Annotated in this window: 48 protein-coding genes, 2 tRNA genes and 2 pseudogenes (2 of these 52 running past the window's edge); 24 read left to right on the top strand and 28 right to left on the bottom strand. The window is 69.5% G+C overall.

From position 1 onward, the window contains the following. Positions 1-479: the 3' portion of a hypothetical protein gene (locus QE381_RS12660; RefSeq protein ID WP_307218676.1), read on the top strand. It extends 436 nt beyond the left edge of the window; the window shows 479 of its 915 coding nt (coding positions 437-915); the start codon falls outside the window, past its left edge; its stop codon occupies positions 477-479. 391 nt (positions 480-870) lie between these two features. Here the strand turns inward: QE381_RS12660 and QE381_RS12655 are convergent, their stop codons facing one another. Next, positions 871-1,404, bottom strand: coding sequence for a hypothetical protein (locus QE381_RS12655; protein WP_307218675.1), 534 nt, complete (start codon positions 1,402-1,404; stop codon positions 871-873). 108 nt (positions 1,405-1,512) lie between these two features. Here QE381_RS12655 and QE381_RS12650 point away from each other — a divergent pair, with 108 nt between their 5' ends. Next, a complete protein-coding gene (locus QE381_RS12650) occupies positions 1,513-2,475 on the top strand; it encodes a thymidylate synthase (protein WP_307218673.1) in 963 nt (320 codons plus the stop codon). A 136-nt stretch (positions 2,476-2,611) separates the two neighbouring features. Further along, the gene (locus tag QE381_RS12645; protein ID WP_307218671.1) at positions 2,612-3,406 is read left to right on the top strand and encodes a hypothetical protein; all 795 of its coding nucleotides are present in this window, start codon (positions 2,612-2,614) and stop codon (positions 3,404-3,406) included. Here the strand turns inward: QE381_RS12645 and QE381_RS12640 are convergent. After that, positions 3,390-4,505: an ImmA/IrrE family metallo-endopeptidase gene (locus QE381_RS12640; RefSeq protein ID WP_307218669.1), complete on the bottom strand. Its 1,116-nt coding sequence runs from the start codon at positions 4,503-4,505 to the stop codon at positions 3,390-3,392. The genes QE381_RS12645 and QE381_RS12640 overlap by 17 nt on opposite strands. Further along, on the bottom strand, positions 4,502-4,819 hold the full coding sequence (locus tag QE381_RS12635; RefSeq protein ID WP_307218667.1) for a hypothetical protein: 318 nt from the start codon (positions 4,817-4,819) through the stop codon (positions 4,502-4,504). The genes QE381_RS12640 and QE381_RS12635 overlap by 4 nt, the downstream gene beginning before the upstream one ends. Positions 4,820-5,926: 1,107 nt before the next feature. On the opposite strand from QE381_RS12635, the gene QE381_RS12630 reads away from it, so the two are divergent. The 3 genes and pseudogenes from QE381_RS12630 to QE381_RS12620 all read left to right on the top strand — a co-directional run bounded on the left by QE381_RS12630 (position 5,927) and on the right by QE381_RS12620 (position 6,481). Further along, positions 5,927-6,064 carry a hypothetical protein gene (locus tag QE381_RS12630; protein WP_307218665.1) on the top strand — a complete coding sequence of 46 codons (138 nt, stop codon included), beginning with the start codon at positions 5,927-5,929 and terminating at the stop codon, positions 6,062-6,064. Positions 6,065-6,076: 12 nt separating this feature from the next. Further along, positions 6,077-6,232: pseudogene (locus QE381_RS12625) on the top strand (transcriptional regulator); the annotation flags it as partial. A gap of 57 nt (positions 6,233-6,289) precedes the next feature. After that, the gene (locus QE381_RS12620; RefSeq protein ID WP_307218663.1) at positions 6,290-6,481 is read left to right on the top strand and encodes a hypothetical protein; all 192 of its coding nucleotides are present in this window, start codon (positions 6,290-6,292) and stop codon (positions 6,479-6,481) included. Positions 6,482-6,499: 18 nt separating this feature from the next. On the opposite strand, the gene QE381_RS12615 is transcribed toward QE381_RS12620, so the two are convergent. Then, positions 6,500-7,408 (bottom strand): LysR family transcriptional regulator, encoded by a 909-nt coding sequence (locus tag QE381_RS12615; RefSeq protein ID WP_307218661.1) that lies wholly within the window; start codon positions 7,406-7,408, stop codon positions 6,500-6,502. 70 nt (positions 7,409-7,478) lie between these two features. On the opposite strand from QE381_RS12615, the gene QE381_RS12610 reads away from it, so the two are divergent. Then, positions 7,479-8,432, top strand: coding sequence for an MFS transporter (locus QE381_RS12610; RefSeq protein ID WP_307218659.1), 954 nt, complete (start codon positions 7,479-7,481; stop codon positions 8,430-8,432). Between the two features lie 908 nt (positions 8,433-9,340). On the opposite strand, the gene QE381_RS12605 is transcribed toward QE381_RS12610, so the two are convergent. Beyond that, positions 9,341-10,171, bottom strand: coding sequence for a universal stress protein (locus tag QE381_RS12605; protein WP_307218657.1), 831 nt, complete (start codon positions 10,169-10,171; stop codon positions 9,341-9,343). A 106-nt stretch (positions 10,172-10,277) separates the two neighbouring features. On the opposite strand from QE381_RS12605, the gene QE381_RS12600 reads away from it, so the two are divergent. Beyond that, the gene (locus QE381_RS12600; RefSeq protein WP_307220511.1) at positions 10,278-11,300 is read left to right on the top strand and encodes a glycoside hydrolase family 6 protein; all 1,023 of its coding nucleotides are present in this window, start codon (positions 10,278-10,280) and stop codon (positions 11,298-11,300) included. Between the two features lie 115 nt (positions 11,301-11,415). Continuing rightward, positions 11,416-12,486 carry a response regulator transcription factor gene (locus tag QE381_RS12595; RefSeq protein ID WP_307218655.1) on the top strand — a complete coding sequence of 357 codons (1,071 nt, stop codon included), beginning with the start codon at positions 11,416-11,418 and terminating at the stop codon, positions 12,484-12,486. A 103-nt stretch (positions 12,487-12,589) separates the two neighbouring features. Here the strand turns inward: QE381_RS12595 and QE381_RS12590 are convergent, their stop codons facing one another. Then, positions 12,590-14,446 (bottom strand): acyltransferase family protein, encoded by a 1,857-nt coding sequence (locus QE381_RS12590; protein WP_307218654.1) that lies wholly within the window; start codon positions 14,444-14,446, stop codon positions 12,590-12,592. Between the two features lie 204 nt (positions 14,447-14,650). Beyond that, positions 14,651-15,505: a PaaX family transcriptional regulator C-terminal domain-containing protein gene (locus QE381_RS12585; RefSeq protein ID WP_307218652.1), complete on the bottom strand. Its 855-nt coding sequence runs from the start codon at positions 15,503-15,505 to the stop codon at positions 14,651-14,653. Positions 15,506-15,624: 119 nt separating this feature from the next. On the opposite strand from QE381_RS12585, the gene QE381_RS12580 reads away from it, so the two are divergent. Both QE381_RS12580 and QE381_RS12575 read left to right on the top strand, forming a co-directional pair. Beyond that, complete coding sequence (locus tag QE381_RS12580) at positions 15,625-16,323, top strand: lycopene cyclase family protein (RefSeq protein ID WP_307218649.1); 699 nt, start codon at positions 15,625-15,627, stop codon at positions 16,321-16,323. Between the two features lie 7 nt (positions 16,324-16,330). Continuing rightward, positions 16,331-16,996 (top strand): DUF6584 family protein, encoded by a 666-nt coding sequence (locus QE381_RS12575; protein ID WP_307218648.1) that lies wholly within the window; start codon positions 16,331-16,333, stop codon positions 16,994-16,996. A 24-nt stretch (positions 16,997-17,020) separates the two neighbouring features. Here QE381_RS12575 and QE381_RS12570 read toward each other — a convergent pair whose 3' ends face one another. The 3 genes from QE381_RS12570 to QE381_RS12560 form a co-directional block, all read right to left on the bottom strand. Next, complete coding sequence (locus QE381_RS12570; RefSeq protein WP_307218646.1) at positions 17,021-17,218, bottom strand: helix-turn-helix transcriptional regulator; 198 nt, start codon at positions 17,216-17,218, stop codon at positions 17,021-17,023. Positions 17,219-17,227: 9 nt separating this feature from the next. Continuing rightward, the gene (locus tag QE381_RS12565; RefSeq protein ID WP_307218644.1) at positions 17,228-17,395 is read right to left on the bottom strand and encodes a hypothetical protein; all 168 of its coding nucleotides are present in this window, start codon (positions 17,393-17,395) and stop codon (positions 17,228-17,230) included. A 107-nt stretch (positions 17,396-17,502) separates the two neighbouring features. Beyond that, a complete protein-coding gene (locus tag QE381_RS12560) occupies positions 17,503-20,526 on the bottom strand; it encodes a hypothetical protein (RefSeq protein WP_307218642.1) in 3,024 nt (1,007 codons plus the stop codon). Between the two features lie 246 nt (positions 20,527-20,772). On the opposite strand from QE381_RS12560, the gene QE381_RS12555 reads away from it, so the two are divergent. Then, positions 20,773-21,471, top strand: a complete 699-nt coding sequence (locus tag QE381_RS12555; protein ID WP_307218640.1) for a GntR family transcriptional regulator — start codon at positions 20,773-20,775, stop codon at positions 21,469-21,471. A 129-nt stretch (positions 21,472-21,600) separates the two neighbouring features. Here the strand turns inward: QE381_RS12555 and QE381_RS12550 are convergent. Continuing rightward, positions 21,601-21,692 (bottom strand) — tRNA-Ser (locus tag QE381_RS12550). A 61-nt stretch (positions 21,693-21,753) separates the two neighbouring features. Continuing rightward, on the bottom strand, positions 21,754-23,019 hold the full coding sequence (locus QE381_RS12545; RefSeq protein ID WP_307218639.1) for an LCP family protein: 1,266 nt from the start codon (positions 23,017-23,019) through the stop codon (positions 21,754-21,756). Positions 23,020-23,188: 169 nt separating this feature from the next. Between QE381_RS12545 and QE381_RS12540 the strand changes: the two genes are divergently transcribed. Further along, positions 23,189-23,908, top strand: a complete 720-nt coding sequence (locus tag QE381_RS12540; RefSeq protein WP_307218637.1) for a VIT family protein — start codon at positions 23,189-23,191, stop codon at positions 23,906-23,908. Positions 23,909-24,024: 116 nt separating this feature from the next. Here the strand turns inward: QE381_RS12540 and QE381_RS12535 are convergent. From QE381_RS12535 to serS, 3 genes and pseudogenes are all read right to left on the bottom strand, one after another. Beyond that, positions 24,025-24,109, bottom strand: a tRNA-Ser gene (locus QE381_RS12535). Positions 24,110-24,158: 49 nt separating this feature from the next. Then, positions 24,159-25,059, bottom strand: a pseudogene (locus QE381_RS12530) (HAD family hydrolase). After that, positions 25,056-26,321: a serine--tRNA ligase gene (gene serS, locus QE381_RS12525; protein ID WP_307218635.1), complete on the bottom strand. Its 1,266-nt coding sequence runs from the start codon at positions 26,319-26,321 to the stop codon at positions 25,056-25,058. Before serS ends, QE381_RS12530 begins: the two are co-directional and overlap by 4 nt. 42 nt (positions 26,322-26,363) lie before the next feature. Between serS and QE381_RS12520 the strand changes: the two genes are divergently transcribed. Together QE381_RS12520 and QE381_RS12515 are read left to right on the top strand one after the other, a co-directional pair. Beyond that, positions 26,364-27,356 (top strand): diacylglycerol kinase family protein, encoded by a 993-nt coding sequence (locus tag QE381_RS12520; protein ID WP_307218633.1) that lies wholly within the window; start codon positions 26,364-26,366, stop codon positions 27,354-27,356. 143 nt (positions 27,357-27,499) lie between these two features. After that, a complete protein-coding gene (locus QE381_RS12515; RefSeq protein WP_307218631.1) occupies positions 27,500-28,837 on the top strand; it encodes a deoxyribodipyrimidine photo-lyase in 1,338 nt (445 codons plus the stop codon). Positions 28,838-28,840: 3 nt separating this feature from the next. On the opposite strand, the gene QE381_RS12510 is transcribed toward QE381_RS12515, so the two are convergent. Both QE381_RS12510 and QE381_RS12505 read right to left on the bottom strand, forming a co-directional pair. Further along, positions 28,841-30,193 carry a hypothetical protein gene (locus tag QE381_RS12510; RefSeq protein ID WP_307218629.1) on the bottom strand — a complete coding sequence of 451 codons (1,353 nt, stop codon included), beginning with the start codon at positions 30,191-30,193 and terminating at the stop codon, positions 28,841-28,843. 2 nt (positions 30,194-30,195) lie between these two features. Next, the gene (locus tag QE381_RS12505; protein ID WP_307218627.1) at positions 30,196-30,600 is read right to left on the bottom strand and encodes a hypothetical protein; all 405 of its coding nucleotides are present in this window, start codon (positions 30,598-30,600) and stop codon (positions 30,196-30,198) included. A gap of 88 nt (positions 30,601-30,688) precedes the next feature. Between QE381_RS12505 and QE381_RS12500 the strand changes: the two genes are divergently transcribed. Further along, positions 30,689-31,747, top strand: a complete 1,059-nt coding sequence (locus QE381_RS12500; protein WP_307218625.1) for an LLM class flavin-dependent oxidoreductase — start codon at positions 30,689-30,691, stop codon at positions 31,745-31,747. 96 nt (positions 31,748-31,843) lie between these two features. Here QE381_RS12500 and pheA read toward each other — a convergent pair whose 3' ends face one another. Next, positions 31,844-32,797, bottom strand: coding sequence for a prephenate dehydratase (pheA, locus tag QE381_RS12495; RefSeq protein WP_307218623.1), 954 nt, complete (start codon positions 32,795-32,797; stop codon positions 31,844-31,846). Between the two features lie 248 nt (positions 32,798-33,045). Between pheA and pgm the strand changes: the two genes are divergently transcribed. Continuing rightward, complete coding sequence (pgm, locus tag QE381_RS12490; RefSeq protein WP_307218621.1) at positions 33,046-34,689, top strand: phosphoglucomutase (alpha-D-glucose-1,6-bisphosphate-dependent); 1,644 nt, start codon at positions 33,046-33,048, stop codon at positions 34,687-34,689. A 153-nt stretch (positions 34,690-34,842) separates the two neighbouring features. Here pgm and QE381_RS12485 read toward each other — a convergent pair whose 3' ends face one another. Further along, positions 34,843-36,033, bottom strand: a complete 1,191-nt coding sequence (locus tag QE381_RS12485; protein WP_307218619.1) for a glycerate kinase — start codon at positions 36,031-36,033, stop codon at positions 34,843-34,845. 232 nt (positions 36,034-36,265) lie between these two features. On the opposite strand from QE381_RS12485, the gene galE reads away from it, so the two are divergent. After that, positions 36,266-37,243 (top strand): UDP-glucose 4-epimerase GalE, encoded by a 978-nt coding sequence (galE, locus tag QE381_RS12480; RefSeq protein ID WP_307218618.1) that lies wholly within the window; start codon positions 36,266-36,268, stop codon positions 37,241-37,243. Between the two features lie 79 nt (positions 37,244-37,322). On the opposite strand, the gene nirD is transcribed toward galE, so the two are convergent. Continuing rightward, positions 37,323-38,363: a nitrite reductase small subunit NirD gene (gene nirD, locus QE381_RS12475; RefSeq protein WP_307218616.1), complete on the bottom strand. Its 1,041-nt coding sequence runs from the start codon at positions 38,361-38,363 to the stop codon at positions 37,323-37,325. A gap of 221 nt (positions 38,364-38,584) precedes the next feature. Between nirD and nirB the strand changes: the two genes are divergently transcribed. Genes nirB through QE381_RS12460 form a run of 3 tightly spaced genes read left to right on the top strand, consistent with a single transcriptional unit; the run spans position 38,585 to position 43,040 of the window. Next, positions 38,585-41,149 (top strand): nitrite reductase large subunit NirB, encoded by a 2,565-nt coding sequence (gene nirB / locus QE381_RS12470; protein WP_307218615.1) that lies wholly within the window; start codon positions 38,585-38,587, stop codon positions 41,147-41,149. An 8-nt stretch (positions 41,150-41,157) separates the two neighbouring features. Then, a complete protein-coding gene (gene cobA, locus QE381_RS12465) occupies positions 41,158-41,901 on the top strand; it encodes a uroporphyrinogen-III C-methyltransferase (protein ID WP_307218613.1) in 744 nt (247 codons plus the stop codon). Next, positions 41,898-43,040, top strand: a complete 1,143-nt coding sequence (locus QE381_RS12460; RefSeq protein ID WP_307218611.1) for a uroporphyrinogen-III synthase — start codon at positions 41,898-41,900, stop codon at positions 43,038-43,040. Before cobA ends, QE381_RS12460 begins: the two co-directional genes overlap by 4 nt. Positions 43,041-43,137: 97 nt before the next feature. Here the strand turns inward: QE381_RS12460 and QE381_RS12455 are convergent, their stop codons facing one another. From QE381_RS12455 to QE381_RS12425, 7 genes are all read right to left on the bottom strand, one after another. Further along, the gene (locus QE381_RS12455; RefSeq protein ID WP_307218609.1) at positions 43,138-44,409 is read right to left on the bottom strand and encodes an acyl-CoA dehydrogenase family protein; all 1,272 of its coding nucleotides are present in this window, start codon (positions 44,407-44,409) and stop codon (positions 43,138-43,140) included. Between the two features lie 168 nt (positions 44,410-44,577). Next, a complete protein-coding gene (locus QE381_RS12450; RefSeq protein ID WP_307218607.1) occupies positions 44,578-46,089 on the bottom strand; it encodes an alpha-N-arabinofuranosidase in 1,512 nt (503 codons plus the stop codon). Further along, complete coding sequence (locus QE381_RS12445; RefSeq protein ID WP_307218605.1) at positions 46,089-48,059, bottom strand: beta-galactosidase; 1,971 nt, start codon at positions 48,057-48,059, stop codon at positions 46,089-46,091. The genes QE381_RS12450 and QE381_RS12445 overlap by 1 nt, the downstream gene beginning before the upstream one ends. A gap of 30 nt (positions 48,060-48,089) precedes the next feature. Continuing rightward, on the bottom strand, positions 48,090-49,874 hold the full coding sequence (locus QE381_RS12440; RefSeq protein WP_307218604.1) for a beta-galactosidase family protein: 1,785 nt from the start codon (positions 49,872-49,874) through the stop codon (positions 48,090-48,092). A gap of 103 nt (positions 49,875-49,977) precedes the next feature. Next, entirely contained in the window at positions 49,978-51,324 is a 1,347-nt protein-coding gene (locus tag QE381_RS12435) for a sugar ABC transporter substrate-binding protein (protein WP_307218602.1), read from the bottom strand. A 75-nt stretch (positions 51,325-51,399) separates the two neighbouring features. After that, positions 51,400-52,323 (bottom strand): carbohydrate ABC transporter permease, encoded by a 924-nt coding sequence (locus tag QE381_RS12430; protein WP_373426941.1) that lies wholly within the window; start codon positions 52,321-52,323, stop codon positions 51,400-51,402. After that, positions 52,323-53,264 carry a carbohydrate ABC transporter permease gene (locus QE381_RS12425; RefSeq protein ID WP_307218600.1) on the bottom strand — a complete coding sequence of 314 codons (942 nt, stop codon included), beginning with the start codon at positions 53,262-53,264 and terminating at the stop codon, positions 52,323-52,325. The genes QE381_RS12430 and QE381_RS12425 overlap by 1 nt, the downstream gene beginning before the upstream one ends. Before the next feature lie 119 nt (positions 53,265-53,383). Here QE381_RS12425 and QE381_RS12420 point away from each other — a divergent pair, with 119 nt between their 5' ends. Beyond that, a complete protein-coding gene (locus QE381_RS12420) occupies positions 53,384-54,424 on the top strand; it encodes a LacI family DNA-binding transcriptional regulator (protein WP_307218598.1) in 1,041 nt (346 codons plus the stop codon). Continuing rightward, positions 54,421-56,550: an alpha-galactosidase gene (locus QE381_RS12415; RefSeq protein WP_307218596.1), complete on the top strand. Its 2,130-nt coding sequence runs from the start codon at positions 54,421-54,423 to the stop codon at positions 56,548-56,550. The genes QE381_RS12420 and QE381_RS12415 overlap by 4 nt, the downstream gene beginning before the upstream one ends. Positions 56,551-56,593: 43 nt before the next feature. On the opposite strand, the gene QE381_RS12410 is transcribed toward QE381_RS12415, so the two are convergent. Then, on the bottom strand, positions 56,594-57,010 hold the full coding sequence (locus tag QE381_RS12410) for a CGNR zinc finger domain-containing protein (RefSeq protein ID WP_307218594.1): 417 nt from the start codon (positions 57,008-57,010) through the stop codon (positions 56,594-56,596). A gap of 184 nt (positions 57,011-57,194) precedes the next feature. On the opposite strand from QE381_RS12410, the gene QE381_RS12405 reads away from it, so the two are divergent. Next, a protein-coding gene (locus QE381_RS12405; RefSeq protein WP_307218593.1) for a LysE family translocator crosses the window boundary here: on the top strand, positions 57,195-57,671 show its 5' portion. It continues 141 nt past the right edge of the window; 477 of the gene's 618 nt are visible here — the first part of the coding sequence; it begins with the start codon at positions 57,195-57,197; its stop codon lies beyond the right edge, outside the window.

Genomic DNA, 57,671 nt, shown 5'->3' with positions numbered 1-57,671 from the left:
TGACGACTCGGATCATGTTCGCGCCGCTGGCACGGTTCACTGAGGCGATGGTCGCAACCTATCCGGAGTTCACGACGGCGGGGCACGGAGTGCGCAAGGTGCCCTGCCAGGTCTGGGATCCTGACGTTCTGAATTGGGCGGAGGAGGAGTTCACTCTCCCGGTGGCTGATGGGAAGCCGCTCCTTCTTGTCCCGGTGGCCTGGACGCGACGTAACCTGCTGATGTCAGCTACTCGTTTCTACGAGAAGGCTGTGCTTGACTTTGCGCAGCTCGAACAGGCGGTGGTCGGCTCCAACGGCAAGCTCATCAAGACTCCCAAGGAGAAGCTGATGAAGCAGGTCGGCCTCGGCCGGGGGCGCGGCACGAACGTCCGTCTGACATTGAAGGCACTTGAGCGAGACGAGAACCTGATCGCTTACTTCAAGTCCTTTGTTGCTGCGAAGTTCGAGCGCAATGAGGATCGCGATCTGGCCGCCTGAGGCCCGCGAGTCGTAGCTTGTTCACTGGGGAGTGCGAGGGCCGAGATGGTTTCTCGGCCCTCGCACTCCTTCTCATGATGGGGAAGCGACGGGCCGTTCAGTGCGGACGAAGAGTGACGGGGCATATTCTGCTGTCGCATATAGGCGGCCCGTGCGAGTCTGGAAGTTCGGCTGGGCGGTCTTGGGAACGTTTCGTGCTCTCATCGCGCCTCAGCCGTGTGACTTCGCGCACGCTGGTCGTGATGAACGAGTCTCACGACAACGCAGCCGCGAACAAGACCTCGATTTCGCATGCTCGGCTCAGCCGTTGTGAAACTGCGTTGAGATTGGCTGCGTTCACCACGGAGCCGCGACGTCGCCGCCTGCAGCTCAGTTGTGGACCCGGGACGGATCATCCTCGATCGGGATTGTCCCTAATCGTCTTCCGCCGTTGTACTTCTCGGGCGATGACTGAAGCGCTATCTCCGGTCGAAATGGACTCCCAGTCGGGCAAAAGCCCATCAGTAGCGAGCAGCGCTCGGTACTGATGGGCGATGCTTAGAAGCTGTTCGTCATGACGAACCATGTCGTCGCCTCTTGGACCGTGAAGTCGCTCCAGTAGAACGTCATCAGACGCATCGACGTGCACCTTCAGGGCGTCGATTGCGTTCAGCGCATGTTCGATGGACATCACGTCGTCCTCTGAGAGCCGTGACGCCCCGCGATAGATCGGCCCATAGATTAGCTCTCCCACGTGCAGGCGATCAAAGATGATGAGATGGTCGGCCGCGGCCGCCGCGTACACCTGGTCGAGATAGTGATCCCGGAGGATCACATCGGGCGGCGGGGGGCCGTTGGCGACGATGCTGCCGCCAAACTGACGAGCCAACGCCTCGGCCACTGTGGACTTCCCTGCAAAGTCTGGCCCTTCAAGTACCACGATCATGGGGTTCCTCATCCGACGACAGCTATTCCCGCGCGCCGACTCGCACCCAAGGCCGTCTGGGGCTAGCTTGGCGAGAAGGTTGGGGCGCTGCAATACCCGGGGGGATCGATGTCGCTCGTCGTGGAAGAGAGCACTCTTGATGACCTGCTGTTTGCATCGGTTCAATATCTCCTCAGCTCGGGTGAGCCGGTGTCCACATCACGCGGCCAGACGCTGGAGACTCGTGGCGCTCGGCTTCAGCTCTCTAATCCACGAGCCAGAGTAAGTCGTACATCGGCCCTACCTCACATGTTCAGCGCACTCGCGGAGACGATTTGGTACCTGACAGGAGACGACAGCCTTGACCATATTTCGTTCTACGTTTCGGGATACAAAGGTCTGATTGGTGAAGGGACCGGTGTTTATGGTCCGCGCCTCTTCGGTACGGGGGACTATGCCCAGATTCAAAGAGTTGTTCAGCAGCTCGCTGCTGGCTCCACAACGCGGCAAGCCGTGGTCGAACTCTTCGAGCGCCGTGACCTTGAAGCGGATCCACGAGATGTTCCTTGCACTTGTACGCTTCAGTTCCTTCTGCGTGGCGGCCGCGTTGACTTGATTGTCTTCATGAGGTCCAACGACGTCATTACCGGCCTCAGGCACGACCTCTTCTCCTTCACGTTCATCCAGGAGCTGGTTGCGCGTGCGATCGGGGCAGATGTCGGCACGTACACGCACTTTGTGGGCAGTCTTCATATATATGAAGAAGACCGAGAAAAGGGCGAGACGTTCCTGCGGGAAGGCGCGCAAACGCCATACCCGATGCCGCTGATGCCTCCTGGTGACCCGTGGCCAAATGTCGAGGTCATCATCGAGTGGGAGGCCGCGTTGCGGGCGCAGCGAGGTTTCGAACCTCCTGATTCGCTGGCGCCCTATTGGCTGGAACTCGGCCAGTTGCTGTCGGGCTACCATGCGTACCGGCGGAAGGATAGTGCGGCCCTCACACTGGCTCGCGATCAATTGCGGGGGACGGTGTACGACCTCTACTTAAGCGATCGTGATCACATCTTGGAAGGAGAGTTACCAGATGCGTAGGAACTACGAGCAGGACTCACTGCGACTAGACAGGGTCCTCGCTGACTATGAGTCACGACATGGAGCGCTTCCGGGACTAGCGCAGCCGGGTCATCGAGAAGCTCTCATTGAGCAGCTGATTGACAGCGAACAACGTGTGCGGTACACCGACCGTCTTCGGGGCAGGGCGCTGGATCCGAAGGCCGGCGATCCACGCGATCCGGGATTTGATCCCATTCGCGCTGCAATCCTCAACGCTCGGGCCGGTGATCTTGACGAAGCAATCTGGCTGGTTTACCTGTTCGTCCATTTTGGGAAGCACCGGCACGCGGGGTGGCGCTACATCCGGTACGTGTATGGCGCGTTCGGCGAGGGGCCATCAGGCTGGTGGACTTGGGCGCGCACTGCCGCTGACCCATTCGCCTTTCGGCTGTGGCTTGCCGAGCACCAGGACGATTTCCATCGTGACGAAGGACGTCATGGATTCGGAAATCACCGTAAGTACGAGAGTCTAGATGCGTGGAAGGATGCCGGGACGGGTGCCGCGATCGCAAGTTACGTCACGTGGGTCCTGGCAGCCGGCGGGGATCATGCGGAACGTTTCGCATCCTTCAGCGGCGGTACGCCTGAGGAGAGCTTTGACTCGGCTTACCGTTCTCTCGATGCTGTGATCAGGTTTGGGCGCACGGCTCGGTTCGACTACCTAACGATGCTAGGCAAGCTCGGGCTTGTCGAGCTGCTGCCGCCCCACTCATATGTTGTGAACGCAACGGGTCCGCGCCGGGGGGCAGCGCTTCTGCTGCGCGGAGACCCTACTGATGGCACGGGTCGAGAACTGCAAGCAGAGCTTGCTCAGTTCGGCAATTTGACTGGCATTCGCCCTGATGTGCTGGAAGACGCGATATGCAACTGGCAAAAGCAGCCGGACAAATACGTCAAGTTTTCTGGGTGAGAGTCTGTTCGCTCCACCTGTAACGGCGGATCAGCTTGTTCTGCTGGCGGAAATCGAGTACGCCATCGAAGTGAAGACGACCGACTACTACTCCGGGGGCGACCCCATGTCGTGCGGCGAAACGGGTGATTTCGCGGGCGGTCGGTCCCTTTGCGCGTAGGTTTCGAAGCTCGTCGACACCAGCGGGAAGCAACGCGGAACGCGCAAACTCATTTGCTTCCCCCTCTGTCGCAGACTCTGAACCGTCCGTTACGTCGATCTCATCGAGGAACTCGCCGTCAGAACCGTGAAGCAGGAGATGCCCGATCTCATGAAACAGTGTGAACCACAGGTGGTCCTCGGCCAGATAGCGGGCTGAGAGCGCGATCGCTCGTGCGTGCTCGTTCACACGGAAGGCGGCGCCGCTGACACGACACTCTTTCGTGGGTTGGACAACTACCAACGCCACACCAACGCGAGCTAGCAGATCGCTGAGCTGGGGCAGAAATTTCTGAGGATCCCCGATCTTGCTCAGCGACCTGAGTTGCGGAATGCTGGCGCGTAGCTGAGCAGGCGACCAGCTCGCCACTTCGCGTAGCGCGGCTTCGACCTCGGCACGACGCAACCATGCGGCGACAGCTAGCTCGTCCGACTCAAAGCTCGCCGAGGTCCTGTAATGCGCATCGGCGAGTCTCGACGTCCAGACGTCAGCCCATTGCTGCGCATCTTCGACGCCAAAGTAGTCAAGCAGCGTTGCCGCCTCGTGCTGCCAGGTGCCACGGTCGTCTGCGAGCCAGCCGCGATGTCTTAGCTCTGCAATCGGGGACCGGCGGACAAGGTCATCGACCCTCAGCCAGTTCAGAGACTCTCGATACTGAGCGTCTCTACGGCACCAGAACTCTGGTGTTGAGCCGAGCACGCTGGCGAGGCCCGCTGCCAGTTCGCTCGTCAGCACCATCTCTCCAAGCATGAGTCGGCGTGCTTCGGGATCGCTGATGCCCAGCGCATCCGCGAGGTCGTCTGTAGAGAGACCCTTGGTCTCAAGAAGGCGGCGAATCGTGTCGCCGGGGGCTGATGCCCACCGTGGTGCGTCTTCCTTAACCTGAAGCGTCACAGTCATGCCTCCTGCCACCCGTTGATCATGAGCCGGTTGATCTGTGACCATGCGGGTTTTCCCCCGGCGGTGACCCGAAAGGAGTGATGATCAACCCGGCAGCGTAGAACGACATTAGTGCCAGCAACAATCTCAAATCCCGCTACGTTGACGCTAGCCAGCGGGGGCACGCCGAGCGGAACCTCAAGGAGCGAGTCTGCCGCTGTCATGTCAGCGACCTGTTGTCGCATGTCGAGGAGGTGTTCGGGTGAGGGCCAGTCCCCGTCGCGCGGGTCGAGGAACTGCTGCCGCAACCGCGGCGTTGCGTAGCTCAACTGCATCACCGATCTTCCCCAACACCCTCAGCTCTGCGACCACGCGATAGTTCATCCGTCTCTGGGAGTCTTCGCTAAAACGCTACTTCGATGAGACTAGCCGCACGGGTCGGCTGTCGTGTGCTTCGCCGCGGTATGTGGCCGACCTGCATTGGGTGCGCATTTGTCGCAGTGCAGCAAGAGTCGCGCCGAAACTCGACGCTTTGGCTTCTCCGCCAACTTTGCGGAGGGCCGACGAGAAGCCCGCGTCCATTTCGTCTTCATCAAAAGCATGATGTGCGCGGCTTGCGACTGGCGGTGCCGCGACTGAGCGTTTGGCTTGGGAGCCACGTCGGCGACTCCTCCGTGTGCACTACACGACTCTCATCGAGACGCAGGAGCTCATCACTCGGGGCGTGAACAGACTAAGAGCGCGTCCTACGCTTCGCGATCCACTCCAACAGCCGCTTCGTCTCCCACGACGGGTTCGAAAGCCATTGCGTGGCCTCCGCTCTAAGACGGGCCCCGCCCGAACCCAGGTTCGGGCGGGGCCCGTCGTTCAGGGGCGAGGCGGGAAGCTCGACGTGGCGACATCGACGTCGCAGCGCGGCGTAAGTGAACCTCATTGTGCGAAGACCAGAAGTCTTTCCGGTCCTGCTGTTCGGTCGGCATGAGTACGCGTAAACGGTATGCCGCGTTCGGTTGTTGACGCAATCGTCGTCCCACCCACAGGCGCGACAGGCCGCGATGAGAGAGCGATCCGGGATCGGTGCGCGCAGCTTCGGCCTGTGCGTTGATCTTGATCACGAGACCTCGCAGAAACTTGCCCAGGCATCGCTGGGAACATGTCATCGGGCTGTCCTCCGGGCTGCTCGTCGTTGAGCGACGCGCCGCCAGCTGATCTCGTGATCAGAATCTCGTGGGAGCGGCTGCGCTTCTCGAACGGCGCCGACATCATGCGCGGGTATGTGGCTGAGCACGTCGATGTCCGCACAGGCGTCGAGATCTTCCGGCGGGTGGGCAGGAGAAGACCTCTATCCGGGAAGACCTCGACGCCTCTTCGCGAACCAACCGGCGCGCCTCGACGACGCGCTCACCCGTGAAGAGCGACAAGGCGAAAGGGAAGTGATCACGATGGCTCTTACCCCGGAGCAGCTGCTCGAGAAGCGTCCTGTGAACCGTGCGCGCGTCGACGCGCACAAGGAGCGGATGCTCGGAGAGGTGCGGGCGTACCGGCTGCGCGAACTCCGCGAGCAGCTCGGACTGACTTAGGAGCAGCTCGCGCAGCGGATCGGCGTTGGTCAGCGCCAGGTCTCGAAGATCGAGAACGGCGATTTCGACAGCGCGAGGAACAGCACGGTCGGCAAGTACCTCGAGGCCGTCGGAGGAGACCTCGCCATCGAGTACGTCCCCGGCGATAGCCGGCCGCAGGCCGCCTGATCCCTCAAGATCAGCGTCCCGGGCGCGAGAGGCAGGCCACGGTCGAGGACGGATCGGGTGCTCGTGGACAAGGGCTACCCGTCGAAGGAGAGCCGAGTCTGGCTGCGCGAGCGCGGGATCGCCGCGACGGTCCCGGAGCGTGACGACCAGATTGCCCACCACCGCACAAAGCCGGGACGACCCAACGACTTCGGTGACGCGCAGTGGATCCGCTACCGCTGCCACAACGTCGGGCGGGGAGGGGCTTGAGCTGTGATCGGTGCGACGCTATCCGCGATCCGGACGTTGGCGTGGTGATCCTCCTAGGCGCTTCGCCAGGTTCCGCCGCAGCGCGGCCAGGGCGGGACTATCGTGTGTGTCCTCGCGCCAGACGAAGCACTTGCTGAACGAGATCCCGGGCTCAAGTGGTCGAACGTCCAGAAGCGGGCCTTGCGCTCGGACGGTGCTCGACCCCGCGGTGATAGCGACGCCGGCGCCGGCGGCAGCAAGAGCGATGTGTAACGACTGGTCGTCTGCGAGACACAAGGCATTGCGCATGAGCGCTCCGAGGCGGGATTCGAGGAGTTGTCCCAACTCTGACCGCGTGCTGTAAGTCACGATGGGGAGCGCGCTGAGATCAGCCAGGCGAGTGGTCGCGGCCGGTGGCAAGATGCCGGGGCGAGACACCGTGACGACCTCCTCTGCGAGGAGGTTCTGGGACGTGAGCCCGCCGGGCAGGTGCGTTGTATCGCCCATACCCAGCGCGGCCGCGTCCAGAGAACCGACGTGCACGGCCTCGACCAGCTCCGCTCCGGGTCCGCCGACCAGCTGGATAGCAAGACTCGGATGGTCCTGGGAGAGTTCGGCGACGGCTGCGGGGAGCACCGTGTCGACGAGCCCTGTCACCGCGCCGACACGAAGCGTTCCTGTGAGAAGGCCAGCCCGATCCGAGAACGCCTCGCGAGCGCGTTCGATCGCTGCTACAGCAGCCCGCGCATAGGGGAGAAGAGTCAGCCCCGCCTCGGTCGGGACCGCACCCCCGCGTCCCCGTACGAAGAGTGTTTCGCCGATCTCTCGCTCCAGCGCTGCGATGCTGCGGCTCAGCGAAGGCTGAGCGATACCGCACTCCTCGGCGGCCGCCGTGAACGAGTCGTTCTCTGCGATCGCGATCACGTAGGACAACGTACGAATATCCATAACGAGAGGCTATCGGAATCTTGCCAAATATGTCTTTGACGTATCTCTGTCCATCTCGAACACTCGACAGGTGACCATTGCTCGCCGCACGCCCTCCTCGTCATCGCGCTGGATGTACCGCGCCATAGGATTTCTCTCCTTCTTCGACCGCTTCTCGGCAGCGCCCATGATGGTGGTCTTCGCGTCTCAGGAGGGTGCGCCTCTCGCCACGGCCGCAGCGCTCCTGGCTGGCTACAGCTTCGCGTACGCGCTCGGGCAACCTCTCTGGGGGGCACTCGGCGACCGGGTCGGCCGGATCTTCGCTCTGCGCCTCGCCCTGTGCGGATCCCTCGTTGCATCCGTCCTCAGCGTGGTGCTGGACCCCATGCCCTTGGTGTTCGCCGCGCGTATCTTGGCGGGCATCTTCGTGGGCGGATTGTTCCCGACGATCATGACCATCACTGGTGACACAGTTCGCGAAGGGCCAGAACGCAGCCGGGAGGTATCTGCGTTGCAGACAACAACCGCGCTCGGCACAACGGCCGCCACTGTTCTCGCAGCGGCCGTCGCTTCCCTAGCGAGCTGGCGAGTAGTCCCCGCCGTGGCCGCCGCCGGATTTGCCCTCACGTTGTGGGCGGTGCGACCGCTCCACGAGTCTGCACGGCGCGCCACGCTGACCGCATCGCGCGCCGCATTCAGTCGGTGGACACTCGTTCTCTACGTCATCGGCGTGTTGGACGGTGCGGTATTGCTCGGAGTGTTCAGTTTCATCGCGCCGGCCATAACCGCGGGTGGCGTCGCTCCCGCTCTCGCCGGCATCTTCACCGCAAGCTACGGCATTGCGATCATCGTGGGCGCGCAGATCAACAGGCGCCTCATACAACTCTGGCCGCGGACGAGGACCATGTTCCTCGGTGGCATAGCGCTCGTGCTTGCATATGCGCTCGCGGCGACCGGGTGCGACCCCCGCCCTCGCCGCCGCATCGGCACTTATCGGACTCAGCAATGCTTTCTTCCACGCGGCTGTACAGACATGGGCAACTGAGGTCGCGCCGCAAGCGCGCGCGACAACCGTCTCGCTTTTCGTTTTCGCGCTGTTTGCCGGCGCCGCACTAGCGACGTCAACGATCGCTCCTATGGCCGAACACGGATACGGCACGGTCTTCCTCATCTCCACGTTTGCCGCCGTGGTGCTCACAGGCGGGGCAACCTGGGCATACAGTTTCTGGGAGCGCGAACGAAGCACCCCGCAGACGATGCACAGTGATACTCCGAAATGATCTCGGCGTGTGATGCTTCCGGTTCCACGAATGTTCGTTGCACAACCGCAGCGCGGTGGAAACCCGAACGGCTCGGTTCAGTATCGTCGGACGGTGTTTTTCGCGGTTTCTCAGTCTGCTGATCTCTGCCGGCTATGACACCGCATGATCGGTGGGCTCAGCCGCTCGTCAGAGCAGGATGCGCGATCGCCCAGAATTCACGGATATGAGCGGGTACATCGATCGACGGCCACAGGGAGACCAGCTCGACGGCCGTTTAGCGTATCGTCCGGCTCTGCCGCATTGACGTGCCGTGTATACATATCCGGCTCATCGTACTCTTGGCCGCTTCGATCGGCTTGGTCGATTCCGTCTTCCCCGCCAGCAATGAGTTGGTATCCTCGCGGGCGGACTGCTCATAGTCAGTCCTGTCGCCTCCACACGCTGGGTCCTCGTTTATTTCATCCCGGCAGCCAACTCACCGTCTCTGGCACCTCCAAAGTTCTCGGTTACTCACGCAGCGGGAGTGAGTGGGGGAAGATCAGCGCCCGCGCTCGCCGTCCCGCTTCGTGGCCCACTCCAGAAGACGCTTCGTCTCCCGCGACGGGTTCGAAAGCCATTGCGTGACCTCCGGGCGCTCGTGCGCGGATGTCTTCCCCGTGTCAGGCGATGCGATACGACCGCACGGGTCGGATCAGCGAACGACCGCCGTCGGCGCGGCGAGGTGGGCGACGACCTCTTCGCTGACGGATCCGAGGAGGAACCGGGCGAAGCCGCTGCGACCGTGCGAGCCGACCACGACCAGCGACGCCGACTCCGCGCTGTCGCCGATGACCTGCGCGGGGTCTCCCTCGCTCACGTCCGTCAGGACCTCGAGGCCCGGGTGCCGTTCCGTGACCTCGGCGGCGACGCGTTCGGCACCGGCACGGGTGATGCCCTCGAGGTCGGTGAGGTAGACATCCGGATACACCCCGAAGTCGCCGGGCACCGCCACCGGCAGCCAGGCCGCGAGCACCGTGAGCGGCTCGCCGAGGCGCTCGGCCTCCGTCGCGGCGAACGCGATCGCCGCGCTCGAGGTCTCGGAGCCGTCGACGCCGACCACGACACCCCGGCGAGGGGCATCCCCCGGCTCGGGCACCACGACGACCGGGCAGTGCGCACCCGCCGCGATCCGCGCACCGTGCTGGCCGCGGTGTCCACGCCCGCGCGGCTCACCGCCGATCACGAGCAGCTCGGCGTCCGAGGACGCCGCCACCAGGAGCGCGACCGGGTCGCCGTTGGCGACCTCGGCGGCGACGTCGAGACCGGATGCCGCGAGCTCCGCGGCGACCGCCTGGAGCCGGGCGGCGGTCGCATCCACGACCTGCGCGACGATGTCGTCCTCGCCGACCGCGCCCACGGCGCCGCCAACGACCGAGAACAGGACGATCCGGCGCCCGAGATCACGGGCACGCCGCGCGGCCCAGTCGAGCGCACGGCGGGAGGCCGCCGCATCCGTCACTCCGACGATGATCGTGTCTGCCATGGTGCACCCCTCAGGTCGCTCCCTGCCAGGCTAGCGCGCGGGGCGCGGGCGGACAGGTCCACGCAGGTTAACCCGCCCCCGCGGACGGCGATAGAGTCCTCAAGTGATGTCTCGCTCGCGGCGACCCCGGCGGCGCACTCCGCGCTGGCTCGCGATCGTCCTGATCGCGGCGGCGATGGTCGTCGTGGTGACCATCATCGGCACGGTCGGGTGGTTCGTCACCGCGGGGCTGCAGCTGATCTCCGCGCAGCCGCCCGGGGTCGGGACCACGATCGTCGCGCCCGCGGAGTCCAAGGCGGCCAAGGCCGCCGCATCCGGCTCGCTGACCGGCACCGAGCAGACGGCCGCCGAGTACCTGGCCGCCCAGCCCACGGCCTACTGGCTCACCCCCGAGATCGATCCGATCGGCGAGGTCGGCGGACGCGTGCTCACCCTCGCGCAGGAGGCGCGCGAGCAGAAGGCCTCGCTCGCGGTCGTCGTCTACGGCCTGCCCGAGCGCGACTGCAGCGCGGAGCACTCGGCGGGCGGACTCGACGACGCCGACTACACGACGTGGACGACCCAGATCGGACAGGCGCTGTCGAGCATCAAGGACGTGCGCAAGATCGTCGTGCTCGAGCCCGACAGCCTCGCCCTCGCCCCCGAGTGCGGCAACATCGACGCGCGCGCGGCACAGCTGCACGACGCCGTCGGCCGGCTCTCGGGGATCGACACGTGGATCTACCTCGACGGCGGCCACTCGAACTGGCGGTCCGCATCCGACATGGCGGCGCTCATCCAGAAGGTCGGCGTGCTCGACACGGTGCGCGGCTTCGCGCTCAACGTCTCGAACTTCAACTCGACGGCCGATGAGTTCGCCTACGCGCATGACGTCGCGCGAGCCCTGGGCGGCGGCCATGCGCTCATCGACACCTCCCGCAACGGCGCGGGTCCCGACGGGAGCGTCTGGTGCAACCCGCCGGACCGGCTCGTGGGCGATCGCGGCGGCACGTTCGGCGACGACGTCGTCGACACCAACCTGTGGATCAAGCCTCCGGGCGAGAGCGACGGCGAGTGCAACGGCGGCCCGGCCGCGGGAGACTGGTGGCCGCCCGCATCCGTCGAGCTCACCAGGAACGCGATCGGCTGAGCCGTGCGAACGCAGAAGACGACCCCCTCCCCCCGATGTGGAACAATGGCGGCACGCGCTCTCCGTGGGGGACGTTGCGCCGCACACGTACTCGTGAAGTCGAGGCCCTGATCACATGACCGATGCTCCCGAGGCACAGAAGACAGCAGTCATCGTCGAGGACGACCCGGACGTGCGGCACCTCCTCGTCGAGGTGCTGGAGGCGGCGGGCTTCTCGACCGTCTCCGTCGGCAACGGCATCGACGGGGTGCGCGCCGTCCTCGCCTACCAGCCGCTGATCACGACGCTCGACGTCAACATGCCCGGCATCGACGGCTTCGAGGCCGCCCGCCGGATCCGCGAGAAGAGCAACACGTTCATCATCATGCTGACGGGGCTCGCCGACGAGGCGGACGTGGTGCTCGGTCTCGGCGCGGGCGCCGACGAGTACATCGTCAAGCCGTTCCGGCCCCGCGAGTTCCGCGCTCGCGTGGAGGCCCTCCTGCGCCGGCCGCGGCCCGTGGCGGGCAACGGCACCCAGCCGAGGCAGGGCGCCGTCGGACCCTCGTTCCCCGGCGCGCGGCAGCCCGGCGAGACCCTGCCGGGCGGCGATGCCTTCCCCGCGCCCCGTGACTTCCCCGCCGAGCCGGCCATGCCGAATCCGCCGGCGCAGCCCACGTACCCGGCGATCGCGCCCGGATACGCGCCGCCGCAGCCGGGGTACCCGGCACAGCAGCCGGCGTACCCGGCGCAGCAGCCCGCGGTCGCCCCTGCTCCCGCCGAGGCGACGCCGATCATCGTGCCCGCGGCATCCACCGGCTCCGAGGTCGCCGTGCCGTCGGGGTCGCGGGTGGCCGTGCCCGGCGGCGGGTACTGGGTGACCCACCGCGATCTGCAGCTGAACCCGGAGACGCGCATCGTGCTCATCGCCGGCCAGGAGGTCGAGCTCACGCGCACCGAGTTCGACCTGCTCGCGACCCTGCTCGAGTCGAAGCGCCGGGTGCGCAGCAAGGCAGATCTCACGCTCGTGCTGCGCGGCGAGTCCTACGTCACGTCCTACTACGTCGGCGAGGCCGACAAGCGGGCGGTCGAGGCGCACATGACGAACCTCCGCCGCAAGCTCGCCGACAATCCCACGAACCCGCGGTACATCGAGACCGTGCGCGGGGTCGGCTACCGGCTCACGACCGAGCTGCTCGCACCCTGACGCCCCCTCCCCTACCGCGAGACCAGTCCGCGGCGCCGAGACCGGTGGTTTTCTCGCCGGTCTCGGCGCGCGGGACTGGTCTCGCGGTCAAGGGAGCGCGGGGTCACGGGGAGGGCGGGAGAGCGGCCAGGATCGTGCGGGCGTAGAGGGCGCCGCCCTCGTCCCCCGGGTGGATGCCGTCCGGGCCGAGCAGGTCCGGCCGCGCCGCGGCGGCCGCCGCCCAGTCGGCCACGCTCACCTGATCCGGATGGGCTGCCGCCAGCTGCGCGTCGCCGCCGTTGACCGACTCGGTCCACTCGCGGGGCGCATAGGCGGTCACGAGCACGAGCTTGCGATCGGGGCCGATCACCTGCATCACGCCGTCCAGCGTCCCGGCGCCCCAGTATCCGTTCGTGCCGAGCGCCAGCACGACGACACGACGCAGATCGCCCGCCGCATCCAGGTCGGCCAGCAGCTGCGGCGCGGTCCGCGGCTGCCTCGAGACCTCGGCGTCGATGAGGATGCCCGGCAGCGCCGCCGCCAGCTCGGGGGCCGAGGCGAGCATGACCGAGTCGCCGACCGCCGTGACGTCGGTGCCCACGATGGATGTCGTCGCCGCAGGCGTCCCGGACGGCGAGGAGGCCGCGCTCGTCGGGGCCGGGCTCGTCGGGGCGGGGGCGCTCGGGTCCGTCGGCGCCGGGGTGGCGAGGACGTCCCGCCCGCGCTGGATGGCCTGCTCCGCCTGCGAGGCGTGGGGGGCGGCCGCAACCGCGGCGGCCGTCGTGATCGCGAGGACGCTCGCGGCGGCCAGGCCCACCGCGACGCGCCATGCCCGGCGCTCGCCGGCCGGCCGCCACCGCATCGGAAGTACACCGGTGAGGAAGGGACGCTCGATCGCCGCGTAGGAGAGCCAGGCCGCTCCGACGCTCGCGACGGCGGCGCCGAGACCCACCACGACCACGCGGGAGGGGCCGGCGCTCGGCGGGACCGCGGCGGCGATCAGCACGAACACCGGCCAGTGCCACAGGTACAGCCCGTAGGAGCGCCGGCCGATCGCGCGCAGCGGCGCGACATCCAGCAGTCGTCCGAGCCGGGGCGAGGCGATCACGCTCCAGATCACGACGGCGGTCAGCACGCTGACGGCGACGAGACCGCCGCGATAGGTGACGGCATCCGCCTCGCCGAGCAGGAGGCAGGCCAGCCCGAGCAGGACGAGGGCGGCAGCGCCCGTCCAGAGGCCCGGACGGCGCAGCTCGGCGCGGAGGCTCGTCACCGGATCGCGGCGCCGATGGATCAACGCGAACGCGAGGCACGCGCCGATCATGAGGCCGAAGCTGTGCGTGTCGGTGCCGAAGTAGACGCGTGTGAGGTCGCCGCCCTGGGACAGCAGCGCCATCAGGACGGCGGAGAGGGCCGCCATCCCCGCGCAGACGAGCGCGCTCGCCCGCGGGCGGAGGAAGCGGGCGAGCAGCCACACGACGAACGGCCAGACGACGTAGAACTGCTCCTCGACCGCGAGCGACCAGAGGTTGCGGAAGAGCTCGGGCGCGTCGTGAGCGAAGTAGCTGCTGCCTGCGCCGATCGCGACCCAGTTGCTGGAGAAGGTGAGCGCGCCCAGCAGCTGACGGCCGAGCGACAGTCCCGTGTCCTTGCCCACGAGCAACGTGGCCGAGCTGCACACGAGGAGGAGGACGAACAGCGCCGGCAGCAGGCGGCGCGCCCGGCGGGTCCAGAACCGTCGCAGCCGCACGGTGCCCTGACGCGTGACATCGCGCACGAGCAGCGTCGTGATGAGGAAGCCGCTGATGACGAAGAAGATGTCGACGCCGATGAACCCGCCGGGAAGCGCACGGGGGAAGAAGTGGAACGCCATGACGACCATCACGGCGATCGCCCGCAGCCCGTCGAGACCAGGGAGGCGCCGCAGTCCGGATGCGTCGGCGCGCGCTGCCGCGGAAGACGGCTCCGCCACCGTGATCACCCCTTCGACGCCTCGGCGGCACCCACCCGGAGGGTCCGACGCACGGCTCCGACGATGGTACCCGCGCCCGCGGCACGCCACGCCGACGACGTGCCGAGGGCTGTCCTGGAGCGGATGCCGTCACCGACGGAGGACCCCGAGTCCCCCTCCCTCACGCCCCCACCAACACGGACGTCACGCACCGACCGCGCACACCCGGCCGGGTCAGGCTGTGACGGAGTAGGTGACGCGGGCGCCGTCGAACACGACGCGATGGGGATCGGTGACATGCAGGCCGGTGTGCGCCTCGATGGCTCGCACCGCGGCCTCGCGGAGCGCCTCGTGGCGCTCCGCGAACAGCGCATGCGCCACCGCGCCCGCCCACTGGTCGGGGAGAAGGCGGGCGGGGAGGTCGGGGTCAGCGTAGGGGAAGCGACGGTAGTCGTCGGTGAGCCGCACACGGCGCACCAGCGCCTCGTCATCGCTCAGCTCCTCCAACGCCCCCTCCCCTGTGCCTTCGTGGCGCTCCACGAAGCGGCGGTACTGGTCGTCGAGTGCCTGGAGATCCCAGGCGCGCGCGGCGATCTCACGGTCCTTGACGAGATCATCGGTGCGGGTGAGGAAGACGTCGCCGTCACCGGCGGGCTGCTCGTCGAGCGCGCGCTGCGCGCTCGCGCGGCGGTCACCGGGAGCGATCCAGGTCGCCGGCTGCAGCGACCCGAACCCGAGCCACGCCAAGTTCTTGCGGAACTCGTCACGCGCTGCTCGGTCGGCCGTGCGTGTGAGCACCAGCGTCCATTGCCCGTCCCCCGACTCGGAATCATGACGGAAGATGCGCTCACGCCCGGCATCCAGCAACCCCCACCCGCGTGAGGCGAGACGATAAGTCGTACGCCGACCGTCGCGAACGGCGTCGAACCAGCCGTCCGCGCGCAGCCGCGACATCACCATACGCGTCGTCGCGCGCTCGACGCCGAAGAGCTCCATGACGTCGCTGAGGCCGGCCAGAGGCGCGGCGCCATCGGCGCAGTAGCGGAAATAGTCCCCGTACAGCGTGAATACAAGGGAGCGAGGGCGCATGTCCCCACGCTACCGGGGCGGCAACGCAGCACCGGCGCAAAGATATGTGACGAAAATGTGGCGCACATCGTAAAAATGTTTCATAATCGAATCGTCACTTCAGCAAGGAGGCTGGGATCATGCGGATCGCCGTCATCGGAGCGGGGCCTGCAGGCCTGCTGTTCGCCACAATCGTCGCGCGGGAGCTTCCAGGGTCGACGGTCGACCTCTTCGAGCGCAACGGCGCCGACGAGGCGTTCGGGTTCGGCGTCGTCTTCTCCGACGCCACCCAGCGCGGGGTCGACAGCGCCGACAGCGCGCTGCGTACCACGCTCGACACTCACGGTGTGCGTTGGGACGCCATCGCGGTGCGCCTCAAGGGCGAGGAGCACGCGTTCGCCGGCAACGGCATGGGCGCGGTGCTCCGCAAAGACCTGCTCGCCGAGCTGCAGCAGGGTGCACGCGACGCCGGGGCGAACCTGCACTTCCATCACCCGATCGAGCTCGCCGATCTCGGCGACTACGACATCGTGGTGGCTGCCGACGGCGCCAACTCACGCACACGTCAGGCGGTCGGCGAGGACACGCTCGGCGTGAGTTTCGAGTACGCGACCGCCAAGTTCATCTGGTTCGCGACAGATCACGTCTTCGACGGCCTCACCTTCCTGCACCAGCACGTCGCGGGGCTCGGCGACGTCCCGGGTGTCTTCTGTCCGACCCCGCAGGCTTTGCCCGCGTGGTCGCGGATGCCGTCTCCGCGCGCGCCGCGGTCTAAGCCGACGCGCCGACCGTGCCAAGCGTACGGCCGGCGCGTCGGGGGCGATCACGACCCGGCATAATGTCGACATGTGTCCGGGGGATGCGGGCGGACGAGCCCGCGCTGACGTCGCAGCCGCGCGCCACCGCCCCCTGCTCGACCGCCTGAAGAGCGCTGTCGCGAACGACCCGGCCGACCTGCCCGCGCGGGAGCATCTCGCTGAGATGTACCGCTCGCTCGGCTACTCCGACCAAGCCGCCCGCTGGGGCGCCGCCCTCCCCGGGTGGCTCACCCGCACGGAGCGAGCGGTCCTTGCCCGCACGCTCCGAGGTGCTCCGCGCGACCGCGTCCGGACGCTGATGATGCTCCCGTCGGGGATGTCGCTGCCCGAGGACGTCGACGATCTCCTCTTCTCCGGAACCCCGGACGATCGGCGATGGCGATGGCGTGTCGCGACACACCTCGACACCGCGCTGCGTTTCCTCGTCCTGTTCGCCGGAGCAGCCATCGCCTTCTGCGTGGTCCTGATCGTCGGCGCGGCGTTCGCCGGCGCGTCGGACATCCGGCTGATGACTCGCGTGATGGCTGTGACGTGCGCCATCCCGCTCCTGTGCACCGATACGCTCTGGCTCCTGAGGAGCCTGCTGACCCTGCGCTGGTGGGTCGTCCCGGTGACGGTCGCCGTCGGCATCCCGCTGGTGCTGATGATCGTGTGGATCGCGCCCACACCCGGCGGATACCTGCCCTGGGAGTAGACGGCACGGCGTGTTCGACGAGCTTCACGCAGCCGGCCGAGACGAGACGCTGAGGCCGAGCTTCATGACGATGTCGCCGACGTGCTTGCTCACCGCGGCATCCGTGACCGTGAGCGCGCGGGCGATGTCGGCGTTGGATCGGGCGTCTGCCATCAGTGCCAGCACTTCTCGTTCTCGGATCGTGAGTCCCTCGAGCGGCCCCGGACGCCCTCCCGCGACCAAGACGCCGGCTCAGCGGGTCAGCACCCACACGGCCAGGCCGGCGCCGACCGCGGCCCAGAGCCCGAGCGCGGCACCGAGACCGATCAGGATCCCGCGCATCGCAGAGACGGCCTCGCGCTGCTCCCGTTCGAGGTCCCGCGCCGCCGCGTGCTGTGCTCGGCCGGCCGGTGTGGACATACGTGTCGTCCCCCCTGCCTCTCTCAGGAGAGGGTGGGGCCGCCCTCCCCTGAGAGAGAGCGGCCCCACGCCGCTGCGTCGACGTCCCACAGCCCCTGCAGCGCCGTCTAGAGCTCTGCGTCGGCTGCCTTGTTCTTGCGGCGCACCGTGACAGTCACCGTCGCTGCCCCGATCAGCAGCAGGGCGAGCGCGATCCACGGCAGCATCGCGGGCAGCTCGACACCCGTGGGCGGCAGGTTCCCGGTCGGCGAGATCGCCGGGATGTTCACGGTCGAGTCGTTCGACCCCGTGGGCGGGCCGGACGGCGGAGTGCCGATCGCCGAGGCGGTGTTCGACAGCTCACCCGAGTTGAGGTCCGCCAGCACGACTCGATACGTCGCGGAGCACGTGACCGAGTCCCCGGGGGCGAGGCGAGCCGCCTCGGCCGGACAGGTGACGGCCGAGAGCTGCCCGGCGCCACTGAACGACCCCTCCTGCACCGCGATGTCGGTCAACGTGACGTTGCCGGTGTTCGTGATCAGGAAGGTGTAGTCGACGACCTGACCGACCTGGGTGACGGTGTCGACGCTGGCGGTCTTCACGATCGACAGACCGGGAGCCGGGGTGATGGGCACCTCGACGCTCGAGCTCGGGTCCTCGGGCGGGTCGACGCCGGTCGGCGGCTCACCCGTGCCCGTCGCCACGTTCGTCACACCGCCCGCGTCGACGTCGGCCTGCGTGACGACGTACGTCGCCGTGCACACGAGGCTCTCGCCGGGAGCGAGCGAGGTGGTCGCGGCGCACTCGATCACGGGAGCATCGCCCGTACCGGAGAACTCGGTCTCGCTGATGCTCGGGTTCGTGATCGTGACGTTGCCGGTGTTGGTGAGCGTGAACGTGTAGGTGATGGTGTCACCCACCTTGGGCTGCGTCACATCAGCCTCCTTCACGAGCGCCAGACCCGGCGTGCGAGGCGCATCGATGACGGCATCCGACTCGTTCGAGCTCACCGGCGGTCCGGCAGGCGTGTTTCCGGTGGCGACGGCCGTGTTCGTGATCGTGCCCGCATCGATGTCGGCCTGCGTTGCGACGTAGTCGGCCGTGCAGGTCGTGATCGCCCCCGGTGCGAGCGTGGTGACGGGGCAGTCGATCGCCGACAGCTCGCCAGTTCCGGAGAACGCGACCTCGCCGATCGTCAGCGCGCTGACGGTCACGTTGCCGGTGTTCTGGACGCGGAACGAGTAGGTGATGCCCTGACCGGCGGCAGTGACCGACTGGGGATCGGCCGACTTCGTCAGCAGCAGCGACGGAGCCGGGGGAACAGTGAGGTTCGCGTCATCCTCGTTCGAGGTGACGGGCGGGCCGCCCGGCGGGGTTCCGGTCGACGTGGCCGCGTTGGTCACGGTGCCGGCGTCGACGTCCGCCTGCGTCAGCGTGTACGAGGCCGTGCACTCCGTCTGCGCGTTGACCGCGAGACGCCCAGCAGGGCACGAGATCGCGGAGAGCTCTCCGGTTCCGCTGAACGAGGTCTCGTTGATGACGATGCCGTCGAGCGGCACGTTGCCGGTGTTCGTGACCGCGAAGGTGTACGTGACCGCCGAGCCTGCGACGAGCGGATCGCCCTGCGCGGACACAGACTTCACGAGACTGAGACCGGGCGCGGGCGCCTGCGTGGGCGTCGTGGTCGAGGACTCGTAGCTCGTGACGGGTGTGCCGTTGTCCGTGGTGCCCGAGGCGGTGGCCGTGTTGACGACCTGACCGTTGTTCACGTCGCCCGGGTTGATCGTGTACAGCGAGTTCGCCGTGCAGTTCGACACCTGGCCGGGAGCGATGCTCGTCGGTGCACACGTCGCACCGGTGATGCGCGCGTCGTTGATCGTGATGCCGTTGACGGTCGCAGCTCCGGTGTTGGTGACGGCGAAGGCGTACCGGATCGTGTCGCCTGCATCGGTGATGCCGTTGCCGTTGACGTCGTTGACGGCAGCGACGGACTTCACGAGCGACAGGCCGACCGGCGCGATGGGCACCGTGGAGGAGTCGTTCGACGGGTTGGGGTCCTCCTCGTCGCCGCGGATGTTCGCCGTGTTCGACGTCGCAGCGGTGAGGTCGGCGGTCGCCGTCGCCTGGATCGTGTACGTGCGCGTCTCGTTGATGCCGAGGCGCCCGCCGAGGCAGGTGACATTGCTGCCGATGATGGTGCACCCGCCGTCGGGCGCCCGGACGTTGGTGAAGCCCGCGGGAATCGTGTCGGTCATGAGCGAGCGCGACGAGACGCCCCGGCCGTAGTTCGTCACGGTCAGCGTCCATGTGACCGTCTGACCGGCGACGACGGTGGCGGGTCCGGTCTTCACGATGCCGAGGTCGACGGGCAGGCCTGGCGACGAGGCGCCGTCGTTGTTCGTCGTCGCCGTGCCGCTCGAAGAGTAGACCTGCGCGAAAGTCGGATTCGCAGAGTCCGGGTTGGTGACCTGGACCTGGTACAGCTCGCCGGTGTCGTTGTTGCCGAAGCCGAGCGCGCCGTTGCCGTACGTCCATGCGGCGCCGTAGGAGCCCGCAGGCAGCGGTCCGGCGAACACGTCTGAGGCACCCGTCGCCGGGTCGATCCGCTGGATCGACGTGCCGCTGCTGGCCCAGAAGTAGCCGTAGGCATAGGTGAAGTCGTTGCCGATCGCGGCTTGCGTCAGCGTGATGGTGCCGATGACCTGACCGTTCGCCGGGTTCACCACACGCATCTGGTTCGGCTCGAGGAACGAAGTGCCGTAGTAGTTCCCACCGGGACCGAAGTCGCCCACGATGAAGTAGCTGCCGGGGTTGCCCACCAGTTCGATGCCGCCCTGGGCACCGATACGGATGAACGAGCCCTGTGGATACTCCGCAGTGCCGCCCCCGCCGACCGAAGCGTACAGGTAGTTGTCGGCTGTGTTGTATGCCAGACCGTTGTACTGCACGGGCGCGACGGGACCGACGTCTTCGTAGTCGGTACCGCCGTTGGCGTTCGCACGTCCGATCTTGAGCTGTGTCGGCGCTCCCGTCGAGATGAAGATCGCCGGCTCGGCGGGATCGAAGGCTGCGCCGGCGGCCGCGTGCGCAGCCGGAGCCAGCGCCGACTGCAGCCCGACAAGAGCGCTGGTCGCCATGGCGAACGCGATCACGGCCGCAACCAAGCGCCTTCTTCGGCCGGTGCTCACCGTGCTCTGCTCTGGATTTCTGGTCATCGAAGCCCCTATCGCGAGTGGTGCACGACGGTGCGCTCCAGCAGGAGATGCGTCCGCCGTTGGTCGAAACTTTCCTGGATTACTAATATATCAGTCGAGGGTGCTAATATATCAGTCGAGAATCAAAAAGATGTGAACTCTTGAGCTGCCGGTCCAGGTTGATCGAGCAGCATAATCAGTTGCGTGCCCATATCTGCGAGCCCGCTTTCACGGAGCGATGGGCTGCTGGCCGATCAAGTGTTCACACGGCTCTCGGATGCCATCGTCGCCGGCGAGCTCGCGGAGAACGAGCCGCTCAACGATCACCAGCTCGCTGCGGCGTTCGGCGTCTCACGCACGCCGGTCCGAGAGGCCTTGCAGCGACTGCAGCAACTAGGTCTGGTAGACGCAACACCCCAGGTAGGCACGAAGGTGGCCCCGGTCGACGACGATCTCATCGTTCAAATCCTCGAGTTCAGCGGGATCCAATCATCCATGGTTGTCGCCATGGCCGTGCCGAGGTTGTCGGAGTCTGACCGGATCCACGCGATCGATCTCGTGCAAGCGCTCATCGACGCCCCGGACCCAGCGACGTCCTTTCAAGCCGGACGCGACTTCGTGAAGTTCATGACCGATCGGTGCGGCAACGTGATGTTGCAGCGGGCGATCGCCGACATGCGATTCATCGTGCTGAGAAGCATACGGCACATCAGACCCATACTCGGCGCGGACCCCGAGCGAATCGCCTGCTACCGGCGGATGCAGGATGCCATACGCGACGGCGACGGCGAAAGGGCCGCTGCTGCATTCCGTGAGCAGCATCGCCTGCCCCTGCGCATCGTGGAACGAGCGACGCCAGACGAGCACGACCCCCACGAGAAACGGCCCGCCTCACCCCGCTGACGTCGCGATCCCCCACCACGCACCGTCTGCATATGGGGGGGCGTACCCACCCGATCCCGACGGCCGGCACGCTGAAGGCGAAGAGCCATCACATCGCGACGGCTTCTCGCGGCTCACACGAACAAGAAGTGGCGGAGACGGAGGGATTTGAACCCTCGGTCCCCTTACGGGGACTCCACCTTAGCAGGGTGGTGCACTAGGCCTGACTATGCGACGTCTCCAGGTGCGCGATAAGCGCACACCCGCCAAGCATACCTGTTGCCGCGCGAGCGCGAGAACCGGTCAGCCGGCGTTGCCGTTGGAGCAGGTCTGCTCTGCGGCCGTCTGTCCGGTGATCGACGACGGGAGGGTCGCCGCGTCCGTCGGAGTCGCCGTATCCGTGGGTGTCGAGGGGGTGGGCGCATCCGTCGGAGCGGGCGTCGGGTCGATCACGATGGTGCCCGCGCTGGAGCTGTTGGGGCTCGTGCCGCCGGTGAGGATGAGCTGCTGGTTCGCCTCGAGCGCGTCGAAGAGCTCGGATGCCGCACTCGTGTTGGGCACGACCTTCGCCGCGTTGTCCGGGTCGGTGCCGGTCGGGTACTGCACGAAGACGATGTCGCTGAACGACACGCCCTTCATCGTGAGCGCGAGCTGCACGAGCGTGAGCGGGTTCGCGAGGTTCGAGCTCGGCGTCACGTTGTCGACGATCGTGTTCGCAAGCGAGTACACCGTGCCGACGTTCGAGAGGGTGTCGTCGCTCACGATCTTCTTCACGAGGTTCGACATGTAGAGCTGCTGGTTCGAGATACGCCCGAGGTCGGAGCCGTCACCCACGCCGTGCCGCGTGCGCAGGAACTCGAGCGCCTCGACACCCTTCAGCGTGTGCTCGCCCGGTGCGAGATCGAGACCCGTGTTGTCGGGGTCGTAGATGCCGTTCGCGACGCAGACGTTCACGCCGCCGATCGCGTTCGTGATCTCGATCACACCGCCCCAGGTGATCTTCGCGGCGTAGTCGATGTTCTGCCCGGTGAGCTTCGAGATGGTCTTCGCGACGCACGACAGGCCGCCGTAGCCGTACGACACGTTGAGCTGCTGCTTGCTCGCCGCCGAGGACGTGGAGCCGTCCTCCCGCGTGCACGACGGGATCGGGATCATGAGATCCCGCGGGAACGAGACCGCCGTGACCCGACGCGGGTTGTCGGACACATGGATCATGATGTTGACGTCGTTGAGCTCGCCCTCGGCGTCCGGCCCGTCGCAGCGTCCGGGGAAATAGTGCGCGTACGCCGGCTCGCACGCATCCGTGCCGACGAGCAGGATGTTGAAGTCCCCCTCGATCGCGCCGATGTTCGGCGGCGCGGCGGTCTGCCCCTCGAGCTCGACCGAGTTGCTCGCCAGCGTGGATGCCGCGCTCCAGAAGTTGTAGCCGACGACCCCGACTCCGGCGACCAGCACGACCGCGACAGCCACCGCGAGCACCGTGAAGATCTGGGACACCGGATGCGGGGAGCGGAGCTGGCCGTGGCGCGCCACCGTCTGGCGGCGACCGTTGCGATGTGACGGGCTCACTCGGGTCCTTCTGGTCGTTCTCGCGATCGAAAGCACCCCGGTCACGGGCACTTTGTCATGAATCTACCCGCTCCCGCTGGGAAACCCCCGCACCCGGCCGCTACCGCTCCGGCGAAGGGATGTCTCACCTTCGTGGCGCGCAGTCCGCCTCGCGGAATAGCCTGCCGCCATGACCAGCCCCGCTTACGCACACCCGGACGAGCCGCACCGTGCCGGCCTCGCGCAGCGCCTGAACTGGCTGCGGGCGGGCGTCCTCGGCGCCAACGACGGCATCGTGTCGACGGCCGCCGTCGCCGTCGGCGTGGCCGGAGCCACATCCGAGGTCGCGCCGGTGTTCCTGGCCGGCGCCGCGGCCCTCGTCGGAGGGGCGATCTCGATGGCGCTCGGCGAGTACGTCTCCGTCTCCAGCCAGAGTGACTCCGAGACCGCGCTCATCGCGAAGGAGCGACGCGAGCTCGCCGAGAGTCCCGAGGACGAGTTCACCGAGCTCGTCGGCCTCTACGAGGCCCAAGGCCTCTCGACCGCCACCGCGACACAGGTCGCGACCGAGCTCACCCAGCGCGACGCCCTCGCCGCCCATCTCTCGGCCGAGCTGAACATCGACCCCGACGACATCGTGAGCCCATGGCACGCCGCGTTGGCCTCTGCCATCGCCTTCACGATCGGGGCACTGCTGCCTCTGGCGACGATCCTGCTCCTGCCCGCACCCGTGCGGGTCGCCGCGACCTTCGTCGCCGTGCTCGTCGCACTCGCGGTCACGGGGTACCTCGCCGCGTGGATCGGCGGGGCGCGTCGCGGTCGCGCCGTGCTGCGCACCGTGATCGGCGGCGCGCTCGCCCTCGGCGCGACCTACCTCGTCGGCACGCTGTTCGGGACGACGATCGGCTGAGCGCCCCGCCCCGCCCCGCGCCCCCGTCAAGACCGCGAGACCAGTCCCGCGCGCCGAGACCGGCGAGAAAGCCACCGGTCTCGGCGCGACGGACTGGTCTCGCGGTCAGGGAAGGGCGGAGAGTGTGGGATTCGAACCCACGGGGCATTGCTGCCCACCGGTTTTCAAGACCGGATCCTTCGGCCGCTCGGACAACTCTCCCAGGGGGATGTCGACACATCCGAAGCGAGTCTAGACGAGCGCCCCGCGGCTACAACGCACGGAGGATCGCGGCGACCCCGCCTTCGACGACGGATGCGGTCACCTCGCCCGCGGCATCCCGCACCTCCTGCGGGCCCTGACCCATGGCCACCGCGCGACCACCGTTCTCACGCGCCCACGCGAACATGCCGAGGTCGTTCCGACCGTCGCCCATCACGAGCACCCGGTCGGGGGGCCACGTCGAGCCATTCGCGCACGAGCGCGAGCGCGGACCCCTTGTCGACGCCCTTGGGCGCGATGTCGAGCCACGCCGTCCAGCCGACGGCGTACGACACCTGGTTCAGGCCCAGCGTCGCGACGAGGTCGACGAAGTCCTGCTCGCCGTGCTCGGGCGAGACCACGACGACGCGCGTCACGGGTCGGCGCGAGAGCTCCTCGAACGACACCCGCGTCGCCTGGTGCAGGTTCCAGTCGTCGAGGTACTCGGTGTACTCGCGCGCGCCGTCCGGCAGCTCCACCAGATACCGGGCGTCGGGCAGGTGCTCGCGCAGCACCCTGAGCACATCGGCGGGGTCGAACGTCTCGACGTGGCAGCGCTCGTAGTGCGCCTCGGCGCCGGCCACCCGCTGCATGATCACGGCCCCGTTCGAGCACACGGCGTACTCGGGCTGGATCTCCAGCACGTGCTGGATGCCCCGAGTCGCCTCCCAGCTCCGGCCGGTCGCGAGCATGACCTCGTGCCCCGCGCGGTGGGCATGCTCCACCGCCTCGACGATGCCGGGGCTGAGCGTCTCATCCTCGAGCAGCACCGTGCCGTCGATGTCGAGCACGATCAGCATCGGGGAGACGGCAGGGGCGGCGCCCTCGGCGATCTCCTCGACGAGCTCCGCCGCCTCCGCGGCCGTCGCGACCTCGACCTCGCCGGTCTCGGGCAGCCGGGCCTCGGTCACGCGATCGGCTCCAGCACCTCGAGGCCACCGAGGTAGGGGCGCAGCACCTCGGGCACCGTCACCGAGCCGTCCGCCCGCTGATGGGTCTCCAGCAGCGCCACGATCCAGCGCGTCGTGGCCAGCGTCCCGTTGAGGGTCGCCACGTGAGCCGTGCGGCCGCCGTCGGGACGGTGGCGGATGTCGAGACGCCGGGCCTGGTAGGTCGTGCAGTTCGAGGTGCTCGTCAGCTCGCGGTAGGCGCCCTGGGTCGGCACCCACGCCTCGACGTCGAACTTGCGCGCGGCCGAGGAGCCGAGGTCGCCCGCCGCGACATCGATCACGCGGTACGCGAGCCCGAGGTCCTGCAGCATCCCCTCCTGCATCGCCACGAGTCGCTCGTGCTCGGCCTCGGCGATCTCCGGGTCGGCGTACACGAACATCTCGAGCTTGTTGAACTGGTGCACGCGGATGATGCCGCGGGTGTCCTTGCCGTACGAGCCCGCCTCGCTGCGGTAACAGGTCGACCAGCCCGCGTAGCGCTTGGGGCCTCGCGACAGGTCGAGGATCTCACCCATGTGGTACCCGGCCAGCGGCACCTCGCTCGTGCCGACGAGGTACAGGTCCTGCTCCTCGAGGTGGTACACCTCGGCGGAGTGCTTTCCGAGGAAGCCCGTCCCGTACATGACCTCGGGCCGCACGAGCGTCGGCGGGATCATCGGGGTGAACCCCGCGGCGAGCGCACGATCGAGCGCGAGCGTCATGATCGCCAGCTCCAGTCGCGCCCCGACGCCGGTGAGGAAGTAGAAGCGGCTGCCGGAGACCTTCGTGCCGCGTTCCATGTCGATCGCCCCGAGCAGCTCGCCGATCTCGAGGTGGTCGCGCGGCTCGAAGTCGAACGTCGGCAGCTCGCCGTGCGTGCGCAGGGTGACGAAGTCGTCCTCGCCGCCCTCGGGAACGCCGTCGATCACGATGTTCTCGATCTTCTCGAGAGCCTCGGATGCGGCCTGCTCGGCGTCGTTCACGGCCTGCTGGGCCGCCTTGACCTGGTCGCTCAGCTCCTTGGCCGCCGCCACGAGCGCGGGCTTCTCGTCTTTGGATGCCTGCGCGACGAGCTTGCCGTGGGCGTTCTGGCGGGCACGCAGCTCTTCGAACACCGTGATCGCCTGGCGACGGTCGCGATCGGCCGACAGTGCCGCATCCACCGTCTCGGCGGACTCGCCGCGCGCCGCCTGCGAACGCTTGACGAGCTCGGGATCTTCGCGGAGGAGAGTCGGATCGATCACGGGTCAAGTCTAGAGCGGGGCAGGGCGGGCTATCGTGTGACCATGACGCACGCGGCGCCTTCCCGCCACGCCGCGCTCGTGTACAACCCGATCAAGGTGGACGCCGCGCGTCTCCGCGAGCAGGTCGTGCACCTGTCGCGCCGCGCGGGGTGGGATCCGCCGCGGTTCTTCGAGACGTCCGTCGACGACCCCGGGCAGGGGCGCGTGCGCGAGGCGCTGGAAGGCGGGGCGGCGTCGGTGCTCGTCGCCGGCGGCGACGGGACCGTCCGAGCCGTCGCCGAGGCGATCGCCGGCACGGACGTGCCGCTCACGATCGTGCCCAGCGGCACCGGGAATCTCCTCGCCCGCAACCTGCGGCTCCCGCTCGACGACCCGGAGCGGGTCATCGCCGCAGCCTTCGACGGCGATCGCCAGCCCATCGACATCGGCATCGCGCAGATCTCCCGCCCCGACGGCACGCGCACGGAGGCCGCGTTCGTCGTGATGGCGGGCATGGGGCTGGATGCGGCGATGATCGCCAACACCCGTCCCACGCTGAAGAAGGCGGTCGGCTGGGTCGCGTACGTCGACGGGGCGGCGCGCTCGCTGCCCAAGGCCCGCCCCTTCCGGCTCATGTACCAGCTCGACGACGAGCGCATCCATACGACGCGGGTCTACAGCATCCTGTTCGCGATCTGCGGTGCGCTGCCGGCCGGGATCGCGCTGATCCCCGACGCGTCGATCATCGACGGCGCGATGGATGTCGTCCTCATCAAGCCACGCGGCTGGTGGGGCTGGCTCGCCGTCTGGCGGCGCGTGTGGTGGGACAACTCGGTGCTGCGCCGCTTCAAGGCCGGCCGCCTCGTGCTCGAGCACCGCCGGGACCAGTCGGTGCGGTACCTGCAGGGGGTCGCCACCGAGGCGGGTGCGACGCCGCCGCAGGCGGTTCAGCTCGACGGCGACGCCTTCGGCGAGGCGGTGCGCATGCACTGCCGGGTCGTCGAGGGCGGCCTGCTCGTGTCGCTGCCGCCGGGGCACCCCGTGTCGCGGCTCTGACGCCCCGCGCCGCCGTTCACAACTCAGGCAGAATCGGCGTTCAGGGTGCCGCGGCGCCCGTGGGACGCGATTCTGCCTGAGTTGTGCGCACGGTCCGCTGTCAAGCCGGATGCGGACGGCGGCCCGAGCCGTAGCGTCGGAGCATGACCACCCTCGTCTGGTTCCGCGACGACCTGCGACTCGCCGACAACCCGGCGCTGCGCGCGGCGATCGAGCGCGACGAGCCGGTGGTCGGGCTGTACGTGCTCGACGAGGTCTCCCCCGGGGTGCGCCCGCTCGGCGGCACCGCCCGGTGGTGGCTGCACCACTCGCTCGACTCCCTCGGCGAGCGCCTGCGGGAACGCGGCTCCCGCCTCATGCTGCGGCGAGGCCGCGCGGCCGACGTCGTGCCGCAGGCCGTGGTGGATGCCGGAGCCACGGCCGTCAGCTGGAACCGCCGCTACGGCGGCCCCGAGCGCGAGATCGACCGCGCGCTGAAGGAGCGGTTCGCCGCCGACGGCGTCGAGGCGCGATCCTTCGCCGGCTCGCTGCTGTTCGAGCCGTGGAACGTGCGCACGGGAGCGGGCACCCCCTTCTCGGTGTACACCCCGTTCTGGCGCGCCTGCCTCCACCTTCCCGCGCCGCGCCAGCCGCTGCCCGAACCGCGGCGCATCCCCGGCCCGAGGCGCGCGCCCGCGTCCGAGTCGCTCGGCGACTGGGGACTGCTGCCTACGCGCCCCGACTGGGCGGGCGGTCTGCGCGAGCGTTGGGAGCCCGGCGAGCCGGCCGCGCGCCGGCGGCTGCACGAGTTCCTCGCGGACGACGTCGACCACTACGACCGGGCGCGCGACGAGCCGGCCGCGGGCGCGACATCCCTCCTCTCCCCCCGTCTGCGCTGGGGCGAGCTGAGCCCGTACACGGTGTGGCACACGGCCCTCGCCGATGGCGCGGATGCGGGGCGCTTCCTTTCCGAGCTCGGATGGCGCGAGTTCGCCTGGCACGTGCTGTTCCACCACCCCGACCTCGCGACCGCGAACCTGCGGCGCGAGTTCGACGCTTTCCCGTGGCCTCGGCCGCGGCCCTCGCTCCTGCGCGCCTGGCAGCGGGGGCGCACCGGGTTCCCTCTGGTCGACGCGGGCATGCGCGAGCTGTGGACCACCGGGTACATGCACAATCGCGTGCGGATGGCCGCGGCATCCCTGCTCGTGAAGAACCTCCTGATCGACTGGCGCCGGGGCGAGCAGTGGTTCTGGGACACGCTCGTCGACGCGGATGCGGCGAACAACCCCTTCAACTGGCAGTGGGTCGCGGGTTCCGGGGCGGATGCGGCGCCCTACTTCCGCATCTTCAACCCGCTGCTGCAGGCGAAGAAGTTCGACCCGCAGGGGCTCTACGTGTCGCAGTGGGCCCCCGACTCGGAGCGGATAGAGCCGATCGTCGATCTCGCCGCCTCCCGCAAGGCCGCGCTGGACGCGTACGACGTCGTCAAACGGTCGCGGTGAGCCTCAGTTCCACGGGTCGGTCGGATTCCCCGCGTCGAGCTCTGCGAGGACCTTTGCGATGTCGTCGGCGACCTGCTGCTCGTGCGACTGCAGATCCTGCAGCACCAGGTCGAGGTTCTCCGCCCCCTTCGTGACATCCCACGAGAGGTTCCGCAAGAGCTCGTTGAGGAGCCATCGCATCTCGCTCCAGGCAGCACCGGGACCCCGAGCATCAATGCCGAGTGCACCATCGCGCATGATGCATCCGAGCGATGCACTCAACAGTGTGCTCCCTGTCTCGGTCAACTCCGAAGCAATCGCCGGCAGATACGTCCGCGTGATCTCCTGAATCAGGGCAGGCTGATAGGCGATGACGTCGGATGACGTTCCCGGGTCGTTGCGTACCGGAGGAACCGACAGATCGTAGGACGACCGGTCGGCCCGGACGTTCGCGAGGTTCTTCGTCAGGTTGTCTTGCAGCAGGGCCTCTTCGGCGCGGATCTCGCCGTTGAGCGCTTCAAGAGCGCCCTCGAACGCCGAGAGCACGCCGACGGCGTCGGCGCCCTCGATCGTCTCTGTCTTGTTGTCGGTTGCAGCGCCTTGAACAACCTCGATCCCGAGGCCGACGACCTCGAACACCTGCGCCGCACCGGGGACGAAGATCTTCGCTCCCTTCGCCGCCCATCCCGCGACCTGCAGTGCCACCTTGAGCTGGCCGGTCGCTCCTGAATCAGCCAGGGATTGCGATGCGGCGCGCCCCGCCTCCACGATCTCGGCCACGTTTTGGCGCGCGGCCTCCCACAGCCCCTTCTCCGCAGCGACCGCGCTGCCGAGGACGACCGAGAGGCCGTGAAGTCCACCGATCACAGGCCCCAACTGCGCGACGAACTTCGACTTGAACGCGGCGATCGCCGTTCCAGCCATCGCATCACTGTTCTCGAGTATCAACGCTAGATTGCCCGGGATCACGCCGGAGCCCACCTGCCCGCCCTCGGACGCCGCGGCCGCGCCCGACAGCCGCCGCGTGACCTGGCGTACCGCCTCGACCTCGGCCTCGACCTCGGAAGGCTCGGGTAGCGAACGCCACGGGCTGAGCGCAGTGTCGATGCGCGCACGGATGGAGTCGAACGCCTCGCGGAACTCGTCGTCCTTCGCGCCCCCGACGAAGATGTTGGCGATGAAGTTGTCACTGGACCAATCCCCCCCACCCTCACCGTCGGCGCCCGGCCGGCTCACTTTGTAGTGCGCGCCGGAGGAGTTGATCTCATAGGTGTCGCCGTTGATCTGCCAGCCCGACGGGCTCGTGCGCATGTAGGCGTCGATCGCGGCACGCTTGAAACGGGGGATCAGATCTCCGAGATCGCCATACCCGACCATGCTCAGCCTTCTCCCTCTCGGACTGCCCCCGTCGCTCCCCTCGGGGAGGACCGCAGCCCGGCGGCCAGCGCAAGCCCCGTACCGAAGACCGCGATCAGCACCATCCACGTCGATCTCGTCTGCTGCGCTTCGGCGCACACGGCGCTGATGGTCGCGTCGACACGCGTCATCTGCTCCACCGTGGGCAACTCGCCCGGATCGTTGTAGCCGACACCGACGAGCCAACGCTCGACGAGGTCTTGATCGCGCGTGTCACCGATCAGGCTTGCGCTCTCGATCGGTGCGAGCACGGCCCGACACTCCAACGCACCGACATTGTTGGACAAGCCCGCCGACGTCGGCACGAACCCCAGCACCATCACCCCCACCACGGTCACCACCGCCACAAGCACACCGAACCAACGCATCAGTCCCCCCTCCTAGAACTCACCACCCTACGTAAGACCGCGCGATGCCACGGGAATCAATCCACAGCTCGCACGGTTGCCGAAGAGGATGAGCACCTCCCCCGCCCTCTCCGTCCTCGACCTCGTGCCCGTGCGCACCGCGCAGACCAGCGCCGAGGCGGTCGCGGCATCCCTCGACCTCGCGCAGCGCGCCGACGAACTGGGCTACCGGCGGTACTGGTTCGCCGAGCACCACAACATGCCCGCCGTCGCCTCCACGACCCCGCCCGTGCTGATCGCCGCGGCGGCCACCCGGACCTCCCGCATCCGAGTGGGATCCGGCGGAGTCATGCTGCCCAACCACGCGCCGCTCATCGTCGCGGAGCAGTTCGCAGCCCTCGAGGCCATCGCCCCGGGCCGCATCGACCTCGGCATCGGACGCGCACCCGGCAGCGACCCCGTGATCACGCAGCTGCTGCACCGCACCGGCGCGACGAGCGACGTGAGCCGCTTCCCGGACCACGTGCAGGACATCATCGCGCTCGGCTCGAACGAGGGAGCGACCGTGCGGTTCACCTCCGGCGGCACCTACGAGGTGCATGCGACGCCGGCGCCCGGGCCCGCCCCGGAAGTCTGGCTGCTCGGCTCGAGCGACTACTCGGCGCAGCTCGCGGCATCCCTCGGGTTGCCCTATGTTTTCGCGAACCACTTCTCCGGGGACGGGCTGGAACGGGCGCTCGCGCTCTATCGCGAGCAGTACCGGCCGAGCCCCGCCCATCCGGAGCCGGTGACCTTCCTCACCGCGAACGCGGTCGCCGCACCGACCCGTGAAGAGGCTGAGGAGCGCGCGCTGCCGCAGATCCGGATGATGGCGCGGCTGCGCGGCAATCGCCCGCTCGTGCCGCTCGAGACGGTCGAGCAGGCGCGTGAGGCGGAAGCCGACGACGGGCTGGGCGGGCCGATGGCCGCATGGGCGCGCGAGCGGTGGTTCGTCGGCGCACCCGATGAGACGGCCTCACGGCTGCGGGAGTTCGCCACCCGGCACGGCGTCGACGAGATCATGATCGCGCCGGTGGCCGCGTCCTACGCCGATGAGCCGCTGTCGTCCTCGCCGGGCCGCACCCAGACGCTCGCCCTCCTCGCCGCCGCGCTCTCCCCCGCCGCCTGACCGCGAGACCAGTCCGGGGCGCCGAGACCGGCGAGTAACCCACTGGTCTCGGCGCGCGAGACTGGTCTCGCGGTCAAGCACCCGGCGAGCGGAGGGTCAGGTCTCGGGCTCGCCGCTCAGCAGGCCGCGCAGCCAGTCGCGCGCCTCGACGAACACGTCGTCGCTGTAGCGGTCGTTGTAGCGCACGATAGCCCGGTCGGCGCGCGGGTACGAGCCGAGGAAGATCACCTTCGGGCTGAACCGGCGCAGCCCCATGAGCGCGTCCGCCATCCGCTCGTCACGGATGTGGCCGTCGGCATCCACCACGAAGCGGTAACGACCGAGCGCGTCGCCGATCGGACGCGACGCGAGCAGGGACAGGTTGATGCCGCGCGTCGCGAACTGCTCGAGCATCTCCAGCAGCGCGCCCGGGTTCTCGCTCGGCAGCTCGACGATGAGGGAGGTCTTGTCGGCCCCGGTCGGCGGCGGCGGCGCGACGGTGCGCTCGACCAGCACGAACCGCGTGACCGCGTGCTTGTTGTCGCCGATGTCCGAGGCGAGCAGCCGCAGATCGTGATGCTCGAGGATGCCGGGGGGCGCGATCGCGGCATCCGCATCGCTCGTGCCGTCCAGCAGGCCGACCGCGCTCGCCACGTTGCTCGAGGCGGGCAGGTGCGCGTGGCCGGGAAGCTCACGCGAGAGCCACCGCAGGCACTGCGCGTACGCGACGGGGTGTGCGGCGACGAGGTTCACGTCGGCGAGCGTCGTACCGGGCCGGGCGACGAGCACGAAGCTCACAGGGACCAGGTACTCGCCCACGATCCGCAGACCCGGCATGGTCGCCAGCGCGTCCTGCGCGGTGGACACGCCTCCGTCGACCGAGTTCTCGATCGCGATCATCGCCGCATCCGAGCGCCCCTCGACGACATCGGTCAACGCCTCGGCGACGTTGTTGACGGGCTTCCAGACCTGGTCACGCGCCTCGGGCACCTGCGCGAGCGCCGCCTCGGTGAAGGTCCCCGCCGGCCCCAGGTAGCTGTAGGTGCGGCGGGCGGCGTCGGGTGTGCTCACGGGCACTCAGCCTAGACCGGGTCGCTGCCGGGCGAGGGAGCAGAAACACAGATATGGGTAGGCCCGGGCACCTGGCGACGGCGGCCGCCGGAGCACGAGGAGATCGAGGGCTCGCGCATCGATTGTCCGGGTCCTGCCCCGGTCGAACCCGGGCCTCCGAGAGCACGAGGGCACCGAGAGCAGCCGTTGATCGGCGGGGATGCGCCCTCGGGCGGGAAAGATTCCCCGCGGCAGGGCAGACTAGGCGCATGAGCCGCGCAGGACAGCCCGCCGAAGCATCCGATCTCATCGACATCGACGACCTCATCGCCGCCTACTACGACCGCAAACCGGATGCGGCCGTGCCGGAGCAGCGGGTGGTGTTCGGCACGAGCGGCCACCGCGGCTCGTCGCTGTCCACGAGCTTCAACGAGGACCACATCCTCGCCACCACCCAGGCGATCGTCGACTACCGCAATGCCCAGGGCATCGCCGGTCCCCTCTTCCTCGGCCGCGACACTCACGGCCTGTCGCTGCCCGCCGAGCGCACCGCGATCGAGGTGCTCGTCGCGAACGGCGTCGACGTGCGCGTCGACGCGCGCGACTCGTGGGTGCCCACCCCCGCGCTCAGCCACGCGATCCTCACCTACAACCGTGACCGCGACACCACCGACCCCGGACGCGCGGACGGCATCGTCGTGACCCCATCGCACAACCCGCCCCGCGACGGCGGCTTCAAGTACAACCCGCCGCACGGCGGACCGGCCGACACCGACGCCACCTCATGGATCGCGGACCGCGCCAACGCGCTCATCGCCGGCGGCCTCGAGGGCGTCGCCCGCACCCGCTACGCCGACATCGACGGCGATGCGCTCGGCGAGTACGACTTCCGCGAGGCGTACGTGCGCGACCTCGACTCGATCATCAACATCGCCGCGATCAAGAAGGCGGGCATCCGCATCGGCGCCGACCCGCTGGGCGGGGCGTCGGTCGAGTACTGGGCGCTCATCGCGGAGCACTACGGACTCGATCTCACGGTCGTGAACCCGGATGTCGACCCCACCTGGCGTTTCATGACGCTCGACTGGGACGAGAAGATCCGCATGGACCCGTCCTCGCCCTCCGCGATGGCCGCGCTCGTCGCGCGCCGCGACGAGTACGACATCCTCACCGGCAACGACGCGGATGCCGACCGCCACGGAATCGTGACCCCGGATGCCGGACTCATGAACCCGAACCACTATCTCGCGGTCGCGATCGACTACCTCTTCTCGCACCGCGAGGGCTGGCCCGCCGACGCCGCCGTCGGCAAGACGCTCGTGTCGTCGATGATCATCGACCGCGTGGTCGAGGCTCTCGGACGCCCGCTCTACGAGGTCCCGGTCGGCTTCAAGTGGTTCGTGCCCGGGCTGCTCGACGGGTCCGTCGCGTTCGGCGGCGAGGAGTCGGCGGGGGCATCGTTCCTGCGCATGGACGGCTCGGTGTGGACCACCGACAAGGACGGCATCCTGCTGTGCCTGCTCGCGGCAGAGATCCTCGCGGTCACCGGCAAGACGCCCTCGCAGCGTTACGCGGAGCTCGAGGACACCTACGGCGCCTCGGTCTATCAGCGCGTCGACGCACCCGCGTCCCCGGCCCAGAAGGCGGCGCTCGCGAAGCTCTCGCCGGAGGCCGTGACCGCGACGGAGCTCGCCGGCGAGGAGATCACGGCGAAGCTGTCGCACGCCCCGGGCAACGGCGCGGCGATCGGCGGGCTCAAGGTCGTCACCGCCGATGCGTGGTTCGCCGCGCGCCCTTCGGGCACCGAGGACGTGTACAAGCTGTACGCGGAGTCGCTGCGCGGCGAAGGGCACCTGCGCCAGGTTCAGGAGCAGGCGCGCGAGGTCGTGAGCGCGGCTCTCGGCGGCGCCTGACCCCTCCTCCCCCTCACCCCCCCATGTCCCACCCCCACCCACCATGTCCCACTTTCAACCGCTGGGGAACGCCCCATCCGGTCGAAAGTGGGACATCACCCGGTTAGAAGTGGGACATGCTGGGGCGGGTCAGCCGGTGGTCGGCGGGGCGGGTCAGCTGAGGGCGCGGGCGAGAGCGGCTCCGGCGGCGCGCAGCCAGCGGGCGGGGTCGGCCAGCGCGGCCTCGGCCGGCCCGAGCGCGGGCGCGATCGAGGCCGGGCCGGGCGGCGCGCCGGCTGACCCGGGCAGGGCGGCGCGCGCGAGCTCGGTGAGCGAGACGGATGCCGCAAACGCCGTCGTGTCGGCACGCGGGTCGATCCTCCCGGCGACGAGCGCCGCCGGGACACCGAGCGCGGCCGCGACGGCCGACACATAGGCCGGAGCCTTGCCTGCGGCGGACTGTCCGTCGAAGGCCCCCTCCCCGGTGACGACGAGGGAGGCCGCGGCGACGGCATCCGCGAGCCCGATGAGCCGCGCGACCTCGGCCGCCCCGGGCACGAGGGACGCCCCCCAGGCCAGCAGCCCGAACCCCGTGCCGCCCGCGGCCCCCGCGCCGGGCGTCGCGGGATCGACCTCGAAGAGAGCCGCGTAACGGGCGAGGATCGCATCGATCTCCGGGATGTCGACGCGCCCGAACCCCTTCTGCGGCCCGAAGACCGCCGCCGCCCCCGCGGGACCGCACAGCGGCGCCGCGACATCCGTGAGCACCGTCGCGCCGCCCGGGGGCAGCGGACGCAGTCCCGACAGATCGACGCCCGTCATCCGCCGCAGCCCGACCGCGCCCGACCGCAGCGACGCGGGGACGTCCCCCTCGGTCGTGAATCGCGCGCCCAAGGCCGCCAGCATCCCCGCCCCGCCATCGGTCGATGCACTCGACCCGATCGCGAGCACGAGGCGTGAGACCCCGGCGGTCAGCGCGGCATCGATGGCCTCCCCGAACCCCACGGTCGAGGCATGCCACGGCTCACGCCGGTCCCCGAAGAGCTCGATCCCGGATGTCGAGGCCAGCTCGACCACACCCGTCCCCCGCGGCGCGTCGGGCGTCGGCGGCAGGAGCAGCCACGCCGCGTCGACGCCGTCGCGCGAGTCCCCCCAGGGCGGCGAGACGACGACCGGCATGCGCCGCGCGCCCGGAACAGCCGCGGCGAACGCGTCGAGCGTGCCCTCGCCGCCGTCCGCCATCGGACGCAGCACGAGGTCGGCGGTCGGGTCGACCTCCCGCCAGCCCGTCGCGAGGGCGGATGCGGCATCCGCCGCTCGGATCGACCCCTTGAAGCTGTCGGGGGCGAGCACGACACGACGCATGCCCCGAGCGTAGGCCCACCGCATCCGGCCGTTCGCCGACATCCGCTCCCGCGGGGATCGTCGATATCCGCTCCCGCGGGGATCGTCGATATCCGCTCCCGCGGGGATCGTCGCCGACACGCCGTGTTCCCTGCCCGTGCGGCGGCGTGTCGGACACGATCCCCGCACGACGGCACACAACCCCGGCACGACGGGGCACGGGCAGCCCTCTCGAACCTGGGAGGATGTAGGCATGACCTGGCTTGTCACCGGCGGTGCCGGCTACATCGGTGCGCACATCGTCCGGGCCCTCGCTTCGGCGGGCCTTCCCCCGGTCGTCATCGACGACCTCTCCAGCGGCCACGCCAACTTCGTCCCCGACGGCGTCCCCTTCACCCACGGCACGATCCTGGACCGCGACCTGCTCACCACCACCCTCCGCGACCACGACGTCACCGGCGTCATCCACGTCGCCGGCTTCAAATACGCCGGCGTCTCCGTACAACGCCCCCTCCACACCTACGAACAGAACGTCGAAGGCACACGCACCGTGCTCGCCGCCATGGCCGAGACCGGAGTGCACAACATCGTCTTCTCCTCCTCCGCCGCCGTCTACGGCACCCCCGACGTCCCCCTCGTCACCGAAGACCTCCCCAAACGACCCGCCTCCCCCTACGGCGAATCCAAACTCATCGGCGAATGGCTCATCCGCGACCAAGCAACCGCCACCACCGACACCCCCCACCCGCTACGCCACACATCCCTGCGCTACTTCAACGTCGTCGGCTCCGCCGACCCCACCGTCTACGACACCAGCCCCCACAACCTGTTCCCCATCGTGTTCGAGAAACTCCTCGCCGGCGAAACCCCCCAGATCAACGGCGACGACTACAACACCCCCGACGGCACCAACGTCCGCGACTACGTCCACGTCGGCGACATCGCCGCCGCCCACGTCGTCGCCGCACAACGCCTCCAATCCGGCGCACCCATCGAAGCCGCCTACAACCTCGGCTCCCAAAACGGCCTCAGCGTCCGCGAGATCATGGACGCCATGGCCCGCGTCACCGGCATCCCCTTCACCCCCAAGATCGGACCCCGCCGCCCCGGCGACCCCGACCGCATCGTCGCCACCGGCGACCTCGCCACCCGCGACCTCGACTGGAAAATGCGCCACACCCTCGACGACATGGTCCGCACCGGCTGGCAAGCCCGCCAAAACGCACACTGACCCCGAACACCACCACCACACTGAACGGCTTCGACACGAGACGCGTCCACACACCGCGTCTCGTGTCGAAGGCCGCGTCTCACCGGGCGAACGACCCGGGGGTGAGGGATGCGAGCCCCTCCGCATGGCGCTGCCGCACCAGCCGTACGAGCTCGGCGGGCGGCTCGTCGTCCGCCAGCAGCGGCGCCGACACGACGTCGGCCCCGCTCGCCAGGAGCTCCCCGTGGAACGTTCCCGGCGCCAGGAGATAGCTCGCGAGGGCCACGCGCGACCCACCGGAGCGGGCCTCGGCGATCGCGGTGCCGAGCCGCGGCAGGGACCCCGACACGAACCCGGTGAGCACGTCCGTGCCGAGCGCCTCGCCCAGCATCGCGGCGGCGCGGCGGCAGTCCTCGACCGCCCGCGGATCCGAGGAGCCCGCGGCGGCGAGCACGACCGCGTCGGTCGCCTCCCAGCCCGCTTCGCGCAGCCGGCGCACGAGCACGTCGACCAGGGCGGCGTCGGGTCCGAGCGCCCGCGTCACGACAGCCGCGCCGTGGCCGGAGGCGGCGTCGGCCAGATCGACGTGCACGTGGTACCCCGCGGACAGCAGCAGCGGCACGACGACGGCGTCGGCATCCACGCCCTCGAGCACGGTCGGCACATCCGGGTCCTGCACATCGACGAAGCAGTCGTGCACGGCGTGTCCGGCCAGCTCCGCCCGCACCGCCCGGGTGAGCGCGGAGATCGCCGCCGCACCCTCGGCGCTGCGGGTGCCGTGCGAGGCCAGCACGAGCTCGGCCGGCGGCGCGATCTGCACGCGCCCCTCATGGACCCGGGCGCGCCAGACCGGCAACACGTAGTCGGACGACGTGTAGCAGGCGCCGGTCCGCAGGTCGAAGACGTCCTTGTGCAGCGGCGACGCGATGGTGTCGCGCGCCTCGCCGGCGACCGTGCGCCGGCCGACGATGCCGCGGGAGATGACCATCGCGCCGGTCTTGGGGTCGCGGTTGGACACGGCCAGCACCTGGTCCCCGTCGGAACGGAAGAGGGCGACCTGCTCCGTCCCGACCAGCGCCGCCCGACCCCATCCGGGCTCGAGGACCGCGAGATCGCAGACCTCCTGCCACGCGGAGGCCATGCGCCTCGCCCTCGGATCGGACGTCGGGGGTTGCGGAAGCGTGGTCGGTTCGGACATCGTGTGACCAGGCTAGGAAGAGGCTGTTTCCGCAGCGCGACAGGTTCTGTTTCCGCACCGTCACGTTTTCCTCACACCGCCCGATCGCGCGTGTGAGGCCCCCGTGACCGAGCCGAAATCGACGGGTAACCGCGGAGACGGGAACGCCGCCTAGCGTGGGCCGCATGATCTCCGCCACCGTGGGCCGCCGTGTCGTCGTGGTCGGCGCGGGGCCGGCCGCGCACCACCTGGTCACCCGGCTCGCCGCCTCGGACGCGGCGGAACGCGGCCTCGACGTGCTCGTCCTCGGCGACGAGCCGCACGCCCCCTACGACCGCGTCAACCTCGCCAAGCGTTTCGAGGGAGCCGGCGTCGACCTGACGCTCGGCGACGGCTCGGTCTGGGCCGCGCCGGGCGTGCGCCTGGCACCCGGCACACTCGTCACGGCCATCGACGCCGACGCCCGCACCGTCACCACGACCGCGGGCGAGCACATCCCCTTCGACGACCTCGTGCTCGCCACCGGCTCACGCGCGCGCGTGCCCGAGATCCCCCACGCCGACCGCGGCCGGGTGCTGCGCACCCTCGAGGACGTGGACGGGCTGTGCGACGAGATCGTCACGCTGCGCCGCCGCCACGGCCGGGACCCGAACGTCGTCGTGGTGGGCGGCGGGCTCCTGGGGATCGAGGCGGCCGGATCCGTCGCGGATGCGGGGTGCCGGGTGACGGTGGTGCACTCCGGACGCTGGCCTCTCAGCGCCCAGCTGGACGAGGCGGGCGGGCGGATCCTCGAGCAGCTGCTGCGGGCGCAGGCGATCGCGCTGGCGCTCGGCGCGCGCCCGACCGAGGTGCTCGTGGGCCCGTCCGGGGCCGTGACGGGGGTCTCGCTCACCGACGGCACCCAGCTCCACGCAGACCTCGTGGTCTTCGCGATCGGCATCCAGCCCCGTGACGAGCTCGCCCGCGCCGCGGGCCTGCGGATCGACCCGAAGGGCGGGGTCGTGATCGACGCGTCGTGCGCGACGAGCGTCCCACGCATCTGGGCGATCGGCGAGGTGGCGGCCTTCGACGGGCGCACAGTCGGTCTCGCCGCGCCCGGCAATGCGATGGCCGAGACCGTCGCGGACCGCCTCACCGGGGGCGACGCCGTCTACGCGGCGCCCGACGAGTCGACCTCGCTCAAGCTCGCCGGCGTGCAGGTCGCCGTGCTGGGATCGCCCACCCCCGGCGTGGACGACCTCGAGGTCGTCTACGCGAACGCCGCCGCCGGCATCTACCAGAAGCTCATCGTCGGCGACGACGCGCTCACGCTCCGCGGCGGCGCGTTCGTCGGCGACGCCTCGCCCTTCGCGACCCTGCGCGCGTTCGTCGGCGACGCTCTCCCCGCGGAGCCCGCGGCGTTCCTCGCGGCGGCGGGCGCCGACGCGCCGGAGGTCGCGATCCCGGATGCGGCCACGGTCTGCACGTGCCATGCCGTCACGGCCGGAGCGCTGCGCGCGCACGTCGCCGACGGCTGCCACGACCTGACCGGGCTGAAGTCGTGCTCGCGGGCGGGAACCCAGTGCGGATCCTGCGTCCCGCTCGTGAAGACCGTGCTGGACGAGGAGCTGCGCAGCCGCGGCATCGAGGTGTCCAAGGCGCTCTGCGAGCACGTCACTCTCAGCCGCGTCGAGCTGTTCGAGTCGGTGCGTGCTCTCGGGCTCTCGACCGTGGGCACGATCGTGGAGCGGTTCGTGGACGGGGGCGTCGGATGCGACATCTGCAAGCCCGTCATCGCCTCGATCGTGGCGACCCAGACGCACGCGCACCCCCTCGACGACGGCGCGGCCGGCTTCCAGGACACGAACGACCGCGCGCTCGCGAACCTCCAGAAGGACGGGACGTACTCGGTCGTCCCCCGCGTCCCAGCCGGCGAGATCTCCCCCGAGAAGCTCGCGGTCATCGCCGAGGTGGCCACCGAGTTCGGCCTCTACACGAAGATCACGGGCGCTCAGCGCATCGACATGTTCGGAGCCCGGCTCGAGCAGCTGCCGCTGATCTGGAAGCGCCTCGTCGATGCGGGCATGGAGTCGGGCCAGGCCTACGGCAAGAGCCTGCGCACGGTGAAGAGCTGCGTCGGCTCGACCTGGTGCCGATACGGCGTGCTCGACTCGGTCGGGATGGCCGTGCGGCTGGAGCTGCGCTACCGGGGGCTGCGCTCACCGCACAAGATCAAGCTCGGCGTCAGCGGCTGCGCGCGCGAGTGCGCCGAGGCGCGGTCGAAGGACATCGGCGTCATCGCCACCTCGGACGGCTGGAACCTGTACGTCGGCGGCAACGGCGGGATGACCCCGGTGCACGCAGAGCTGCTCGCCCAGAACCTCGACGACGACACCCTGATCCGCTACATCGACCGCTACATGATGTACTACATCCGCACGGCCGACCGCCTCCAGCGCACCGCGCGGTGGCAGGAGCAGCTGCCCGGAGGCCTCGAGCACGTCCGCCAGGTGGTCTGCGAGGACTCGCTGGGGATCGCCGCAGAACTGGAAGAGGCCATGGCCCAGCACGTCGAGGACTACGAGGACGAGTGGGCGGCCACGCTCGCCGATCCGGAGCGGCTGCGGCGCTTCCAGTCCTTCGTCAACGCCGTCGACGCCCCCGACCCGGAGGTCGTGCACGTGCCCGACGGCCGCGGCCAGCACCGCCCCGCGACCGAGTCGGAGCGTCTGATCCTCAGCGGCACGCGCATCCCGGTGCGTGGCCGATGATCGGCAGCGTGACGCTCGTCGGCGGCGGCCCGGGGGACCCGGATCTGCTCACCCTCGCCGGCGCCGCCGCGCTGCAGGAGGCGGACGTCGTGCTGTACGACCGGCTCGGACCGCGCGACCGGTTGCCGTCGCTCGCCCCGGCGGCGCTGCTGATCGATGTCGGGAAGACCCCGGGGCACCACGCCGTCCCGCAGGACCGCATCAACGACATGCTCGTGCACCACGCCCGCGAGGGGCGCCGCGTGGTGCGCCTGAAGGGCGGCGACGCGTTCGTCTTCGGCCGCGGCGGCGAGGAGGCCGCCGCCTGCCACGAGGCCGGGATCGAGGTCCGCGTCGTGCCGGGCGTCTCCAGCGCGATCGCGGTCCCCGCCGCGGCCGGCATCCCCGTCACCCATCGGGAGGTGTCCCGCAGCTTCACGGTCATCAGCGGGCACGTGCCGCTCGAGGAGGCGCAGCTGTCCGCGCTCGTCGCCCTCGGCGGCACGATCGTCGTGCTCATGGGCGTCAACGGCCTGCACGGTCTCGTCACGGGCCTGCGCCGGCACGGCATGGACGACGCGATGCCGCTCGCCGTCGTGGAGCGCGGCTTCTCGCCGCAGCAGCGTACTCTGGTCACGACCGTGGGATCCGCATCCCTCGACCTCGCCCGCGAGCGGCCTCAGTCGCCGGCTGTCATCGTCATCGGCGAGGTCGTGCGAGTGGCACCCGCGGCAGCGGTGCTCGAAGCCGCGCGGGAAGCGGGAGGACGATGACCCAGGATCAGCTGCTGCGCGGCACCGTGGCCATTGACCGGCTCGACGGCTACCGCGTCGGGGTCACGAGCGATCGCCGCTCCGAGGACCTGATCGCCGCTTTCGAGCGGCGGGGGGCGGAGGTCATCCACGCCCCGACGATCCGGATGCGCGGCACCGAGGACCTCGGGCGTCTGGAGGCCGAGACCGCGGCGATCATCGCGGCTCGACCCGACGTGCTCCTGGCGACGACCTCCTACGGCATCCGGCGGTGGTTCGAGGCGGCGGATGCCGCGGGCATCGGCCCCGACCTCGTCGACACGTGCCACCGGGCGCGGATCCTCGTCCGGGGCCCGAAGGCGCGGGGGGCGATCCGGGCGGCCGGTCTGGACGACGACGGGATGGGCGAGCAGGAGACCACGGAGTCGCTCGTCGACCTGCTGCTGCGCGAGGACGTCGCGGGCCTCACGATCGCGGTCCAGCTCCATGGCGTGGCCGACATGGCCCAGCTCGACCGGCTCGAACGGGCCGGCGCTGTCGTGCTCAGCGCGCGCCCGTACACCTGGGTGACGCACGAGGATCAGGCGCGCGTGAACCGGCTCGTCCAGGCGGTCGCCAAGGGCGGCGTGGACGCCGTGACCTTCACGAGCGCCCCGGCCGCGGAGGCGTTCCTGCACGCCGCCGCGGCGGCGGACAGCCTGCCCGCGGTCGTCGACGCCTTCCGCGGCGTCCCCGGCGCGGTCCCGGTCCTGGCCGCCGCGGTCGGGCCGGTCACGGCCGAGCCGCTGCGGGAGCACGACATCGACCCGCTGGTGCCCGAGCGGTTCCGGATGGGCGCGCTCATCCGGTGCGTGTGCGACGAGCTGCTCCGCCGCGAGCGGAGCGTCAGGACGGAGCTCGGCACGCTGAGGCTGCGGGGGCGCCGTCTCGAGCTGCAGGACACGACGGCGCTCCTGGGACCGACGGCGCTGTCGCTGGTGCGGACGCTGATGGATGCCGACGGCGGCACCGTGACGCGCGCACGGCTGTCGGCCGCGACGCCCGAGGTCCTCGACGACCACGGCGTCGACACCGCGATCAGCCGTCTGCGCAAGACCATGGGCAACGCCGACGTCATCCAGACGGTCGTGAAGCGCGGCTACCGCCTTCGGACGGACTGAGCGCACCCACCTCTTCGGGCGGACCGAGCAGATCCGCCCGCGAAGAGCCGGGCACGGGAGCCGCAACGGTCCCCGTGCCCGGCTTCTCGTGCACCGGTCAGCGACCGGTGGGCATCAGCGCGACCCGGTTCTCGGCGGAGGCGAGCGGGTCGTAGGACGGGTTCAGCAGCATCTCGTGCAGGTGCCGGCGACGCACGCCCATGTTGCCCCCGTCGTACACCGGGAAGCAGAGCACGTCCTCCATGATGGGGGCGAGCTTCGTACGGTCGCCGTAGGAGTCCACCCCGACCAGGCGCATCGCGTCGTAGACCACCTGCACCGACAGCTCGGAGTTGTAGATCTTGACCATGTTCGACAGCTCGCGGTCCGCGCCGCCGGTCTTGTCGAAGTGGTCGGCGGCCTTCCAGGCGAAGTAGCGCCCGGCCTCGATCCTCGTCTTGATGTCGGCGAGCATGTATCCCGCGTTCTGGAACTCGAGGACGGGATGCGACGCGCCCCGCTTCTCGGTCGAGGTGAACTCGTAGGCGATCTCGAAGGCGGCCCGCATCCGGCCGACCGCGGCGGCGCCGATGCTGGAGCACGTCCACGAGAACGACTCCTTCACGAGGTTCATGCCGACCGCGCCCGGGGTGCCGATGAGGTTGTCGATCGGCACGCGGACGTCGGTGAAGCGGACGACCGGGGAGTTGGCCGCGACGTGGCCCATCGTGTCGATGATGCCGATGATCTCGACGCCGGGCGTGCCCTTCTCGACCATGATGACCGCGAGCGACTCCTGCGGCGGAAGTTCCGGATCGGTGCGACAGACGACGGCGATGAGGTCGGCGCCCTCGTCGTCCCAGCCCGAGGCGTTGGTGGTCCACGCCTTCAGGCCGTTGATCACCCAGGAGTCGCCGTCGCGGACCGCGAAGGTCTGCACGCCGAACTTCGGGTCCGGGAAGTCGAAGTTCGCGGCTCCCGCGGCCTCCGAGTAGGCGATCGCGGCCAGCCGGGGCTCCGAGCCGGTGAAGGGGCGCAGGAACCGCTCCTTCTGCTCCGGCGTGCCGCCCTTGAGGACCGGGTAGACGCCGAGTCCGGTCCCGAGGATCGCGGACGCGACGTTGACATCGACGCGGGCCAGCTCCTCGCAGGCGAGGGCGAACTGGAGGTTGCTGAACAGGTTGCCGCCGTACTCCTCCGGGATCAGGCCCTTGACGAACCCGGCGTCGACCATCTGCTGGTAGAAGGGCTTGAGGGCGCGGAACCGGCCAAGCGGGTCGGGGATGGGTGCGACCGTGTCGGCCACCTGGCTGAGCACCCCCTCGGCGAACGCACGGGCCTGCTCACGCAGTCCCAGCTGCTCGGCGCTGAGTGTGAAATCGAGTGCCATGATGTCCTTTCGAGGATGAGGGTGTCCTCAGGAAATCACCGCGTGCACGCAGCACGATTTCCCCTCCGTTACCCGCAGGGAACGTTGTGGTCATGCGCGATCGAGGGTCGCGTGAGGTCTCCGACTCATGCCTGTAACACAAGGCCCCGCCCGCATCCGGGGCGCGGGCTACGCCAGGCGGACGACCGCCCAGGCCACGGGGGGCAGCGAGACGCGCAGCGTGTCGCCCTCGCGGGCGGCCGCCAGCGCGACGGGCGCGACGCGCTCGGGCTCGGCGAGTGTGTTTCGAGCGCGGATGTCGTCGTCGGCCACGAGCCATGCCTCCGCGACCGTGCGACCCGCGGCCCCGGCGATCGCGGCCAGGTCGATCTCGATATCGGCCGGCTCCCCGGCGGAGCGGTTCACGAGGAACACGCTCGTGCCCTCGGCATCCGTCGTCGCGACGGCGTTCACGGCCGCGACGTCGCCGAAGCGCTCGGTCGCGATGCTCGGGACGTCCCCGAGGTCGAGCCGCTGCGCCTCCCCGCGGCCGAGCCGCGAGGTGAGGGAGAACGGGAAGAACGTCGTCTGGCGCCATGCCGGTCCGCCGGGCTCCGTCATGATGGGCGCGATCACGTTCACGAGCTGCGCGAGGGATGCCGAGCGCACCCGGTCCGCGTGCTGCAGCAGCGTGATGAGCACATCGCCGACGACGACCGCATCCATGACGTTGTAGACGTCCTCCAGCAGGCGCGGCGCCTCGGGCCAGTCGTCGGAGACCAGGTCGCCCGACTTGGTGCCGTCGTCGGCGAACTGGTACCAGACGTTCCACTCGTCGAACGAGAGCATGATGCGCTTGTCCGAGCCGCGCTCGGCGGCGATCTCGTCGGCCGCCGCGATCACCTCGCGGACGAACAGGTCGGTGTCGACCGCGGAGACGAGGAACTCCTGCGCCTTGCCGTGGCGCTCCTGGTAGTACGCGTGGCACGAGATGAAGTCGACGTCGTCGAACGTGTGCCGCAGCACCTCGCGCTCCCACGAGCCGAAGGTCGGCATGTCGCGGGCGGACGACCCGCACGCGACCAGCTCGACGCTCGAGTCGAGCATGCGCATGGCCTTGGCCGTGCGGGACGCGAGCTTGCCGTAGTCCTCGGCGTTGCGGTGGCCGACCTGCCACGGCCCGTCCATCTCGTTGCCGAGGCACCACATCCGCACCCCGAACGGCTGCGGGTGACCGTTCTCGGCCCGGCGACGGGTCCATGCGGTGTCGGCGGCGGAGTTGGCGTACTCGAGCAGGTCGAGCGCCTCCGCGACGCCGCGCGTCCCGAGGTTGACCGCGAGCATCAGGTCGCTGCCCACCTTGTCGAGCCAGGACGAGAACTCGTGCAGCCCCACCCGGTTGGTCTCGGTCGAGCGCCAGGCGAGGTCGAGTCGGCGGGGACGCTCCTCGGCCGGGCCGATGCCGTCCTCCCAGCGGTACCCGGAGACGAAGTTCCCGCCCGGATAGCGGATCGTCGTCACCCCGAGCTCGCGCACGAGCGCGATGACGTCCTCCCGGAAGCCCTCGGCATCCGCCGCCGGGTGCCCGGGCTCGAAGATGCCGTCGTAGACGTGGCGGCCGAGGTGCTCGACGAAGCCGCCGAACAGCCGGGAGTCGATGGGGCCGACGGAACGGTCGGCGCGAAGGCGCACTGTGCTCATCAGGACACCGTATCGTCGCCGGCGGCCGGCAGAATCACGGCCTGGCGCGCCTCGACCGTGACGGTGCCGCCGGTCAGCGCGAGCTCTCGCGTCACGTCGTCGTGGTTGACGACGAGCCGCCGCCCGGCGCGGACGACCGTCTCGGCGAACGCCTCCGGGCGGGTGAAGCCGGGCTCGATGCCGGCGTCCACGAGCCAGCGCGCGACGAGGTCGTCCCGCAGGGCCTCGCCGGGCTCGGTCGCGACGTACCAGCCCGCGCCGCCGCTCTCGTCGGCGCGCCGCGTGATGGCCGCGCCGCCGGCCGCGAACCCGTCACCGAAGCTGCCGAGCACGGCCGCATCGTGCACGACGACGAGCTCCTGCCAGTCACGGGCGACGCCGGTGACGGTGCCCCCGATCGCGGTCTCCGTGTCGGCGGCGGCGAGGGGTGCGAACTCGTCCACCGTCACCCCGAGCGCCGCCTGCAGCGGCCCCTCGGCTCCGCCCAGGTACCCGCCGAGGCGCACGTGGAGGTTCTCGTCCAGGACGGCGGAGAAGGCGCCGACCACGAGCACGTCGCCGCGCGCGGGCACCGAGGCGAGCTCGGCGACGGCCGCGTCATCGGCCACGTGGAACAGGGGCGCCACGACGAGCCGGTAGCCCGAGGTGTCGGCGCCTGCGCGCACGAAGTCCACCGTGACCCCGCGACGCAGGAAGCCTGCGTACCAGTCCAGCACGGTCGCGAGGTAGTCCCGCTCGGCGGGCACGGCGTCCTGCTCGACCGCGCGCCAGCTGTCCCAGTCGAACAGGATGCCGACCTGCGCCGGCACGGGGGCGCCGGCCAGGTCGCCCAGCTCGGCGAGCTCGGCTCCGAGGGCCCGCACCTCGCGGTGCACGCGGGTGCCGGTGCCGCCGTGCGGCAGCATCGCCGAGTGGAACTTCTCGGCCCCGGCCTTCGACTGGCGCCACTGGAAGTGGAGGATGCCGTCGGCTCCGCGGGTGAGCGCCTGCAGCGACAGCGCACGGTAGTAGCCCGCGGGCTTGGGCGCGTTGCGGGGCCGCCAGTTGACCGCGGAGGGCGCCTGCTCCATGAGCAGCCACGGCTTGCCGCCGCCGAGGGAGCGCATGAGGTCGCGCGCGGCCGCGGCGAGCACGTGATGGCGCGGGTCGGCAGGGTCCGGGTACAGGTCGTCGCTGACGATGTCGACGTGCTCGGCCCACTGCCAGTAGTCCGCGTCCTTGAACGGGCCCATGAAGTTGGTCGTGATCGGCACGTCCGGGGTGAGCTCCCGGAGGATGTCGGCCTCGGCCCGGTGCAGCGCGAGCATCGCATCGGAGCTGAACCGGTCGAAGTCGAGCACCATCGTCGGGTTGGGGAACGTGGGCGTGCGCGAGGGCACCCCCACCTCGTCGAAGGAGGCGTAGTGCTGCGACCAGAACGCGGTTCCCCACGCACGGTTGAGCTCCTCGATCGTGCCGTAGCGCGCGACGAGCCAGGCCCGGAACGCGGCCGCAGACTCCTCGTCGTAGCTGCGGGGCACGTGCGCGCCGTACTCGTTGCCGATGTGCCACATCTCCAGCGCCGGGTGGGAGCCGTAGCGCTGCGCCATCCGGCGCACGAGACGCAGGGCGTGCTCGCGGTAGGCGGAGGAGCTCGGGCTGAACTGCTGCCGGGAGCCGAACGCGAGCCGCACCCCGTCGATCGTCACGGGGAGCGACTCGGGATGCCGTCGCGCGAGCCACGCGGGCGGGCTCGCCGTCGCGGTGGCGAGCACGACCCCGATCCCGCCGGCGTGCAGGCGGTCGAGCACCCGGTCCAGCCAGCCGAAGTCGTACTCCCCGGGCGCCGGCTCCAGCAGCGACCAGGAGAAGACGCCGACAGTCGCGGTCGTGACGCCCGCGGCGCGCATGATCTCGACGTCCTCGTCCCAGATCTCTTCGGGCCACTGCTCGGGGTTGTAGTCGCCGCCGAAGCGGATGCGGGATGACATGGTGTCCTCTCGGGTCGGGCGGATGGCGGGTCAGTACTCGATCGGGCCGAGCAGCAGGGTGTCGGCGAAGCGCAGTCGCTGGGCGCCGGTGGGCTCGAGGTCGAGCACCGTGAGGAGGTTCTCGCCCGCGCGGGTGAGCGGCGCGGGGACGAACAGCGAGTGCTGCGGGCCGGTGCGCCAGAAGCGGCCGAGGCAGGCGTCGCCGAACCAGACGAGCCCCTTGCCGAGGTCCGTCGTGTCGATCACGAGGTCACGGGGCGCGTCGAGCTCCACGCGGGCGCGCAGCACGGTGGCGCCGGCGACCGGGCGGGATGCCGCATCCGCCCGGTCGGAGATGCGCGCCGGAAGGTCCTCCCACGGCACGACGACGCTCCGCCAGCCGGTCACCTCCCCGCCGTCGACCGTGACCGGGCCGAGGAGCCCTTTGTGCTCGCCGATGCGGAAGCCGTAGTTGACGCGTCCCTGGTCCTCGACGAGGATCCGCAGCTCGCCCTCGCCCGAGGGCAGCACGAGGGTGTGCTCGCGGCGATCCCGCGACAGCACGCCCACCGGCCGGCCGTCCAGGCTCACCCAGGCGCGGTCACGGACCTCGCCCACGTCGAGGACGACGGGCTCGGAGCCCGCGGCGAGCCGGGTCGTGTGCCGCACGAACCCGCGTGCCATGCCCAGCTCGTCCATCGTGGGAACGCGCGCGGTGTCGGTCGCGGCCAGGGGGTCGAGCAGGTCGTCGAGGGCCGCGACGGGCACGAGCGGCACATCGGCGGGAGCCGCGGCGAGCGGTGCGAGAAGGTCGCCGTCGGCGATCTCGGGCACCTCGGCGTAGCGCGAGATGACCTCGCGGAAGGCCCAGAACTTCTCCGTGGGGCGGCCGGCCTCGTCCAGCGGGGCGCCGTAGTCGTAGCTCGTGACGGTCGGCTCGAAGACGCCCTTGTCGTTCGTGCCGTTGGTGAGGGCGAAGTTCGTGCCGCCGTGGAACATGTAGACGTTCACGGATGCGCCCGCGGCCAGCAGCGCGTCGAGCGCCTCGACGGCCGGGGCGAGCGCGGTCGTCCGGTGGAACGACCCCCAGTAGTCGAACCAGCCGCACCAGAACTCGGAGCACATGAGCGGCCCGGTGGGCTGGTGCGCACGCAGGGTGCGCAGCCGGTCGGCCACCTGACCGCCGAACGAGCCCGTCCGGTGGAGCTCGGGCAGGCTGCCCTGCGCGAGCATCTCGTCGGTGGGCTGGTCGACCGTGACGAGCGGCACGGTCACGCCCGCACCGCGGTAGATCTCGACGAGCGCCCGCAGATAGCGCTCCCGCTCGGGACGCGGGATGTCGCCGTAGGCGCCGTACTCGTTCTCGACCTGCATCAGGACGACGGGGCCGCCGCGCTCGATCTGACGCGGGACGACGATCTCCAGGACGCGGCGCAGGAACGCGCTCACGGGGTCGAGGAAGCGGGGATCCGCGGTGCGCACGCCGGACGCGCCATCGCGGAAGAGCCATGCGGGAAGCCCGCCGCCGTCCCACTCGGCGCAGATGTAGGGGCCGGGGCGTACGATCGCGCGCATGCCCTCCTCGGCGACGAGGTCGAGGAAGCGCGCCAGGTCGAGCCGGCCCTCGGCGGAGAACTCGCCCTGGGTGGGCTCGTGCTCGTTCCAGGGGACGTAGGTCTCGATCGTGTTGAGGCCCATGAGGCGGGCCGCCCGGATGCGGTCACGCCACTGGTCGGGGTGCACCCGGAAGTAGTGCAGCGCACCGGCGAGCACCCGGAAAGGCCGTCCGTCGAGGAGGAAGTCGCTCTCGCCGATGTGGAAGGTGCCGTGTGCCATGGGTGCGCCTGTCAGAGGAAGGGCACGACGGCCGCGCCGTCGTGCCCGGGATTGCCGGGGGACCGGGTGGGACAGCCGCGACGGCTGCCCCACCCGGCGGATGTCACTTGTTGACGGAGAAGCCCTGGTCGTTGCCGTACGACACGTTCTTCTGCTGCCACGCCGCCAGACCGTCGAGGATCGAGGTCTTGTTCAGGTAGGCCTGGCCGACGGTGTCGGCGTAGATGCTGTTCGCGTAGGCCTGCCACGGCAGGTACTGCCAGCCGGTGCCGACGGAGGTGCCGGCGTCCACGAGGACCTGGTTGATCTTCTGCCCGCCGAAGTAGTCGGACTGGAGGTTCAGGAACGAGTCGGCGTTGAGGTCGGCCGTCGTGGCGGGGAAGCCGCCCGACTTCAGGAACACGTCGATCGAGTCCTGCGAGTTGTTGAGCCACTTCAGGAAGCCGGCGGCGAGCGCCTGGTTCTTCGAGCCCTTCATGACGACCTCGGAGGAGCCGCCGTTCTCGGCCGACACGGCCTTGCCGCCGTCGTAGGTCGGCATGGGCGCGACGGCCCAGTCGCCCTTGGCCTGCGGCACGTTGGCCTCGAGCACGCCCGGCATCCACGCGCCGATGGGGAGCGAGGCGATCGTGCCGTCGCCGAGGGCCGTGAACCACTCGTCGCTCCAGCCCGGGATGTTGCCGAGCGAGCCGTCGGCGAGCATCTTGCTCCAGACGGCCGTCCACTTCTTCGCGCCGTCGTCGGCGAGGTTGATCGTGACCTTCTCGCCGTCGGTCTGGAACGGACGGCTGCCCGCCTGCCAGAGCATCGAGGTGCCGAAGCCGGCGTCCGTGCCCGGGTCGTTGGTGATGTATTTCGTCGGGTCGGCGGCGTGCAGCTTCTTGCCGGCCTCCGCGTACTCGTCCCACGTGGTGGGCACGGCGATGCCGTACTGGTCGAAGACCTTCTTGTTGTAGAACAGCGCCATGGGGCCCGAGTCCTGCGGGAGGCCCCAGATGCCGTTGTCCTGCGACACGGCGCCCCAGGTGGAGGCGGTGTAGTCGTCCTTGAGGTCACCGAAGCCGAAGGAGGTGAGATCGGTCAGGGAGCCGGCCAGCACGTACTGGGGCAGCGACTGATACTCGATCTGCACGACGTCGGGGATGCCCGAGCCGGCCGAGATCGCGTTCTGCAGCTTGGTGTTGTTGTCGTTGGCGCCGCCCGTGTTCACGAGGTTGACCTTGACGTTGGGGTAGGCCTTCTCGAAGGCCGCGACCTGGTCCTCGGCGGAGGGGGTCCACGTCCAGTAGGTGATCTCGCCCCCGGCCTTCAGCGCGTCGTCGATGGAGGCGGCGTCGCCGCCGCCGCCGTTCGAGGAGGTCGAGCCGCCGGAGCAGGCCGCCAGGCCCGCGCCGATCATGAGCGCGGACGCCCCGATGGCGACCGCACGAGCGATCGTTCGCTTGTTCATGCTGTGATTTCCTTCCGCTTCTTCGTCGGATGTGTGGGGATGGGGTGTGTGGATGGACGTCGCGCAGTGTCCCCGCTACTGCTTGACGCTTCCTGCGCTGAGCCCGGACTGCCAGAAGCGCTGGAGCAGGAGGAAGGCGATGACGATCGGGACGATCGTGAGGAGGGAACCGGTGATGACCAGGTTGAAGATGGGCTGCGAGCTCACGCCCACGGCCTGCAGGTTCCACTGCTGCAGACCGATCGTCAGCGGGAACAGCGACGGGTCGTTCAGCATGATCAGCGGCAGGAAGTAGTTGTTCCAGGTCGCCACGATCGCGAACAGGGCGACCGTCACGATTCCGGGGGCGAGCAGCCGGAGCGAGATCGTGAAGAAGGTGCGCAGCTCGCCGGAGCCGTCGACGCGGGCCGCCTCCAGCAGCTCGGTGGGGACGGAGTCGACCGCGTAGACCCAGATCAGGTAGAGGCCGAACGGCGAGATGAGCGACGGGATGATGATCGCCCACATCGTGTTGGTGAGCCCAAGCTGGCTGAACAGGAGGAAGGTGGGCACGGCGAGGGCCGTGCCGGGCACCGCGATCGCCCCCAGGATGACCGCGAAGACGATCTTCTTGCCCGGGAAGCTGTACTTCGCCAGCCCGTAGCCCGCGAGGGTCGCGAGCAGGGTCGCGCCCCCGGCTCCGATGACGACGTAGATGATCGTGTTGAGGAACCAGCGCAGGAAGATGCCGTCGTCGTAGGTCACGACCTGGGCGATGTTGTCGAACAGGGCGAAGGGGCCGGAGAACCAGAGGCCGAACGAGCCGAACAGCGACTGCTGCGTCTTGGTGGAGCTGATCACGAGCCACAGCAGCGGCAGGAACGAGTAGATCAGGAAGATCGCCATGACGATCGTGAGCAGCGGCGACTTCCGCGGGCCGCTGTCGGTCGTGCCGTTGCGACGGCGGCGGCGCGGTGTCCCCGTCGGCGAACCCGTGCGGTCGAAGGCGATACCGGCCATCAGAGACTTTCCTTCCGGGAGCCGCGCAGCTGCACGACGTAGGCGATGATCGCCGTGACGATGCCCATGATGATCGCGATCGTCGCCGCGTAGTTGACCTGCTGACCGATGAAGCTGAGGTTGTAGGCGTACATGTTCGGGGTGAAGTAGGTCGTCAGCAGGTTGGGGACGAGCGTGCGGAGGATGTTGGGCTCGTTGAACAGCTGGAAGCTGCCGATGATCGAGAAGATGGTGGCGATGACGATCGCGCCGCGGAGCGCCGGGATCTTGATCGCGCGGATGATGCGGAACTGCCCGGCGCCGTCGAGGGCGGCGGCCTCGTAGAGGTCCTCGGGGATCGCCCGGAGCGCGGAGTAGAAGATCAGCATGTTGTAGCCGACGAACTCCCAGGTGATGATGTTGCCGATCGCCACCAGGATCCACTGCTGGGTGAAGGGCGTCACGAGGTCGAAGCCGACGAGGTTGTTGATGTTGCCCGCCAGCCCCAGGCGGTCGGAGTACATGAAGCCCCACATGAGCACCGCGACGACGCCGGGGACGGCGTAGGGCAGGAACATGCCGATCCGGAAGAGGGAGCTGGCGCCCAGCCGCTTCGAGTCGAGCGCGAGGGCGGCGATGAGGGCGAGGATCAGCATGATCGGAACCTGAATGACGAGGACCAGGAACACGTTCAGGAAGCCGGACCAGAACTGCGCGTCACCGAAGGCCTGCAGGTAGTTGTCGAAGCCGACGAACGACGTGCCGCCGATGAGCTTGGTGCGGAACAGGCTCAGGTAGATCGAGTAGGCGAGCGGCGCGAGGAACGTGAGCGCGAAGACGATCAGGAACGGGGTGACGAACCCCAGGCCCGCCCACTGGCGGTCGGTGCGGTGCGCGCGCCGCCTGCCCGGCGCGTTGGTCGCGCGGGGTGCGGTCGCTGCGGGAGCGGTGAGTGCGGACATCCTTGTCGGACCTTCTGTGAGCCGGCACCATGTTGACGTCAACATGGTGCTGCGAGAGTAACATGTTGACGTCAACATCTGTCAAGACCGATCCGATGACCGTTCCAGGAAGGGCGCCGATGCCCCATTCACCAGACCGCAACCGCGGCGTGTCGATGCTGGACGTCGCACGACTCGCCGGCGTGTCGGGGCAGACGGTCTCCCGCGTCGCGAACAACTCCGCGAGCGTGTCCGAGCGCACCCGTGACCGCGTCCTCGCCGCGATGGCCGAGCTCGGGTACCGCCCCAACGTGGCCGCGCGCGCCCTCCGGCGCGGCGCCTTCGGCGCGATCGGCGTCGTGGTGTTCAGCCTGGACTCCCTCGGCAACGTCGGGACGATCGGCGGAATCCTCACGGATGCCGCCGCCCGCGGCTACGCGATCGAGCTGATCCAGGCGATGCCCGCCACGACCGACGGCGAGGCCGTCGCCTCCGCCGTGTCGCGCCTGGATCAGGACGCCGTGGACGGGATCATCGTCGTGATCGAGTCGCACCTCATGTCGGTCGCCTCCGTCGGCTTCCCGCCCGGCATGCCGAGTGTCGTCATCCAGTCGGGTGCGAGCGCGGACCGCCCCTCGGTCACCGCCGACCAGACCGCCGGCAGCCGCGAGGCGGTCGACCACCTCGTCTCGCTCGGGCACGACACCGTGTGGCACATCGCGGGTCCGCGGGCCTCGAAGGCCGCCGCCGAGCGCACGGCGGCCTGGCGCAGCCGGCTCGAGGAGCTCGGACGCCCGGTGCCTCCCGTGTTCACGGGCGATTGGACGCCGGAGTCGGGCTACCGGATCGGCCGCGAGCTGCTCGAGATCCCGGAGGTGACGGCCGTGTTCGCGGCGAACGACCAGATGGCCCTCGGCGCGATCCGGGCGATGCACGAGAGCGGGCGGCGCGTGCCCGAGGAGATCAGCGTCGTCGGCTTCGACGACATGGCCGAGTCGGCCTACTTCTGGCCGCCGCTGACGACCGTGCACCAGGACTTCGGCGCGGCGGGATCGCTCGCCGTGTCGCTCGTGATCGACCAGATCGAGGGCCGGCGCGTCGAGAACGGCGTGCACCGCGTGCCGACCTCGTTCGTCGTGCGCGGCTCGACCGCCCCCCGCACCCCGTTCGGAGACGCATGACCCTTCCCGCCCACGCCCACCTGCAGGGAGGCGGCACGAGCGTCGTGCTCGACCTCCGCCGCGCCGATCAGCCCGTCATCGTGCACTGGGGCGAGGACCTCGGGACACCGGATGCGGAGGAGCTCGACGCGATCTGCCGCGCCGCCGTGCCGCAGCGGGTCTCCGGCGGACTCGACACGACGGCCCGGCTCACCGTGCTGCCGCAGCTCTCGGCCGGATGGCTGACGACCCCGGGCCTGTCGGGCGACCGGGACGGACGCGACTTCTCCACCCGGCTGCTGCTCACGGACGCCCGGCTCGATCACGGCGGAGCGACACTGACCCTGCGCGACGACGCAGCCGGCCTCGCGGTCGAGGTCACTCTGCGCGTCGGCCCGACGGGGCTCCTCCACCAGCGGATGACGCTCACGAACCTCGGCGACACCCCGTACCGTCTGCACGAGCTGAGCCTCGGGTTCCCGGTGCCGCCGACGGCGACGGAGCTGCTCACGACGACGGGGCGCCATCTGCGCGAGCGGTCCCCCGAGCGGCACGCCTTCACGATCGGCGGACACGTGCGCGAGAGCCGTCGCGGGCGGCCCGGCGCCGACGCGACCCTCGTCGTCGCCGCCGGCACCCCCGGCTTCGGGTTCGAGCGCGGGCGGGTGCACGGGGTGCACCTGGCGTGGTCGGGGGATCACCGCATCCTGGCCGAACGGACCCCCACCGGCGACGCCGTGCTGCGCGCGGGCGAGCTGCTCGCCCCCGGCGAGATCGTGCTCGCCCCGGGCGGCGCGTACGAGACGCCGGAGGCGATCGGCTCCTGGGGCGACGGGCTGGATGCGTTCGCCGCGCGGTTCCACGAAGAGCTCCGGGGGCGGCCGCAGCATCCCTCGCGCCCGCGTCCCGTCACGCTCAACACCTGGGAGGCCGTCTACTTCCAGCAGGATCTCGCGACCCTCCGCACGCTGGCCGACCGTGCCGCACGCGTGGGCGCGGAACGGTTCGTGCTCGACGACGGGTGGTTCCACGCCCGGCGCGACGACACCGCGGGACTCGGCGACTGGTGGGTGGACGCGACGGTGTGGCCCGAGGGGCTGGGCCCGCTCGTCGAGCACGTGCGGGGACTCGGCATGGAGTTCGGCCTGTGGGTCGAACCCGAGATGGTCAACCTCGACAGCGACCTGGCGCGTGCCCACCCCGACTGGATCCTCCGGGCTCGCGACGAGCTGCCGCCGCCCGGGCGCCAGCAGCAGGTGCTCGACCTGGCGCATCCGGAGGCGTACGCGTACATCGCCGGACGCCTGCACGCGCTGCTGGACGAGTACCCGATCGCCTACCTCAAGTGGGACCACAACCGCGACCTCGCCGAGGCGGGCGCGGGCGCCCACGGACGCCCGCGCGGGCACGAGAACGTGCAGGCGCTCTACCGGCTGCTCGACGAGCTGGTCGAACGCCATCCGGGACTCGAGATCGAGTCGTGCGCCTCGGGCGGGGCCCGGGTGGATCTCGGCATCCTCTCGCGCACGCACCGGATCTGGACGAGCGACTGCCTCGACCCGATCGAGCGTCTCGACATCCAGCGCTACACGGGGCTCGTGGTCCCGCCGGAGCTCATGGGCGCGCACCTGACGAGCCCGGTCGTCCACTCGACCGGGCGCACGGTGTCACTCGATCTCAGCGCCATCACCGCCCTGTTCGGCCACTTCGGCATCGAATGGGACCTGACCCGGGTCGATGACGAGACCCTCGACCGGATCGCCGCCTGGGTCGCGCTCCACCGGGCGAACCGCACGCTGATCGCGACGGGGCGCCGCGTGCACGCGGACGTCGCCGACCCCTCGATCGACCTGCGCGGGATCGTGGCCTCGAACGGGGCGCGCGCGCTGTACGCGCTCACCCAGGTGACGACGAGCGCGCTGCACCCCGCGGCGCCCGTCACGCTCCCGGGGCTCGACCCGGCGCGGCGCTACCGCATCGCGCTCGCGCTCCCCGAGGGTGCGGGAGGCTTCCCGGGCCAGTCTCGGCTGGAGTGGGCGGACGAGCCGGTCGTCATGAGCGGGCGCGCGGCCGGCTCGGTCGGGCTGCGCCCTCCGGTCCTGCTCCCCCAGTCCGCCGTCCTGATCGAGGCGACCGCCGTCTCCTAGCTGTACGGACCGGACACGTTGGTTGAAGAGACCGAGAGTCGGTTTAGACGCGTTGTCGTCGGGCTCTGTGGCGTCTGACTGCGTCTCTGCTGCCGCACCGAGACGAGCAGTACCGTTGAGTGCCGTTGCGGGAAACGTCCACGACGACGTTCTTGCACGGGTCGGCGGCGCAACGCCCGAGGCGAGTCATGCCGCGAGTGGTCAGGTGAAGCGCAGTGCCGACCATGAACACGGCTCGCAGGACGCGCGGCAGGTCGTTGTCGACGTCGCGATAGTGCAGGTGCCAACCCTCGCCGTCGTGGTCGGTCAAGCGCGGGTACGCCGAAGCGATCGCCATCTGCTCGTTCAGGATCCCCGCCCGATCGTCTGGCGTGGCCGCATCGACGATTGTCAGCCATGTGTCCAGCACGACGCGGCAACGGGCGTGGTCCTCCGCCTGTTCGGGGAAAGGCATCGTCATCCCGAACTCCCGAGTTCGTTCAATGACGTGTGCCCGGCTGCTGGGCCAGTCATTCGCGAGCGACTGCGCGAGGAGAACGGCGTACTGCCCGTAAGGGTTGAGATGCACAAGGGCATTACATCATGGTTTGAGAATGACTCCTATCGCACTGGCTCCGCCCATCTCCGCGGTAGCCGCCGTGGCCATGGCTCTCACGGCTCTGACGATGGTTCTCACCCCTGGCCCGAACATGATCTACCTGGTGTCACGCAGCATCAGCCAGGGACGCCGGGCCGGCCTCATCTCATTGGCGGGGACAGGTCTGGGCTTCATCGCTTACATGCTGATGGCGAACCTGGGGCTGGCCGTCGTGTTCGTGGCCGTTCCGTGGCTGTTCATCGGACTGAAGGCCGCGGGTGTCGCCTACCTCGCTTACCTCGCCTGGCAAACGCTGCGGCCCAGTGGCCGAGGGGTCTTCGAGATCCGTGACCTGGCCCGCGACAGCAACTGGCGTCTCTTCCGCATGGGGCTGATCACCAACCTGCTCAACCCCAAGGTGGCGATCATGTACGTGACGGTGATCCCGCAGTTCATCGATCCTCAACGAGGTCACCCGCTCCTGCAGGGCCTCACCCTCGGACTGCTCCAGATCACCGTCAGCGTCACCATCAATGCACTCATC

Origin of the sequence: Microbacterium sp. SORGH_AS_0888, assembly GCF_030818905.1 — a bacterium.
Lineage (GTDB): Bacteria > Actinomycetota > Actinomycetes > Actinomycetales > Microbacteriaceae > Microbacterium.
This window is presented reverse-complemented; position numbering and strand designations above follow the sequence as displayed.

Bases quoted from the DNA above. Each gene is read 5' to 3' on its own strand.
- nirB (WP_307218615.1), top strand. From the start codon at position 38,585: ATGATCTCCGCCACCGTGGGCCGCCGTGTCGTCGTGGTCGGCGCGGGG.
- QE381_RS12540 (WP_307218637.1), top strand. From the start codon at position 23,189: ATGACCAGCCCCGCTTACGCACACCCGGACGAGCCGCACCGTGCCGGC.
- QE381_RS12575 (WP_307218648.1), top strand. From the start codon at position 16,331: ATGTGTCCGGGGGATGCGGGCGGACGAGCCCGCGCTGACGTCGCAGCC.
- QE381_RS12420 (WP_307218598.1), top strand. From the start codon at position 53,384: ATGCCCCATTCACCAGACCGCAACCGCGGCGTGTCGATGCTGGACGTC.
- nirD (WP_307218616.1), bottom strand. From the start codon at position 38,363: ATGGCCTCCGCGTGGCAGGAGGTCTGCGATCTCGCGGTCCTCGAGCCC.
- QE381_RS12455 (WP_307218609.1), bottom strand. From the start codon at position 44,409: ATGGCACTCGATTTCACACTCAGCGCCGAGCAGCTGGGACTGCGTGAG.
- QE381_RS12410 (WP_307218594.1), bottom strand. From the start codon at position 57,010: ATGACGATGCCTTTCCCCGAACAGGCGGAGGACCACGCCCGTTGCCGC.
- pgm (WP_307218621.1), top strand. From the start codon at position 33,046: ATGAGCCGCGCAGGACAGCCCGCCGAAGCATCCGATCTCATCGACATC.
- QE381_RS12435 (WP_307218602.1), bottom strand. From the start codon at position 51,324: ATGAACAAGCGAACGATCGCTCGTGCGGTCGCCATCGGGGCGTCCGCG.
- galE (WP_307218618.1), top strand. From the start codon at position 36,266: ATGACCTGGCTTGTCACCGGCGGTGCCGGCTACATCGGTGCGCACATC.
- QE381_RS12415 (WP_307218596.1), top strand. From the start codon at position 54,421: ATGACCCTTCCCGCCCACGCCCACCTGCAGGGAGGCGGCACGAGCGTC.
- QE381_RS12630 (WP_307218665.1), top strand. From the start codon at position 5,927: ATGGCTCTTACCCCGGAGCAGCTGCTCGAGAAGCGTCCTGTGAACCGT.
- QE381_RS12485 (WP_307218619.1), bottom strand. From the start codon at position 36,033: ATGCGTCGTGTCGTGCTCGCCCCCGACAGCTTCAAGGGGTCGATCCGA.
- QE381_RS12615 (WP_307218661.1), bottom strand. From the start codon at position 7,408: ATGGATATTCGTACGTTGTCCTACGTGATCGCGATCGCAGAGAACGAC.
- QE381_RS12445 (WP_307218605.1), bottom strand. From the start codon at position 48,059: ATGTCATCCCGCATCCGCTTCGGCGGCGACTACAACCCCGAGCAGTGG.
- QE381_RS12520 (WP_307218633.1), top strand. From the start codon at position 26,364: ATGACGCACGCGGCGCCTTCCCGCCACGCCGCGCTCGTGTACAACCCG.
- QE381_RS12460 (WP_307218611.1), top strand. From the start codon at position 41,898: ATGACCCAGGATCAGCTGCTGCGCGGCACCGTGGCCATTGACCGGCTC.
- QE381_RS12600 (WP_307220511.1), top strand. From the start codon at position 10,278: ATGTCTCGCTCGCGGCGACCCCGGCGGCGCACTCCGCGCTGGCTCGCG.
- QE381_RS12505 (WP_307218627.1), bottom strand. From the start codon at position 30,600: ATGCGTTGGTTCGGTGTGCTTGTGGCGGTGGTGACCGTGGTGGGGGTG.
- QE381_RS12585 (WP_307218652.1), bottom strand. From the start codon at position 15,505: ATGCGCCCTCGCTCCCTTGTATTCACGCTGTACGGGGACTATTTCCGC.
- QE381_RS12440 (WP_307218604.1), bottom strand. From the start codon at position 49,874: ATGGCACACGGCACCTTCCACATCGGCGAGAGCGACTTCCTCCTCGAC.
- QE381_RS12450 (WP_307218607.1), bottom strand. From the start codon at position 46,089: ATGAGCACAGTGCGCCTTCGCGCCGACCGTTCCGTCGGCCCCATCGAC.
- QE381_RS12640 (WP_307218669.1), bottom strand. From the start codon at position 4,505: ATGACTGTGACGCTTCAGGTTAAGGAAGACGCACCACGGTGGGCATCA.
- QE381_RS12510 (WP_307218629.1), bottom strand. From the start codon at position 30,193: ATGGTCGGGTATGGCGATCTCGGAGATCTGATCCCCCGTTTCAAGCGT.
- QE381_RS12515 (WP_307218631.1), top strand. From the start codon at position 27,500: ATGACCACCCTCGTCTGGTTCCGCGACGACCTGCGACTCGCCGACAAC.
- QE381_RS12430 (WP_373426941.1), bottom strand. From the start codon at position 52,323: ATGGCCGGTATCGCCTTCGACCGCACGGGTTCGCCGACGGGGACACCG.
- QE381_RS12425 (WP_307218600.1), bottom strand. From the start codon at position 53,264: ATGTCCGCACTCACCGCTCCCGCAGCGACCGCACCCCGCGCGACCAAC.
- QE381_RS12605 (WP_307218657.1), bottom strand. From the start codon at position 10,171: ATGGCAGACACGATCATCGTCGGAGTGACGGATGCGGCGGCCTCCCGC.
- QE381_RS12655 (WP_307218675.1), bottom strand. From the start codon at position 1,404: ATGATCGTGGTACTTGAAGGGCCAGACTTTGCAGGGAAGTCCACAGTG.
- QE381_RS12650 (WP_307218673.1), top strand. From the start codon at position 1,513: ATGTCGCTCGTCGTGGAAGAGAGCACTCTTGATGACCTGCTGTTTGCA.
- QE381_RS12595 (WP_307218655.1), top strand. From the start codon at position 11,416: ATGACCGATGCTCCCGAGGCACAGAAGACAGCAGTCATCGTCGAGGAC.
- QE381_RS12500 (WP_307218625.1), top strand. From the start codon at position 30,689: ATGAGCACCTCCCCCGCCCTCTCCGTCCTCGACCTCGTGCCCGTGCGC.
- QE381_RS12580 (WP_307218649.1), top strand. From the start codon at position 15,625: ATGCGGATCGCCGTCATCGGAGCGGGGCCTGCAGGCCTGCTGTTCGCC.
- QE381_RS12635 (WP_307218667.1), bottom strand. From the start codon at position 4,819: ATGCAGTTGAGCTACGCAACGCCGCGGTTGCGGCAGCAGTTCCTCGAC.
- QE381_RS12565 (WP_307218644.1), bottom strand. From the start codon at position 17,395: ATGTCCACACCGGCCGGCCGAGCACAGCACGCGGCGGCGCGGGACCTC.